Source organism: Limosilactobacillus ingluviei str. Autruche 4 (assembly GCF_000312405.1).
Classification (GTDB): Bacteria; Bacillota; Bacilli; order Lactobacillales; family Lactobacillaceae; genus Limosilactobacillus; species Limosilactobacillus ingluviei.
Map to the genome: position 1 here is coordinate 1 of NZ_HE997173.1, position 55,394 is coordinate 55,394.

The following is a 55,394-nucleotide window of genomic DNA, read 5'->3' on the forward strand; positions in this document are numbered from 1 at the left end:
TTATGGAGGATTAGCTCAGTTGGGAGAGCGTCTGCCTTACAAGCAGAGGGTCACAGGTTCGAGCCCTGTATCCTCCATTGAGCCGGTAAGCTCATGAGCCGTTAGCTCAGTCGGTAGAGCATCTGACTTTTAATCAGAGGGTCGACGGTTCGAACCCGTCACGGCTCATTGCCAAAGGAAGGATTCCTAAGTTAATATGCCGACTTAGCTCAGTTGGCAGAGCACCTGTCTTGTAAACAGGGGGTCGGAGGTTCGAATCCTCTAGTCGGCATTTATCATTTTAATATGATGCGGAAGTAGTTCAGTGGTAGAACATCACCTTGCCATGGTGGGGGTCGCGGGTTCGAATCCCGTCTTCCGCTTTGCCAATTCCATTTGATAATGCCGGGGTGGCGGAATTGGCAGACGCACAGGACTTAAAATCCTGCGGTCAGTGATGACCGTACCGGTTCGATCCCGGTCCTCGGCACCATACGCACCCATAGCGCAACTGGATAGAGTGTCTGACTACGAATCAGAAGGTTGCAGGTTCGACTCCTGCTGGGTGCATTGATTTTCGGGAAATAGCTCAGCTTGGTAGAGCACCTGGTTTGGGACCAGGGGGTCGCAGGTTCGAATCCTGTTTTCCCGATTTGGTAATTTAATATCTAAGTTACTTATTTCGCGGTGTAGCTCAGCTGGCTAGAGCGTCCGGTTCATACCCGGGAGGTCGAGGGTTCGATCCCCCCCGCCGCGATTTGGGTGGTTATTTTGGACCTTTAGCTCAGTTGGTTAGAGCAAGCGGCTCATAACCGCCCGGTCGTAGGTTCGAGTCCTACAAGGTCCATCCTACGCAACAGCCGTTAAATATTATGGAGGATTACCCAAGTGGCTGAAGGGGGCGGTCTTGAAAACCGCTAGGCCGGGCAACCGACGCAAGAGTTCGAATCTCTTATCCTCCTTTTTTTAATTATCGCGGGGTAGAGCAGCCTGGTAGCTCGTCGGGCTCATAACCCGGAGGTCGTTGGTTCAAATCCAGCCCCCGCAATTTTTGGTCCATTGGTCTAGTTTTGGTTAGGACGCATCCCTGTCACGGATGAGATCACGAGTTCGAGTCTCGTATGGACCGTATGGCTCGGTAGCTCAGTTGGTAGAGCAACGGATTGAAGCTCCGTGTGTCGGCGGTTCGATTCCGTCCCGCGCCATTACCGCTTTTGCGGGTATAGTTTAGTGGTAAAACCACAGCCTTCCAAGCTGTTGTCGCGAGTTCGATTCTCGTTACCCGCTTAATTGAATATTATATGGGTCTATAGCTCAGCTGGTTAGAGCGCACGCCTGATAAGCGTGAGGTCGGTGGTTCGAGTCCACTTAGACCCATTGGGGAAGTACTCAAGTGGCTGAAGAGGCGCCCCTGCTAAGGGTGTAGGTCGCGACAAGCGGCGCGAGGGTTCAAATCCCTCCTTCTCCGTTCCTCGTTTGAGGTTTTTAACTTGCATCACTGTTACTTTCTTGGTATGGTGATTATGTAAGGATGACCCGTTGGTCAAGTTGGTTAAGACACCAGCCTTTCACGCTGGTAACATGGGTTCGAATCCCGTACGGGTCATTTTCATATTATCGCGGGGTAGAGCAGCCTGGTAGCTCGTCGGGCTCATAACCCGGAGGTCGTTGGTTCAAATCCAGCCCCCGCAATTTTGGTCCATTGGTCTAGTTTTGGTTAGGACGCATCCCTGTCACGGATGAGATCACGAGTTCGAGTCTCGTATGGACCGCTTTCTTGGCAACGTGTTTTGGACATGTTGCTTTTTTGTTATTTGCAATCGCCGCTACTTGAACAAAGAATAAAAAAGCTCTCAGTGCTAACTTCTGAGAGCTTTTCTGTTGAGGGCTGCTACATTAATCCACTAAGCGGTAATGATTGCTAAAATACTGGCCGCGACGATCCGAGTGGGCATATTGACGCAGGGGGGCTGCCGCGGAGCTATTAAGCCACGCCTCAAGGGCCGCCGGTGTTTGCCACCACGTTAACAGTACCAAGGTGCCTGCATCATCTTTCCGGCGGGTTAAATAGCCGGTTAGGAAGGCCGGCGTGGTTTTGGCCGTGGTCGCCAATAGTTCACTGGCCCATTGGCGGAGCATTTTCCGGTCCTTGCGGCCGAAGCTAAAGGATTGATAGCTTAACAAGCCCCGGAATTCGTCGCTGCCCACGGCCGTAATAGGCTTTAACCGAATCGGGGCGGTAAATTGGCTGCGTTGCCCTGAAAAGTCAAACAGGGCGTACTTATCCGGTACCCGGCTGCTGGCATAAAGCTTGCAGGGCCGAGGGGCTAAGGTGGCGGCCCGCGCCATTAAATAGGCGCGCGACCCCAGGGTATAACTAAGTTCATTTAACATCAGGCTTCACTTCCTTTGCCTTTATTATACACGCCTGAAAAGCTAAGGGCGGCCCAGTTGAGTTATCATTAGCTATCTGACGGGGATTGATAATTAAATAAAATTCATCGGCAAGTTATTTGACTTTTTGCCAGTAGTTGTAAAATAACTTTTACATATTAGTGAAAGCGCTTGAGAACGTATTTTTAAAGAACTTACAAAAAGTAAACAAATTTCCGGGGAGAGGTTTTATTTATCGTCCTAATGGGCTATAATAATTATGAAAATATGGTGAGGGAAGCCACGAAGCAAGGTATTGGCGGATTGGCACTGAACGAATATGAATGAAGGGGGCCAAATCATGGTAACACTGTATACATCTCCTAGTTGCACTTCATGCCGGAAGGCGCGGGCGTGGTTAAAGGAACATGACATTCCATTTGTCGAACGAAATATTTTTTCAGAACCATTGAGCCTCGCGGAAATCAAAACGATCTTACGGATGAGTGAAAACGGGACCGAAGATATTATTTCGAAGCGTTCCAAAGCCTACCAATCACTAGGAATGGACTTGGATGAATTGCCAATGACGGAACTGTACGCTTTAATTGCGCAAACGCCAGGTTTGTTGCGGCGCCCGATTATTTTAGATGATAAGCGGCTGCAAATCGGCTACAATGAAGATGAAATTCGGCGTTTCTTGCCGCGGAAGGTGCGGGCAATGGAATTAGCTGAAGCCCAACGGCGGGCAAATATGGTTTAAAAAGTGGGGCTGAGCGCGAAGCGGCAGCGCCGCTTTTTTTGCAGTTTGGGCGTAAATTCGGTAAAATAGGAGGGATTAATAAAAACGGAAATTGGAGGGAAAAAAGGATGGAAACCAAACGAATTAATGAAGATACCATTCAAGTCCTGATTGATCAAGACGACTTGGTTCAACGCGGGATCTCCCTTCCCGAGCTAATGGGCAATCAAGAGCGGGTGGAAGATTTTTTCTATCAGATCTTGGATGAAGTGGATGTTGATCATGATTTTAGCCCGGATGAGCCGTTGACGTTTCAAGTGCGCCCATTACAAAATAACGGATTAGAATTACTTATCATTCGTGGCTCCCACCGGGGTGAAGAGTTGGCCCGCAACATTAAAGCCCAGCTGCAAGGCTATGATGATGAGCCGACGGACGAGTTAGCCGGGGATGAAGTCGATGAAGCCTTACTAGATCCGGACGTTGATAAGTTGGAGCGGGTCGTCGTGATGAAGGACTTTGAAGATTTCGTTGCCTTGGCGGCGGTCTTAGATACTTTGAACTTAACGTCGGATCTGTATCAATGGCAAGATCAATACTACTTGGTCTTGACTTTCTTAAATGATGGGAATTTAACGGCGGGCGAAGTGCACGACCGGATGGCTGTTGTCTATGAATTTGCGCAGGCCACCACGACGACGGCGGCAGTCTTAAAAGAGCATGGTCGCTTGGTCATGGAGCAAACGGCCATTGAACTGGCCCGCCACTACTTCGCTTAATGGCAACGGTACCGAGCCTAACTGTTATTAGCTGAATTAAACGAACCAAAGCAAGCCGGGAAAATGATTTTTCGGGCTTGCTTTTTGGCTCTTGTTATAAATTTAATTATTTTAGTTTAAAATCGCCCCAAAACGCGTATATATAAGTAAGGGGGGATTTAGATGCAAATGGCAGTTGATGCAACCGGTCACTTAACCTTAGCGCGCCATGCCCAAAAACAGCAGGTATATTATTGTCCAACCTGTGGTCAACCACTAATGTTGCGACGGGGGCAACAAAAGCCCGCCTATTTTGCTCATCAACGGGCGTGTACGCCGCGGGCTGGGGGCGAAACAGCAGAACACCAACAAGGCAAACAACAAATCATGGCCTGGGCCACCCGCCAAGGTTGGCAGCCCCAAGCAGAGGTTTATTTGCCCATGATTCAACAGCGCCCTGATGTCTTGGTGACCATTAATTCTCGGCAAGTGGCCCTGGAATTTCAATGCAGTGCCCTGAGCTTGGCCCGACTGCAGGAACGCAACCGTGGGTATGCCCGGTTGGGGATTCAGCCGGTTTGGTTCTTGGGCCAACCCTACCAGCGCAGCTTGCACCGGGCAAAACAAGCGCAGTTTACCCAACTGTATCACGGTCGCCCGTGCTTATATTATTGGCAGGTCACCCGCGGTCAATTGACCTGGCAAACCGGCCAAATCACGCCAGTGGCCACCGTAGCGCCCCGCCAGGTCAGCCGGGATGTAGCTTGGTTGCAAGGCAATTCGACCAGTTCCGCGGCCACCCGCCAGCTGCTCGGGGCCCTATATCAAGCGGGGCACATCGGGGTCAATTGTCCCCTGGTGGCGCATTACCAAGAGACCAATTGGCCCTTGATTGACGAATCATTATTGGCCTGGCACCTCCGCCAACTGTTGGCACTGGAGCAGGTTGTTTTGGGCACGACCTGGTCTTGGGCGGGGTGGTGGACCTTTCTGACAGCGCAAACGACTTGGTTGCCCTTACCGTGTTTGACGCCCCCGCAGGTGGCTCAGCTGCACCACCAGCTCTTGCAAGCCTGGACGGTCGAATTGGCCCAAGCCGGAATCGTAACGCAACGCGCGGCGGGGGTCCAGTATTGCCGCCGGCCAGCCTGGTTTGCCAGTTATGCGGCGAAAGTACGGGCCGTACGGGGTTGGGCGGGAAAAGAAAAAAGCCCCCGATAGGCAGGGGCTAAGGATTACAGGATTCGAAAGCGTGGTTGGACGTGGTTAAAGCGGTCAATGAAGTCTTGGGCGGTTTGCATGACTTGCAGTTGCCCATCGTGGAGCAATTGAATTAAGGTGTCGTAATCAAAATCGTTGATTAAGACCCCGTAATCCGGCCCGGTGGTATCAAAGATGACGGCCGTAGCGGTCCGGGTGACCCCTAGTTCATTTGCCATTTTTTGATCGGCCACAAAGGCTTCGCGGGCTAAATCCGACTGGCGATCCGCTAAAAACATTTCCAGGTCTAACCCGACTTGGCGGGCAATTTCTTCGACCAAGGCCGGTGAATAGCGCCGCGCATCTTTAATAATGGCCGTTTGCAGTTGGAGTAAGTAGTGGCGTCCCCGCTTTCCACCTTGAAAAAGGGCCGCTTTATAATCGAGGCTGACTTGGTAGAGTAATTCAGAAACGGCTTGGTGGTGAGAAGCGCTGAGGCCGTAGCGATGCAGCGTATTTTGGATGGTGTGCATGTTAATCAGGGGCACAAATTGGTACTGCAATTTGGTTTGTTGTAGGTCCTTATCAATCCGCAAGACATCTTGTTCACAACGGTAGCATTGCATGCCCAGGGGATTGACGAACAGGTGAATCTCGAGCACGGGCGGCTCCTCCAATCGTCATCATTTCGCGTTTAGTTAAGTTTCTCCAATTATTTTGGCAAAGCTCCCTGGATTTGTAAAGTAAATTGATTGCCACCAGCTCAGCGGCAATCAATTCGCCAATCTAGGGCAAAAAGGCTCGGCCGCTGGGCAGCATGTGCTAAAATGGAAATTAAGCATTAACGAAGAAAGCAGGAAGAGTGATGGTAGAGAATTGGCAGGATTTCTTATTCCCGTACCAGCAAGCGGTCAATGAACTCAAGGTCAAGCTGCGCGGGATGCGAAAACAGTTTGAAGAGCAGGCCCAGCATTCACCGATCGAATTTGTGACCGGGCGGGTGAAGCCAGTCGATAGTATCAAGGAAAAAATGGTTCGGCGCCACGTCCAGGCCGACCGTTTAGAACAAGACATGCAAGACATTGCCGGGCTCCGGATTATGTGTCAATTTGTCGAAGATATCTATGTGGTTGTCGATTTGCTGCGCCAACGCAGCGATATGACGATTTTAGAGGAACGCGATTACGTTACCAACGTCAAACCCAGTGGCTACCGGTCCTACCACATTGTGATTGAATACCCGGTCCAATTGACGACGGGAGAAAAACGGATTTTAGCTGAAATTCAGGTTCGGACCTTGGCAATGAACTTCTGGGCGACGATTGAGCACTCGTTGAACTACAAGTACGGGGGTACGTTCCCAGCTGACGTCCGCGATCGGTTGCAACGGGCTGCAACGGCCGCTTTCAAGCTTGATCAGGAAATGTCAGAAATCAGAGAAGAAATTCAAGAAGCCCAAACGATCTTCTCGTATAACCGCCAGCCCCAAGCGCAGCCGCCTAAAGAAAGTGAGGATACCGATGCGAGTCGCCATTTATAATTCAGATACCCAAGAATCCAAGCGCTTAAAGCGGATGATCATCCAGGGCTTGGCCAAGGAAGGGATCCCTTACGATGAAGAGCAGCCGGATCTGGTAATCTCCATCGGTGGGGACGGGACCTTGCTGTCCGCTTTTAATCACTATGAAGACCGGCTGGATGAAATTCGCTTTGTCGGGATGCACACGGGGCACTTGGGCTTTTACACCGATTGGCGGACCTTTGAAGTCTTTGATTTGATTGAAAGTTTAAAGACGGATAGTGGTCAGTCGGTGGCTTACCCCTTGTTAAACGTGGAAGCCAAGTTCTCCGATGGGACCCGGCAGAATTTTGTGGCCCTCAACGAATCGACCATCCGCGACATGGTCAAGACGATGGTTTGTGATGTCTACATCAACGCCGAACTCTTTGAACGCTTCCGGGGCGATGGTTTATGTATTTCAACCCCGACGGGTTCAACGGCCTATAATAAGTCGGTCGGCGGGGCGATTATGGATCCCAAGATTGTCGGCTTTCAATTAGGCGAAATGGCCTCGTTAAACAACCGGGTCTTTCGGACCTTGGGCTCGCCGATCATCTTTGGCAAGGATGCCGTCTTGACCTTGCGCTTGGCGGATGATTCAACGGCGGTCTTAAGTTGCGATCGGACACAGATTATGTTGGGCGAAGTGCGCCATCTGACGGAACTGACCTACTCGGTGGCGGAACAACAAATTCGCTTTGCTAAGTACCGCCATACGAATTTCTGGCGGCGGGTCAAGGCCTCCTTTATCGGGGGTGAAGCATGAGGTTTACGTGGACGTACCAAGGCAGTGTGCCGCGCAAACTGCGTCGGGTGTTAAAATCCTTTGGGGTAACGACATCTTTGATTAAGGTGGCCATCTTTCACGGTGGCCGTCTTTTATTGAACGGACAAACTGCGTGGGCAATTGCCAACGTGCAGCCGGGAGATGAAGTCGGGATTGAAGTTCCCAATGAAGCCGCGAATGATGCGGTGACTCCCTGTGAGTTGCCCTTTGAGATCGCCTATGAGGACCGCGACTTTTTGGTTATTAATAAGGCCGCCGGGGTTGCGACGGTCCCGGCGCATAATGTGGCGGTGCAAGACAGCTTGGTCAACCGGGTGAAGGCGTACTACCAGCGGCAGGGGTACGAAAACCAAGTGACCCACGTGGCGACCCGCTTGGACCGTGATACCAGTGGACTGGTGATTTTTCCCAAGCATCGCTTTGCTCACGCCGTCTTGGACCGGCAATTAAAGGCGCACCAGGTTTTTAAGCAGTATGAGGCTTTGGTTGGTGGGACAGTCGCTGAGCATGGCTATTTGGATGCGCCGATTCAGCGGGATCCCGCCTCGTTTGTCAAGCGAATGATTGGACCGGACGGGAAGGCGGCCGTGACCGAATACTGGCGCCTCGCGACCGTGGTGGGAGCTAGTCGGGTGAAAATCCAGTTGCATACCGGCCGAACCCACCAGATTCGGGCCCATTTTGCCTGGCGTGGCACGCCGCTGTTTGGCGATGAAATGTACGGTGGCGATTGCCAATTGCTGCATCGCCAGGCCTTACACTGCCAAAAGATTCGCTTTTACAGCCCGTTTTTGGCCAAGACAATCAGCCTTACGGCCCCCTTGCCGGCGGATTTGCAAGCGTTACAAGCTCAATTGGGCCTGACTGGTGATCAGCCAAAGTAGCGGTTAGGTCCCACCTGATCGATCTAGCGTGTGGAAAACAAAAAAAGACCGGGAAAAGCAGTGCTTTTTCCCGGCCCTTAAACGCAACGTCCTAAGTCTTACCAGCGCTTAATGCAGACTGGTTCTGGACAAGCGACGTCTTGTTGCAACAGGGTTAATTGGCCACTGGCCGCGTCACGGGCGTACAGGGTCAAATTGTTGGTATTTTGGTTCGCGGCGATGAGGTAACTTTCGTCTTGGCTCAGTTCAAAGTCCCGCGGGAAATCGCCGGCGGTGGTAATCGATTGGATGTGGTTGACGGTGCCATCTGCTTGGACGGCAAAGACGGCAATCGTGTTTTCGCCCCGGTTGGAGGTGTAAATGAATTGCCCGTCTTGCGAGATGTGAATGGCAGCGGCCCCGTTGTGGGCCGTCCAATCAGCCGGGATGGTCTTGATGGTCTGGACATGCGCAAACGCGCCAGTGGCCGCGTCGTATTGCAAGACTTCCAGTTGACTGGACAATTCCCCGAGCAGGTAAGCAAATTTCCCGTTCGGCGCAAAGACCAGGTGCCGGGAACCGAAGCCGGCTTCGGATTGGTAGCGAGATTTCGCGGTCAGCTTCCCTTCCGTACTTAGGTCGTAAACCACGACCAAATCCATCCCTAAGTCACAAACGACCAACCGGCCATCTGGGGTGAGGTCGGCGTAGTGCGGGTGCGGAGCGTCTTGTTCGGGAGCGGGTCCTGTGGCCCCTTCGTGTTGGACTTGATCAGCCAGGGTCAATTGACCGTCGGCAGCGACGCGGTAGACACTGATCAGACCAGTATGGTAGTTGGCGACAAACAGCAACTGCCGGGTGGCGTCAAAGCCTACGTAAGCGGGGGGCGAACCGGCGGCCAGCGCCTGGGCCAAGCGAGTGGCGTGGTCGTTGGTCAAGGCGTAGCTGGCAATCCCGCCTTGGCCGTCGGCTTGGTAAACGGCAAAGGCTCGGTCGTTAGCAACTTGCAAGTAGGACGGCTTGCCTGATTCGGCGACCAACCATGATGCTGATAATTGTTGGGTAGCAGGATCCAGGGTCACCCCGTAGATCCCTTGACTGGTGTGACTGGTGTAAGTCCCAATCATAAATTTTTCAGTCAAAACAAAAACCTCCTTAATCGAAATACTCCTTTATCATAGCACACGCACCAAGGGCTTGGGTGGGCGAAGGGGGATTTTGTAGGCAATGAGAAAGCAGAGGAAAGCAGAGTGAAGAAACGAGAATTAGCGGCCCAATGGGTCCAAAACCATTTGTCGATGTTAGCGTGCCCAATTTGTCAGAGTCCCTTTAGCCTGGTGGCGACCCAGGGGCTGCGGTGTAGTAAGGGGCACCAGTGGGATTTTAATCGGGCGGGGTCCGTTCATTTTTTGCAAACCGCCAGTGCCAGCAATGGTTACGATCAGGAAATGTTGGCCGCGCGCCGGCGGGTGTTAACGGCGGGCTTATTTGCCCCGATGGTGGCGCAACTCAACGCTTGTTTGCCAGCGACGCCGGTTAAACTGATTGACGTGGGAACCGGGGAAGGGACGCCCCTAGCTCAGCTGCAAGCCTTACGGGGCAACGCCGATGCCTTGGCCGGCTTTGATATTTCCAAGGCGGGCGTAAACTTGGCGACCCAATTGGCGCCCGGGCAAATGTTCTTTTGTGTCGCTGATTTGCGCAAGTTGCCGTTTGCGACGGCCAGCCTGGACGTGGTCATGGAATTGTTTTCCCCGGCCGATTATGATGAGTTTGACCGGGTCCTGGCGCCCGGGGGGACGTTGCTGAAAATCATTCCGACCGGAGCCTACCTGCAGGAATTGCGGGCCTTGCTGTACCCAGCCACGGATGCGCATCGCCACTATGACAATCACTTGGTCAAGGACCGCTTCTTAGCTCGCTATCCGGCCGGGCAAGTGATCCCAATCAATTACCAGTTTGAATTGGCGCCAGCCTTGCGGGCGGACCTAGTGGCGATGTCGCCCTTGCATTGGGGCCAAGGGGCGCGGGAGCTGACGGCCGCGGAACTGGCTTCGTTGAAAACGGTAACGGTTGCCGTAGAACTGCTGATTGCCAAGAAAAACGCAAAAAATTATTGAAATCTTAAAGCGGTGTGGTAAAATAATCTTCAGAAATCATTTGGTAAGTGACATCGAAGCTTTCGTTGGTATTTATCAAAGAGCACTTCACTAAAGCAGCGTTTCGCCGTGCCCACACCGAGACCCTGCTTTTTTTGTTGCCAAAAACACCATTGCGATAGAAACGAGGAAAATCATGACCAATCACATTGTACTCTTTGAACCCCTGTTTCCGGCTAATACGGGTAATATTGCTCGGACCTGTGCCGGCACGAATACGGTCCTGCACTTAATTAAGCCCCTGGGGTTTGCAACCGATGATAAGCATATGAAGCGGGCGGGGTTGGACTACTGGGATAAGGTTGAAGTGGTCTACCATGATGATCTGCCGGCTTTCATGGCGACGGTACCGGATCAAACCAAGCTGTACTTGGTATCGAAGTTTGCCACCCGGGATTATACAGAAGTCGACTATACAGCCAGTGGTGATCATTACTTCTTATTTGGCAAGGAAACCACGGGCCTGCCCGAACCATTTATGCGCCAGTACCCGGAATTGGCGATTCGGATTCCCCAAAACGATGACAACATTCGGGCGTTAAATCTGTCGAACAGTGCGGCGATCGTGATTTACGAAGCTTTGCGGCAGCAAAGCTTTCCGCACTTGGCCCGGGTGCACACGTACGAATTTGACAAGTTAAAGTAGTTGTTGACAAAGAAAGGATCAGCATATGCCACAACGCAAACGGCGGGCGGCCAAAAAGCCGCGCCGCGCTAAAGCTTCGGCCCAACCACAATTAGCGCGCCACTTAGGGGGGCTTTTGGTGGCCTTAGTGTTGGTGGTCGGGGCCTTTCAATTAGGGTTAATTGGTCAAGTCGTACTCGGGAGTTTTCAACTGCTGGGCGGCCAGAGTGCCTATTTTCTGTTGGTCGTGGGGTTAGGCCTAGCGAGCTGGGTGGCGCTTTTTGCCGCCTTGCCCCGCGTTGCTCCCCGCTATTGGTGGGGGCTGGGGTTGTTTTACCTGGGCTTGCTGTTGGTTTTACATGCGCAAATGTTTGCGACTTTACAGACCCACAGCCACTTTAGCTTAGTGACCTGGAATTCGTTGAATCGGGCCCTCTTTAACGGTGATTCAACGGCCCCACTGGGGGGTGGCATGTTGGGGGCATGGCTGTACTCCTTGAGTTACGTGCTGTTAAATCAAGCTGGGACGCTCGGGCTGGGTTGGTTATTGATGTTGAGCGGAGTGATTGTCTTCTTCCATTTGCCATGGCAGCGGGTCTTCCCGTGGTTGCGGCAGGTGGGCCGGGGAATTGGTCAATTGGTTAAAGAGGCCCGGGCAAGACAAGCAGCGCGACCAAAACGCCAACCAACGACTCCGCCGAGCGCCGCGGCCCCCGCTCCGCCAGAACCAGCGGTCACGCCACCGGAGCCAGCGCCGGCTACTCCGCCCGTTGCCCCGGCGCCGAAAATCAACGTGGCCGGACAACCAGAACCAGCGGCCCCGGTTGAACCAACCCCAGAACCAGAACTTCCGGCCTTGGGGCTGGGGGAGGTCCACGATGATGACTATCAGCTGCCCCCGCTCAGTTTGTTGAGTTCGGTGGCGGCGACTGATCAAAATCAAGATTTAGCCGCCATTCAGGAAAATACCAGCAAGTTAGCGGCGACCTTAGCGTCCTTTGGGGTCGACGCCACGGTCGAAAACGTCAACCTGGGGCCGTCGGTGACGGAATATGAATTAAAGCCCGCCACAGGGGTGAAGGTAGCCAAAATCACCCACCTGGCGGATGATTTAGCCCTGGCCTTAGCCGCCAAGGGGATTCGGATCGAAGCGCCAATTCCGGGAAAATCCTTGGTCGGGATCGAAGTCCCCAACCAAGCCCCGGCTACGGTGGGCTTTAAGGAACTAATCGAAGCGATGCCCAACAGTGAGCGGCCCTTGGAAGTCCCGTTGGGGCGGGCAGTGACGGGCGAAGTCGTGACCGCGGATCTGACCAAGATGCCCCACCTATTGATTGCTGGGGCCACCGGGAGTGGGAAATCGGTGGCGATCAATGTCATTTTGACCAGTTTATTGCTGCGGGCGAAACCCAGCCAGGTCAAAATGCTGATGGTCGACCCGAAGAAGGTTGAATTAAGCGTTTATAATCAAATCCCCCACCTGCTGAGCCCAGTCGTGGCCGAGCCGAAAAAGGCCGCGAAAGCCCTGGCCAAGGTGGTGGCAGAAATGGAACGCCGGTATGAACTGTTTGCCGCGCTAGGGACCCGGAACCTGCAGGGATACAATGAACTGGTCGCTCAGCATCCGGATGAAGAACAGGCGCCCTTGCCGCTGATTTTGGTAATCATTGACGAATTGGCCGATTTGATGATGACGGTCTCTAAAGAAGTGGAAGATTCCATTGTCCGGATTGCTCAAATGGGGCGGGCCGCGGGGATTCACATGGTAATTGCCACCCAACGGCCGTCCGTCGATGTCATCACGGGGTTGATCAAGGCCAACGTCCCGTCGCGGATTGCCTTTGCGGTCTCCAGCGGGATCGACTCGCGGACGATTTTGGACGCCAACGGGGCGGAAAAATTATTGGGCCGCGGGGACATGCTCTTCCAACCGATTGATAAAAACAAGCCGACCCGGCTACAAGGGGCCTTCATTTCCGATCACGATGTCGAAGCCGTGGTTGACTTTATTAAGGATGAGCAACCAGCGGAATACGATCAGCAAATGGTGATTACGGACGAAGAAATGCAACAAGAAGCAACCCAAGCTGAACAGGATCCCTTGTTTGATGAGGCCCTGGCTTTTGTAATTGATCAACAAAAGGCGTCTACTTCAATGGTCCAGCGGCGCTTTCGGATTGGTTATAACCGGGCCGCGCGCTTGATTGATGACTTGGAACAACAAGGTTATATTGGGCCAGCCAACGGGGCCAAACCCCGCGAAGTTTATTTGGACCGGCGCGATTAAAAAAGCCACCTGCTTTCGTGGAAAGCAGGTGACTTTTTTGGTTAGCGCTACATTAGATCAAGCCCAAGGCCCCAACGGCAGAAAAAAGCAGGGAACCCAACATGGCGATTAACATCAGCCAAACGGCGATCATTGTAATTTTTTGAAAGCGCGTCTTCTTTTTCTTTTGCATATTCTCGATCCTTTACTGCCAGAAAATAATTCCTTCCTAGTGTAATCAATTTGGCGCGAAATTTCAAACTGAACAATGGCGTGGTACAATGAAGCGGCGAGAAAGGGTGGAAATGGATCGTGGAAATTAAGCAGTTACTATTGGAATTTCTGATTGGGGCGGCCTTTTGGGGCTTGGAATGGTTGGTCCAGCGGCTGTTTGGCCGCCCCAAGCAACACTCCCGGGCTGGCTGGGCCTTGCTCTTAATGGCCTTGACGGAAGCCAACCTGGGCTTTTATTGGTTTGCCTACCCGATGATTGGGTGGATGTTGCTCGGGATTGGGCTGGTGATTTTGCAGTTGACGGCCCGCCGGGAGTTCTTATACCAACGCTACTGGCCAGCCTTTTGGCGCTTGTCGTTTTTGTATGCCAGCGTAGTTTGGGCGGGCTCGTGTTTTTTGATGCAGTTGCCAACGCCTTAGCGCTTGGCCAATCGTTTGATCAGGCAGCAAACAAGGGGAAAATAAGAGGAACTGGCCGGGCCGAAAAATGTTCTAAAATAATGAAGAAAGCAAAAATAATTTCGGCCGTTAGTCGGCTTGAAGACGCGAAATTGGGTGGCCAATATCGCGTTTTTTATTTTTTAGGGGAATTCGGGAAATTGCGTGGTGAGAAGTGGGGGATTGTGGTAGACTTGACTTGTGATCGCAAGGGAGGTGGCTGCTTTGTTTATGGGTGAATTTAATCACACGATTGATCCAAAGGGGCGCCTGATTATTCCCGCTAAATTCCGCCAGCAGTTGGGGGAGCGGTTTGTCATTACCCGGGGGCTGGATCAGTGTTTAGCTGGTTGGCCGCTGAGCGAATGGGAAAAATTACAAGCCAAATTGCGGGCCTTGCCGATGACGAAGAAAAATGTCCGCCAGTTTGTCCGCTTTTTGTATGCGGCCGCGGTGGAATGTGAATTTGATAAGCAAGGCCGGGTCAACCTGTCGGCGACCCTGTTGGATTACGCCCAATTAAAGCAAGCGTGCGTAGTCGTGGGGGTGGCCACCCACTTTGAAATTTGGGATACTGCTACCTGGCAAACCATCAATCAGCAGGCTGCGGCAGATTTTGCGGCGGTAGCTGAGGAATTAGATTTTGATTTTTAAGCACTTCGGGCAGCTAAAGGAGGAACTGGTTAATGGAATTTGCACACGTCACCGTTTTGTTGCACGAAGCGGTCGATGCCTTGGCGATTCAGCCGACGGGGACTTATGCGGACGCAACCTTGGGTGGCGGGGGCCACAGTGGCTTGATTGCCAGTCAATTGGCGCCGGGGGGGCACTTATATTCATTTGACCAGGATCAAGTGGCAATTGATTACAACCAGGATAATTTAAAAGCGCCGCTGGCGGCGGGAACCTTAACCTTGGTTAAAGCCAACTTCCGCCAGCTAAAGGCAGAATTGGCCGCCCGCGGCGTGACGGGGTTGGATGGGATTGTTTATGATCTGGGGGTTTCATCGCCCCAATTTGATGATGCCAAGCGGGGCTTTTCTTACCAACACGAGGCTCCCTTGGACATGCGGATGAACCAAGCCCAGGCCCTGTCAGCCAAAGAAGTCGTGAATGAATGGTCGTATGCCGATTTGGTGCGGATCTTGTATCGTTACGGGGAAGAATCCTTTGCCAAATCGATTGCCCGCGCCATTGAACGCCACCGGCAGCAAGCGCCGATTGAAACCACGACGGAATTAGCTGAGATTATCAAGGAAGGAATTCCGGCCAAGGCCCGCCGGCATGGTGGGCACCCGGCTAAAAAGAGCTTTCAAGCGATTCGTATCGCCGTCAATGATGAATTGGGAGCCCTAGAAAGCTCCTTGGAGCAAGCCCTCGATTTATTGAACGTCCACGGGCGCATCGCGGTGATTACCTTCCAATCCTTGGAAGACCGGTTGGTCAAGACGATGTTTAAAGAACGAACGTCGCTTCCGGAATTGCCCCCAGGTTTACCGGTGATTCCTGCGGCCAGCCAACCGGCTTATCGCTTGGTGAATAAGAAACCGATTTTGCCTTCGGCCGCGGAATTGGCGGCAAACCACCGCGCCCACAGTGCAAAACTCCGAATTATTGAACGCGTAAAGAAGTGAGAATAGGAAAGTGGTCTGAATGGATGAAAATACGGCACGTGAACTGAGACAGCAAACCCAGCCTACGCCCGCGGCGCAGCCAACCGTAACGGCGCAACCAACGGTGGGGCGGGTTCCGTTTTCAAAATTTGAAATTCTCTTAGGGGTGGTCTGCACGGCGCTAGTGGCGTGGATGGTCGTTAGTTTGATCTCGGCCAAGATTGCGTTGAACAACCACCAACACACTTTGCAACAGGTTCAAAACCAAATTGCCAAGGTTAACAGTTCAAATACCAGCATCCAGCAAGAAATTGCCGAGGCCACCAGTCAAGCAAACCTGCAAAAGGTTGCGAAGAAGTACGGTTTGACCGATGCCAATTCAAGTGTAAGGAACGTTAACCGATGAATGAACAACAGTCTCCGAAACGAACGGTAAAAGAGGAAAGTCACCGGAATCACCGGGCCTTTGGGTTAGGCCTGTTTCTGATTGCGCTTTTGATTTTTTCCTTGTTTATCGTTCGTTTTGGCTATATCGCAATTTTTAAGGATGTTAAAAATCATAACTTAAAAGCGGCTGCGCAACGGATGTATACCAATACGCAAATTATTACCGCTAAGCGGGGAACTATTTTTGACGCCAATGGCAATGCGATTGCCCAAGATACCAGTAAATATACTGTCGTAGCCGTCCTCAGTCATACGATGAAAGAACCGGATGGCAAGCCGCTCTATGTTAAGGATAAGGAGCACACGGCGCAGGTTTTGGCTAAGTACTTGAAGGTAAAGCCGAAGCAAATTAAAAAAACCTTAAATACCAAGGGCGCTTTTCAAGTCCAGTTTGGCCCGGCCGGCAGTAATCTGTCAGTGGCCACGATGGAAAAGATTAAGGCGGAAAAGTTGCCGGGAATTTCCTTTATTAAAACGCCGGCCCGTGAATACCCCGAAGGGCAGTTTGCCAGCCAACTGGTTGGTTTAGCGGTCCCTAAGGCCAGTCATGGGACCACGAAATTAGTGGGCCAACTCGGGCTGGAAGCCACGAAAAACAAGCTGTTAAGTGGGAAGAACGGGCTAAAAAAGTCGATTAATGACGTTTATGGGACCCAAATGGCGGACTCGACCAGTCAGGGCCGGCCGGTCCAAAATGGGGCCAATATTACCACGACCTTAGATAACAGTCTGCAACACGACCTTGAAACCCTGGTCGGAAAAGTGTATGGCAGTGCCAAACCAGCGGGGTTAACCGCCGTGATCATGGAGGCCAAGACTGGTAAAATCCTGGCGGCAACGCAACGCCCCAATTACAAATCAGATGCGCCGGCGTGGACCAATGCCTTGGTCCAAGATACCTATGAACCAGGGTCGACGATGAAGATGTTGACCCTGGCGGCGGCGATTGACTCGGGCCACTTTAACCCCAATGCCACGTATAACTCGGGGGTCTGGAATATTGGTGGCGGCCGGGTAACTGACTGGGTAACGTCTGGTTGGGGCAGCATTTCCTACAAGGAAGCCTTTTACCGGTCCAGTAACGTCGGGTTTGCCCACATTGAACAAAATATGGGTTCTTCGACTTGGATGACCTACCTCAAGCGCTTTGGCATGCTCAAAAAGGTGGGGGTCTATGGGATGGGCGGTGAACAAGCCGGCTATACCAACTTCAAAGGAACCTTGGAGCAGACCAACACCGCCTTTGGGCAGGGGATTACGGTCAACGTGATGGAAATGATACAAGCCTTTTCGGCGATTGCCAATCACGGGAAAATGGTCAAACCGTATTGGATTCAAAAAGTGACAGACCCTAAATCGGGCAAAGTTCTCAAGCGTGTCAAACCCCAAACGGTCGGCCACCCCATCAAGGCCAGCACTGCCAAGCAAGTGCTTAAGTACATGCAAGGGGTGATTTATAACAAGGTCGGGACCGGGAGTGCCTACAAAGTTGATGGGTACCGGATTGCCGGGAAGACCGGGACGGCCCAAATTGGGGGTGCCAGTGGATATGAAACGGGGTCGACGGCCTACATCTATTCCTTTGCTGGGTTTGCCCCCGCTAAGGATCCCAAGTACATCATTTACATCACCATGAAAAAACCCACCAAGGTCAATGGTTCGGCCGAGCAGACGATTGCTTCGATCACCACGCCGTTGATTAAGGACTTGCTGGAAAAAGAAAAGCTGAAGACCGCCAAAGAACAAGGCCTGGTGAAGTTGCCGAACTTGGTCGGGATGACCACGGCGGCGGCCCAAAAAGGGATGACCAATAAAGGCCTGATTCCGGTCGTCTTAGGTAGCGGGGAAAAGGTCCAGGCCCAATCGCTGGCCGCGGGCAACCAGGTAACCTTGCATAACCGGGTCTTCTTATTGACCGGGGGGCAAGTTAAGATGCCGGACTTGACGGGCTGGTCGCAAGCTGACGTCAGCCGCTTGGCCCAGGTGTTGGGTTTGAAGTTGGAAAGCAGCGGCGGGGGCTTTGTCAATAAACAAAATCTCAAGAAGGACAGTGTCGTCAAGCCCGGGCAAATCTTACGGGTCACCTACCAGGACCGGGGCAGTGTGACGGCGAAAAAATAACACCAAAAAGAGGAGGAGATTATGATTTTTAATATCTTGTTATGGGGTGGCGTGGGCTTCGCCCTGTCATTTCTGATTACCTTTTTGTTGATGCCACAATTGATTGCCTACTTCCGGGCGAAAAAAGAGGGGCAACAGATTCGCGAAGAAGGGCCAACCTGGCACCAAGTCAAGGCGGGCACGCCGACAATGGGGGGCCTGTTATTCTTGATCAGTACGGTGATTGGGACGTTGGTAGCCGGTTTTGCCACGAACCTGCTGAACAACACCCTGTGGGCCTTGCTCTTTACCTTGGTGGTCTTTGGCCTGATTGGAATGTGGGACGACAGCATCAAGATTTTTAACCACCAAAACGAAGGCTTTAAACCCTGGCAAAAGTTCTTAGCCCAAGTGATCGCGGCAATGATTTTTACCGTCATTTACCAGCACGAAGGCTTCCAAATGGGCTTTGGCAATATGAATCTCGGCTGGTTATATGGTCTGTTTATCATTTTCTGGATGGTCGGGTTTTCCAATGCCGTTAACTTAACGGACGGGTTGGATGGCCTGGTTGATGGCCTGGCCACCGTGTCGTTTGCGGCCTACCTGGTGATTGCGTTAGTGCAAGGGCAAGGGGAAGTCGCCTTGTTCTGTTTGGCAATGATCGGGGGCTTAGTGGGCTTCTTTAAGTACAATCACAAGCCCGCCAAGATTTTCATGGGGGACATGGGGTCCTTAGCCCTCGGGGGCGCTTTGGCCGCGGTGGCCTTGTTGCTGCACCACGAGTGGTCCTTGTTGTTAATTGGGATCGTCTATGTGATTGAAACGGCCAGCGTGATCCTGCAGGTGGCGTCCTTTAAGATGACGGGAAAGCGGATTTTTAAAATGACGCCGATTCACCACTCCTTTGAAATGGATGGGTGGAGTGAATGGAAGATCGACGGGGTCTTTTGGGCCTGCCAATTATTAATCAGTGCCATTACGGTCGCAGTCATCTGCTTTATTTAAGAAAGGTTTATGAAGGAAACAGCAATGAAAAACATCAGTAAGTATCAAGGAAAAAAAGTCCTGGTAATTGGGTTTGGGATCAGTGGGATCAACGCGGCCAAGTTGTTGGTTAAACTCGGCGCTACGGTCGTGGCCAACGACCAAAAGGTGCCGACTGATCCAAGCATCGAAGCCGATTTACAAGCTGCGGGGATTGAAACGCTAACCGGGTCTAACCCCTTGAGTTTAGCCGACGCGGGCTTTGATTACGTGGTCAAGAACCCGGGGATTCCCTATGATGTTCCGTTAGTGGCCAAGTTTGTAGCCCAGGGGACCCCGATTATTACCGAAGCGGAATTGGCCGCCGAAATTTTCGCGGGCAACCTAGTCGCGGTTACGGGAAGCAATGGGAAGACTACGACGACAACCTTGATTCAAAAGATGTTGGCCGCTGGTTTGCCCCACCGGGTGGAATACGCGGGCAACATTGGGGTCTCTTTCTCCAAGGTGGCCCAAGAATTGACCGCCAGCGACACGATTGTGACGGAGCTCTCCAGCTTCCAACTGTTAGGGGCACCAACGTTGAAGCCCCACGTGGCGGTGATCACGAATATTTTTGCCAACCACCTCGATTACCACAAGACGCGCCAAAATTACGTTAACGCGAAGTTAAATATTACTCGTCATCAGACCAAGGAAGATTACCTGGTTATTAATTGGGACCGGGAAGAATGGCAACAATTGGCCCGGCGGACGGACGCGACGGTGGTCCCGTTTTCCCGGGAGATGAAATCGAAGGCTGGTGCCTACGTGGAAAATGGCAACTTCTGTTGGCGCGGTGAAGTGATCATGCCGGTGGCCAAGCTGCGGTTGATCGGGCCGCAAAACGTGGAGAATGCCTTAGCCGCCATTGCCGCAGCGAAGCTCAGCGGGGTCGCTAACGAGGCAATTATTGAGGTTTTGACGACCTTTGCGGGGGTGCGGCACCGTTTGCAGTTCGTGACGGAATACCAAGGCCGCCTCTTCTACAACGATTCCAAGTCCACCGATATTGAAGCAACGGAGGTAGCCTTGCAAGGTTTTAGTCAACCGGTGATTCTCTTGGCGGGGGGCTTGGACCGGGGCTACACGTTTGAACGATTGGTGCCATACTTTAAGGCCCACGTGAAGCACATGATTGTCTTTGGGGAATGTGAAGATAAGATGGCTGCAGCCGGAATGGCGGCCGGGGTGCCGGTGACCCACGCCGCGGATGCAGTGGCAGCCGTCCCGGTGGCCTGGCAATTAAGTGCCCCCGGGGATGTGATCTTATTGTCCCCGGCTAATGCCAGCTGGGACCAATTCCCGAGTTTTGAAGTCCGGGGCGATAAGTTTATCGCTGCGGTCGAAGCATTACAAACCGAACCAAAGGAGGGTTAAGCATGCGATTAATGGTTTCTGGCGGGGGGACCGGGGGACACATCTATCCCGCCCTGGCTTTAATTGAACGCTTAAAGGAACTCGATCCGACAACGGAAGTCCTCTACGTTGGGACGACCCGGGGCTTGGAAAACCGGATTGTTCCTGCGGCGGGACTAAAATTGGTGACCTTGCGGACCCAAGGCTTTAAGCGGTCCTTATCCCTTGAAAACTTTAAGACGGTTTACTTGTTCTTAAAGTCGGTTCATGAAGCCAAAAAGTTGATCAAAGACTTTAAGCCTGATGTAGTGCTAGGGACGGGGGGCTACGTCAGCGGGGCCGTGCTGTATGCGGCGGCCAAGCTGCATGTCCCAACGGTGATTCACGAACAAAACAGTGTCGTGGGGGTCACCAATAAGTTTTTAAGCCGCTACGTCAATGAAATTGCCATTGCCTTTGAAGCGGCGCGGGACCAATTTCCGGCGGACAAGGTCACCTTGGTCGGCAACCCGCGGGCCCAGCAAGTGGCCGCCCAGCACCAATCAGATTTTCGATGGTCGTCGATTGGCTTGCAAGATGACGTGCCGACTTTAATGGTCTTTGGAGGCAGCCAAGGAGCGCCGAAGATCAACCAAAGCGTCGTCGAAGCGATTCCGACCTTTAACCAACGGCCCTACCAGGTCCTGTTTGCGACCGGCCAAAAGCGCTATGACGCGGTCCAAAAGGCGTTGGCGGATGTGAAAGTAGGTGCGAACGTGAAGGTTGTGCCATATATTGAGGACATGCCAAAGAAGTTGCCAAAAGTGGCAACCTTGGTTTCCCGGGCGGGCGCAACCACGATTGCTGAGATTACCGCCATTGGGGTGCCGACGGTAATGATTCCCAGTCCGTACGTCACGGCCAACCACCAGGTGAAAAACGCCCAAGCCTTGGTTGACCAGGGAGCCGCGCGGATGATTGTTGAAGACGAATTATCGGGCGCAACCTTATTAGCGGCGGTGGATGATTTGATGACCGATCAGGCCTTGCGCGCTAAAATGGCAGCGCAATCCAAGGCGATTGGCCACCCGGATGCGGCGGACGCCCTGATTAAAGTCTTAAAAAAGGCCCAACAAGACTAATTTTTTGTTTCCATGAAAGGGGGGACCCCAATGGCCACGGATTATCAAAATAATGACCAACACCGGCGTTACAATGAACGCTTGGCCCGGTTGGAAGAGCGGAGTGTAATTGCCTTACAGCAGGGGAAGAAAACCCGCCGCCCGCGGTTGAAAAAACGCTTGCCTCAAATCAAGCAGTTTCGGCTGCGCAGTAATCTGCGGCGCATTTTAAGCATTGTGGTTCCCTTTGGCTTGATTTTGTTGTTTATGCTTTATATCGTCTCACCCTTGGCCCGAATCAAGACGGTGACGGTAACGGGGAATCACCATCTAACCGCGCGCCAGGTGCAAGCGGCCACGCAAGTGCGGCCGGGGCGCTTTGTTTGGGCGACGTTGGCGATGAAACCAGCTCGCTTGACCCAGATTCAACACCGGAATTCCCAATTAAAGCAGGTCAAAATTATCTTGACGGGACCGCAAAGCGTCGAAATTGCGGTCAAGGAATATGATGTGATCGGATTGGTCAATGCCGGTAAACGCCCGCAGCTTTTGCTAAGCAACGGCAAGTTCCGGCCGGTCACGGGCCAGGTGGATCAATTTGTGGCTTACGCGGGCTTTAACGATCATTACCCGATGCTAAAGACGACGGCCAAACGGATTGGTAAATTAGCCCCGGCCGTGCGCAATGGGATTTCGGAAGTCACTTATTCGCCGACGACCTTGGATAAACAACGCCTAAAGTTACTGATGAATGATGGTAATACCGTCTTTGTCAAAGCCAGTGAAATTGATGAAAAAATGAGTTATTATCCGTCCATTGTGGCCAACACCGATGGCAACCGGGTAATTAATCTGGAATTTGGGGCGTATTCTTATGAATACAGTTCAAAAGATAAGTAAAATGACAGGGGTTTCACGCCGGACGCGTGGTCTTCCTGAGAAAAGGTGGTTAAATCGCGGTGAAATCCCGATTTAACCACCTTTTGTCGCATAATCTGTGGTAAAATTTAAACATAAATACCATTAGAAAATAATAATAAAATTAATATTCAGTATTAGGAGGGTTCCGGAGAGATGAATAACTCACAAATCTATGTTGGTTTAGATATTGGAACCGCCTCGATCAAAGTATTGGTGTGTGAAAACGTCAAGGGAAAACTAGAAGTGGTTGGGGTTGGCTCTCATCCGTCTGGCGGCCTCAGTCATGGGGCAATTGTCGACATTGATAAGACGGCGCAAGCCATTAAGGCGGCGGTTGAACAAGCCAAGGCCAAGTCAGGCGTCGATATTCAAATGGTGACCGTTGGGCTACCAGCCAACTATTTAAAGCAAAATGAAGTCCACGGGATGATTACGGTTGCCGATCAAGGGCAACCCCGTGAAATCAGCGACCGCGACGTCTTGGCGGTCACCCAATCGACTTTGTCGCAGGCGTTGCCACCGGAGCGTGAAGTGATTGATTTGGTGGCCAAGGATTTTGCGGTTGATCAATTCCGGGGAATTCAAGACCCCCGTGGAATGGCCGGGGTGCGGTTAGAATTGTGGGCCACGCTGTATTCTGGTTCGAAGACAATTGTGCACAACACTAAGAAAGCGGTCGCTGCCGCGGGGCTCAAGCTACAAGACTTGGTGGTGGGTCCAATGGCCACCGGCTTCAACCTCCTGTCTGATGGTGAACAAGACTTCGGGACCTTGTTAATGGACTTTGGGGCGGGCCAGACGACGACCAGCATTATCCATGATCACCAGTTAAAATTTGCCTTCGTTGATCCAGAGGGAGGCAAGTACGTGACCAAGGATATCTCAACGGTCCTCAATACCTCGCAAAAGAATGCGGAACGGCTGAAGCTTGATCATGGCTATGCTTTGGCCAGTGTGGTTGAAGATGACGTTCAATTAGCCGTTGATGTGGTTGGCAAAAGCCAGCCAGTCAATTACACTGAAAAGTACCTGGCCGAAATTATTGAAGCGCGTTTGCGGCAAATCTTCCGGCGGGCCAAGGATCGCTTGGATGCGATCGGGGCACCAGAATTACCAGGGGGCTTGGTCCTCTTGGGCGGTGGTGCTGCGATGCCAGGTTTGCGCGAATTGGCCAGTGAATACTTCCCTGGCAATATTCGCGTGGTGGTCCCAGAACAAATGGGGATTCGCCATCCGGGGTACGCGACGGCCCTTTCGTTGACCATGTACGAAGCCAGCTTGAGCGATGTAGCGCGGCTGATTAAGCAAACGCTGCATGATGACGCTCTGATTGAAAGTCCCAGTCAGCGGACCGTTAATCAACCAGTGGCTCCGCAGCCCGCACCGGCTAAAAAGAGTAAGCCCTTGAGCTTCCGCCGGCCAGCGGCCCCAGCGGCAAAGCCAGCGACCCCGCCATCTGAAGAAGCACCCGCACCGGCACCGACGAAAAAAGCCAGTGCCAAAAATGGGCTGCGCAGCTTCTTCAGCAACTTTTTCGATTAATAAACCACATACGGAGGAACACTTTTTATGGATAACGTAACCAGCACTGACCAAATGGAACTAAAAGGCGCCAGCATCAAAGTCATTGGGGTTGGTGGCGGTGGGGGCAACGCCGTCAACCAAATGATCAATGAAAAGGTCAAGGGGGTTGACTTTATTGTTGCCAACACTGACCTGCAAGCCTTAGATGGTTCCGCGGCGCAAACGAAGATTCAACTGGGGCCTAAATTGACCCGGGGACTGGGAGCCGGCTCTAACCCTGAAGTTGGTTCGAAGGCCGCGCAAGAAAGCGAATCCCAAATTTCAAAGGTCCTGGAAGGGGCCGACATGGTCTTTGTTACCGCCGGAATGGGCGGGGGCACTGGGACGGGGGCGGCTCCCGTCATTGCCAAGATTGCTAAAGATTCCGGGGCCTTAACGGTGGGGGTCGTGACGCGGCCCTTCTCCTTTGAAGGGAGTCGGCGGGCCCAGTTGGCTGAAGAAGGGTTGGAACGCCTGAAGAAGAGCGTCGATACCCTGATCGTGGTGGCCAACAACCGACTGTTGGAAATGATTGACAAGAAGACGCCGATGATGGAAGCCTTTAAGGAAGCTGATGATGTGCTGCGCCAAGGGGTGGAAGGGATCTCAGATTTGATCACCAACCCGGGGTACATCAACTTGGACTTTGCCGACATTCGGCACACAATGACCAACCAAGGTTCCGCTTTGATGGGGATTGGTTCGTCGACCGGCGAAAATCGGGCCAGCGAAGCAACGAAGAAGGCGATTTCTTCGCCGCTGTTGGAAGTGTCAATCGACGGGGCCGAACACGTCTTGGTCAACGTTACTGGGGGCAAGAACTTATCAATGTTTGAAGCCCAAGAAGCTTCCAGCGTCATTCGCCAAGCGGCTAACACCAATGTGGACATTACCTTCGGGATGGCCTTGGATGACAACCTGGGCGATGAAGTGCGGGTCACGGTCATTGCCACCGGGATTGACAAGAAGAAGCAAGAACAACGGCGGGCGGCCCAAGAACAAGCGCAAACGCCTGCGGCAGAAGAAACTAGTGAACCGGCGCCAACCGCTGGCACTGGGGCCCCAAGTGAACAAGCGGCGCCAGTCAAGGAAGATCCGTTTAGTGGTTGGGATGATGATTTAGGCACGGAATTGACCAACCGCCAAACGGATAACTTCAGTAACGTGGAAAAACCGGACTTTAGTGTTCAAAACGATAATTTGAGCAACGTCGATGACGGGGGCGAAGATTTATCAACGCCGGCCTTCTTTAAGAACCGGCGCAAGTAATTGACAAGGGGGTAAGCAAATGGCCGGTAAATTTTTGAGTAATTTCTTTGGCATCAGTGACGAACCGACTGCTACGGAGTACTACGCCGAAAAGAGTCCAGCCACCCCGGTCAAACCAGTGGTCCAACCCAGTAATCATAAGGTGGTTTCGATTCAGCAGGGCTTGAATCGGGAACCCGGCCGGATTGCGTTGTTCGAACCACGGATTTACAGCGACGTCAGAGAAATTGGCAAGCAATTGTTGAATGGGCAAGCGGTGATTGTCAACTTTACCCAAGAAGATCAAAAGACCGCGCTGAAGACGATTGATTTCTTAAACGGGGTTGTGTTTGCCATTGACGGGAAGATGAAACGGATTGGGGAGCAAATTTTCTTGTGCACCCCGAAGAATTATGAGGTCAGTGGCCGCACGATTGATGGGCACCGGGATACCCCGGACCTGTAAGCAGTGGCCCGGACGGCTCGAGGGGGAATAGTGTGATTAGTTTTTTAGTAATGGTGGTCGGCTCCCTGTTGGACCTGTACACCATGGCGATTGTGGTTTGGTGTATTTTAACTTGGTTCCCAGGGGCGTTGAATTCCACGTTTGGCCAGTGGCTGACTAAACTGGTAGAACCTTATTTAGGCTTCTTTGAGCGCTTGATTCCATCGATTGGTGGGGTTAGCTTTGCGCCTGTAGTGGCCGTCTTGGTCCTTTGGTTGGCTCAATCGGGACTGCGGTTCTTAGGCCAGTTGCTGGTGGCAATGTAAGCTTGGTCCCCAAGCGCCGCATGGGTGAAGGAGAGAAAAATGGCACGTGATTTTCGACAGCACTTCCGGGCGGAAGAAGGGGCGTTTATTGATCAGGTTCAGGATTGGCTCCAGCAGGCCAGTGGCGAATACCGGCCGGTGCTAACGGATTTTGCTAATCCCCGCCAGGTCTACATTGCCCAAACCTTGGTGAACCAAGTTGATGACGTAAAATTAGCGCACTGGGGTGGGTATCCCCGGGCGGAGATGCAACGCTTGTTGTTTTATCCGGCTTACTTTGAACCGACGGCCGCTGATTTTAACCTGGCCTTGTTGGCGGTAGCTTATCCGGTGAAGTTTATGGAACTTCATCATCGGCAAGTCATGGGGACTTTAATTGGTGAAGGCTTAGAGCGAACGGCCTTTGGCGACATTTTACGTCAGGAGCAGCGCTTTCAAGTGGTGGTCAAGCAAGAACTGGCGCCCTTTATTCGCCAGGAAATTACCCACGTGGGTAAGGCGCGGGTTAAGTTTGTCCCCGTTGATTTTGCGGCCGTGTTAACGCCGGATGTGGATTGGGAACCATTGCAGACCACGGTAGCGTCCTTACGCTTGGATGCCGTAGTGGCCGCGGGCTTTAATTATTCGCGGAACCGGGCCAAGCAAACGATTGAAAAGGGCTTGGTGCGGGTCAACTGGGAAACGATTGATCGCCCGGACTATGAGTTAGACGAATATGATTTACTTTCGGTTCGCCACGCTGGGCGGCTGCGCTTGCAAGCGGTCGGTAATCGGAACCGCAAGGATAAATTGCGCGTGGAAATGGCGATCGTGAAAGCATGATTTGGAGGAATTTGAAATGACGTTAACGGCGGATGAAATTGCAAACAAGAAATTTGACACCAAGATGCGGGGGTTCAACCCGAATGAAGTTAACGACTTTTTGAAGCAAATGGCTGCTACGGTAGCAGATTTGACCGAAAAGAATCGTGAACTGAGTGAACAGGTCAAGGCCAACGAAGAAAAGCTCAAGTACTTCACGGACTTGAAGGATTCTTTAAACAAGTCGATTTTGGTTGCCCAAGAAGCGGCTGATAAGGTGAAGAGCAACGCGAAAAAAGAAGCCGAAATTGTCGTTCGGGAAGCCCAAAAGCAAGCGACCGATATTGTTTCGGAGGCCAACGACAAGGCCAATGCGGTGATTGAAAACGCGGCCAGTCAAACGCGCAAGTTGACGACGGAAACCAATGACTTGAAGAAGCAAACCCGGATTTTCCGCCAACGCTTGCAAGTTATGTTGGAATCCCAATTAGAAGTCGTTAAGAGCAAGGATTGGGACGAGCTGCTGGCCAATGACGATTTAAGTCAATATGATGAAATTGAAAAGATCTTGGGCTCAAGGGTTGACAAGGTTTCAAATGAGAGTGTAGAATCAACGGCAACTGATCAACCAGCAGTCAGCGCAGCAACGCCCACGCCACAAGCATCGGCCGCGGCGAGTGAAGCACCGGCCCCAGAGGGCGAAACGGTCGTTATCTTCCCGGAAGCAACGGAGAAGCCGGCTGACTAATGGTAAAGGCTCCAAAGCAATGACGAGGACGGGCAAACGGCAACGGATGACAGCGAACCGGTGGATGGTGCAAGACCGGTGATCCAGCTTGTTTGTAAATCACCTCGAGTGTGTCGCTGATCCGTAGGCGATGCCGGTTCATGACCGTTAGCAAATGACTGAGTTTAGGGGGCAACCCCTAGAGAACCAGGGTGGTACCACGAAGACACTTCGTCCCTTTTGTTGGATGCAGTGTCTTTTTTATTTCGGTTGGGCCAGGAGCCGTGATTGGCAAAACATAGCAATTTCTAAGTCCGATCGGCTTGGAAAAATTAATTAGGGGGAAAGCAAGATGCGCGTTAAGGACACCTTAAACTTGGGAAAAACCAAGTTCCCGATGCGGGGCCGCTTGCCGGAAACGGAAGGTAAGCGGGAACAGCTGTGGGAAGAAAATAAAGTATATCAACTACGGCAAAAGTTAAACGAAGGGAAGCCAACCTTTGTGCTGCACGATGGCCCACCATACGCCAACGGGAACATCCACGTTGGCCACGCCATGAACAAGATTTCCAAGGACTTTATCGTCCGTTACAAATCAATGAGTGGCTACCGGGCGCCATACGTCCCCGGTTGGGATACGCACGGGCTGCCAATTGAACACCAATTGACCAAGGCCGGTCACGACCGCAAGAAGATGTCAACGGCGGAATTTCGCAACCTGTGTCGGGACTTTGCCTTAGAACAAGTGCAAAAGCAAATGGCCGGCTTTAAGCGCTTGGGGGTCAGCGGGGACTGGGAACACCCTTATTTGACCCTGCACAAGGAATTTGAAGCGGCCCAAATCAAAGTCTTTGGTGCCTTTGCCAAGAAGGGCTTGTTATACCAAGCTAAGAAGCCCGTTTACTGGTCCTGGTCTTCCGAATCGGCCCTGGCCGAAGCGGAAGTCGAATACCACGATGTTGTAGCCAAGACGGCCTTCTTTGTGGAACAAGTCAAAGATGGCAAGGACCTCTTGGATGACAATACTTACATGGTGGTTTGGACGACGACGCCATGGACGATTCCAGCGTCAGAAGCCGTCGCGGTGAACGCGGATTACGAATATGTCGTGGTTAAGCCAGCCAATGATGACCGGAAGTTTGTCGTGGCCGGCAGTCTGCTGGCTAGTCTGACGGAAAAGTTAGGCTGGGAAGACGTTGAAACCCTGCAAGTCGTTAAGGGACAAGCGTTAGAAGGGATGACGACCAAGCACCCATACTTGGACCGCGAGCTGTTGGTTGGGTTAGGTGATTACGTTACTGATGATACCGGGACGGGGTTAGTTCACACCGCGCCTGGTTACGGGGACGATGACTACCGCTTTGGGAAGCAATACGACTTACCGATCTTTGCTCCAATTGACGACCAAGGGAAGCTGACGGCCGAAGCGGGCGAGGGCTTTGAAGGGGTCTTCTACCAAGACGCGGATGATATTTCCCTGGCCAAGTTGGCGGAAAATAATGCGCTCTTGTTGCAAGAACCGCTTAAGCACTCCTACCCATTTGACTGGCGGACTAAGCAACCAATCATTTTCCGGGCAACTGACCAATGGTTTGTTTCCATTGACAAGATGCGCGATGAAATTCTCGCGGCAGTTGACGAAGTGGAATACAAGCCAGAATGGGGGAAGGTCCGCCTCTACAACATGCTCCGCGACCGGGGCGATTGGGTGATCTCCCGGCAACGGGTCTGGGGGGTTCCTTTGCCAATCTTCTACGCGGAAGACGGCACGCCAATCATGACCGAAGAAACGATCAACCACGTTTCCGACCTCTTCCGGGAATATGGGTCCAACGTCTGGTTTGAACGGGAAGCCAAGGACTTGCTGCCGGACGGCTTTACCAGTGAACATTCACCAAATGGCGTCTTTACCAAGGAAACTGATATCATGGACGTCTGGTTTGACTCGGGTTCCTCCCACCAAGGGGTTCTGGCCGAACGCGACAACCTGACTTACCCGGCTGATCTGTACTTGGAAGGTTCTGACCAGTACCGGGGTTGGTTTAACTCCAGTTTGATCACCAGCGTGGTGGTCTCGGGTCACGCCCCGTACAAGCAGATCTTGTCGCAAGGTTTCACCTTGGATAAGAAGGGCAACAAGATGTCCAAGTCCTTGGGGAACGTGATCGATCCGGCCAAGGTGGTCAGTGACATGGGGGCCGAAATCATCCGGCTCTGGGTCATGTCCGCAGACACTTCCGCTGACGTGCGGGTTTCGATGGGGACCTTCCAACAAATTTCGGAAGCCTACCGGAAGTTGCGGAACACCTTCCGTTTCTTGTTGGCCAACACGGCTGACTTTGCGCCAGCCCAAGATACGGTTTCCTTTGAAAAGCGGCTCGAAGTTGACCGTTACATGACGGTGAAGTTCAACCACTTCTTAGCGGCCATGCGCCATGACTTTGACCAATACGACTTCTTGAATGCTTACAAGCGCTTGATTAACTTTGTTAACAACGATTTGTCGGCCTTCTACATGAACGTGGCCAAGGACGTGCTCTACATCGAACCAGCCAAGTCCTTAGCTCGGAAGTCGATGCAAACGGTCTTCTATGAAATTCTGACGACCTTGGTCAAGTTGCTGACGCCGATTTTGCCACACACAACCGAAGAAGTCTGGGAATACATGGATGAACCAGAAGCCTTTGTTCAATTGACGGAGATTCCCGAACCGCAAAGCTTTGCGGATGAAGCCGCCTTACTGAGCCGGTGGGAAGCCTTCATGGAATTACGTTCGCACGTCTTAAAGGCCCTGGAAGAAGCCCGGAATGCCAAGCTGATTGGGAAGTCTTTGGAAGCCAGTGTCGTTTACTACCTGACGCCAAGCCAGTTAGAACTGGTCAACAGCTTGGATGCGGATGCCGCCTTGCTGTTTGGGGTTTCGAAGTTAACTTTAGCTGCCGCCGATGAAGCGCCAGCTGAATTGGAACGCTTCAGTGACCAAAGCGCCGTGGCCGTAGCCGCCGCGCCAGGTGAAGTCTGTGATCGGTGCCGGATGACCAAAGAAGACGTCGGTAGCGACGCAGCTTACCCAACTCTGTGTGCCCGTTGTGCTCACGTTGTGCGGGAAAACTTCCCGGCAACGGTAACGGAAGGTTTGGAAAAGTAATCATTCCGGCGCTGAAGGCGCGAATGTTGTAAAATAAGAGGCTGGGAGAAAACTATGTTTTCTTCCAGCCTCTTTTTGGTTTTTCGAATATTACACAGATCACGTGGGAAATAACCGCAAGCCTAGTGGATAAGTACGAACGAAGAACGACGCGTACCGCGCCAACCTTCGTTCTAGCTTATCCATCCGGCTTGCCGAGAAGGTTATTTCCCACTCCCTTATTTGCATTGAGGGGGCAGATTTGAAAAGCCCAGCCGAAAATGGTATTTTGGAAAAATAAGTTAATGAAAACGGAGGGAACAGCGTGGAAGGAACAGTAACAAGATTTGATCGGGCCAAGGGCTGGGGCTTTATTGAAGTCCCAGACGAAGGCGAAGTGTTTGTCCACACCCAAGCCATTGAACCCGCCAGCCGGGGCTTGATGCAACCGGGCCGGGTAGTTGAACTGGTCTTGGTCGCTGGTCGGCGGGGCTGGCAAGCGGCTCACGTGCAAGTAAAGGCGGTGCGCGGAAATGAAATTTGAAGAAACCCTGTTGAGTCGTCAACCCGTGTTTGACGGGCGGTTGATTCAAGTCGAAGTCCAACAAGTTAAAACCCCCAGTGGCCGCCAGGCCCGCCGCGAAGTGGTCCACCATGCCCCGGCCGTGGCGCTGCTGATGATTGATGAGGCCGACCGGGTGATTTTAATGAAGCAATGGCGGGCGCCGATTCAAAAGTTGACCTATGAAATTCCGGCCGGGAAAGTCGACGCGCGCGATGGGGGGGATCCCCGCCGGGCCGCGATCCGGGAAATGAATGAAGAAACCCGCTTGCAAGCGGCCCACCTGGAAAAAATCAATGGCGCCTATACCTCAATTGGCTTTTGTGATGAATATATGACGACGTACTTGGCGACGGGGCTGAGTCCAGTCGCGGATCAATTGCCCCAGGATGCGGATGAAGAATTGGCCATGGTCAAGCTTGACCGGCAAACGGCCTTGGCGATGATCGAGCGTGGTGAAATTGAGGATCAAAAAACAATTAGTGCAATTTACTATTGGCTCGCCCGGGGGTAAAACATGCCAGAAGAACCATTAACCCGCAAAGAATACCGGCGCCGCCAGGCCCAAGCCGCCCAGGCCGCACCGTCGACTCCCTCCCCGCGTGATCTGAGTCGCGAAGCCCACTTGCAGCAAACCAAGCAGGCCTTGGAAGCTGAGCGGACAACGCGCTTAAAGCACCGGTTAAACTGGGCGATCGGGGGCTTGAGTGTGGCGATCGTAATTGTCTATTTGATCTTATTCTTTGTTGGATAAGCAAAACGGAGGAAAGAAAATGAAATTCGGAATTATTTGTGCCATGCCAGAGGAAATCAAAACGCTGACCGCTCAACTGGTCGATGAAAAAGTGACAACGTTAGGCGATAAGCACTACCACCAGGGGAAATTAAGCGACCAGGCCGTGATTCTGGTGGAATCTGGCATCGGCAAGGTGGAAGCGGCCTTGACGGCAGAACATTTGATTGTCGACTTTGGAGCCGATGTCGTGATCAACTCTGGCTCCGCGGGGGGAATTGGCGCTGGCTTAAAGGTCGGCGACGTGGTAATTTCCACGGCCACGGCCTACCACGATGTTGATGTGACGGCTTTTGGCTACCAGTATGGGCAATTGCCCGCTGGCCAACCCGAAGTCTATGCGGCTTCTAAGAAGTGGGGAGCAGCCTTGGCCCAAGCGGGCGCGGCCACGGGGTTGACCATTAAGCAGGGCTTGATCGTAACTGGCGATCAGTTTGTCGCCAGCCAAGCCCAAATTGCCAAGATCAAGGCCCACTTCCCGGATGCGCTATCCGCTGAAATGGAAGGGGCCGCGGTGGGGCAAGTGGCCTTTGATCACCAGGTCCCATACGTGGTGGTCCGGGCAATGTCGGATACCGGGGACGAACAAGCCAGCGGCTCCTTTGACGAATTTATTTTAGAAGCTGGGCGGCGTTCGGCCGCGATGCTGTTGCACTTATTTGCAGCCATGAAAGAAGGTAAGTTGGATTAATGGCGGAAATTTATCTTGATAATGCGGCGACGACGCCGATGACCCAGCCGGTGATTGACACTTTCGTCGAAAATCTTCACCAGGCCTGGGGGAATGCCTCAACGGGTTATGGCTACGGCCGGCAGGCCAAGCAGGTCTTAGAAGACGCCCGGCACGTGATTGCGCAGAGCATTCACGCTTTGGATGATGAGATTGTCTTCACTAGTGGGGGCACGGAAAGCGATAATACGGCGATTATTCAAACTGCCTTGACCCGCCAACATTTGGGCAAGCACATTATCACGACCGCGATTGAACATGAAGCGGTCCTCAAGCCGATGAAGTACTTGGAAGCCCAAGGGTTTCGGGTCACTTACCTGCCAGTTGATGCAGCCGGTCAGATCTCCTTGGCCGACTTTGAAGCCGCTTTGGATGACGAAACGATTCTGGTCTCGATTATGATGGGCAACAATGAAGTCGGCAGTCGGTTGCCGATTGCCGAAATTGGGGCCCGCTTGGCTGATCACCAGGCCTGGTTCCATACTGATGCGGTGCAAGCCTACGGGCTATTAGACATTGATGTCCACCGCGATCACATTGACCTTTTGTCGACTTCGGCCCATAAACTCAATGGCCCCAAGATGCTGGGCTTCTTGTACCGGCGGCGCGGGATCAACTTCCCAAGCTACTTAAAGGGGGGGGACCAGGAGACCAAACGCCGGGCCGGAACTGAAAACGTACCTGCGATTGCGGCCTTTGCCAAGGCGGTCGCCCTGGATACCCCGGCGGAAAAAGCCGCCCGCCAAGCGCGCTACTATGATTTTAAGCAACAGATCATCGCGGGCTTAACCGCGGCGGGGATTGACTTTGAAATCAACGGCAGTGTAGCGCCAGATAACCTCAATCACGTGCTGAACCTGTGGTTAAAGGGCGTTTCGACTTATATTATGCAGACCAACCTTGATTTGGCTGGGATTGCCGTGTCGGGGGGCTCGGCCTGCACGGCCGGCAGCCTGGAACCTTCGCACGTCTTAACGGCGATGTACGGGGCGGATTCACCGCGAATCAGTGAATCGATCCGGGTCAGCTTCGGGGCTTTAAATACCGCGGCTGAAATCGATCAGTTTGTCGCAACGGTGGTGAAGATCATTCGCCGGATCAAAGGATAAGTTGGGGGAAGATTGATGGAATACCAAGCACAAATCAAGTTGGCTGGCGATGCCGATACCTACCGGATCAGCCCGCAAATCAAGCCGTACACGCTGTTAGACCTGGGCTTTGAAAAGTCCAAGCGGGGCAATTACAAGTACAGTGGTTCTTTGGATCGCACCAATCCCTTTCAGCCGGCGGCCCGGCTGATCATTACCGTGGCTGGTGATTTGAGCGGCTTTAAGATGGAGACGGTGAATGCGACGGGATTCAATAAGGTCAACATCTTTACCCATGCCCGCCAAGCGGAATTTACTCTCCAGTACCACTTCATCTTGGATGAAATGGTAACGCGGGGGATTTTCGAAAAGATTTAAGCTGCCCATGAGCAAGAATAAGGGCTCTGCCATGACCTTTGGGCCAATCTTTGGTACAATGGTCGTTACTGGACATGCGACCTTCAATCGTAATTCGTTCCAGAATCTATGAGAAATGATGGTGAGAATGCATGGCTGATAACAGTCAAACCCGGGTTGTCGTGGGGATGAGCGGGGGCGTGGACTCCAGTGTCACGGCCCTTTTGCTCAAGCGCCAAGGCTATGATGTCGTGGGCGTCTTCATGAAAAACTGGGATGATACCGATGAAAATGGGGTTTGTACGGCAACGGAAGATTACAAGGACGTCGCCAAAGTTGCGAGTCAAATTGGGATTCCGTACTACTCGGTCAACTTTGAAAAAGAATACTGGGACCGGGTCTTCACGTACTTTATTAACGAATACAAGAAGGGCCGGACGCCGAACCCCGATGTAATTTGTAACAAGGAAATCAAGTTCAAGGCCTTTATCGAATACGCGACCCAATTGGGGGCCGATTATGTGGCAACGGGGCACTACGCTGACTTGATGCGCGATGAAAATGGTAATGCCCACTTGATGCGGGCCAAGGATACGCACAAGGATCAAACCTACTTCCTGTCTCAATTGGATCACTCCCAATTGGCCAAGGTAATGTTCCCGTTGGCCCACTACACTAAGCCAGAAATCCGCCAAATTGCCAAGGAAGCTGGCTTGGCGGTGGCGGATAAGAAGGATTCCGTGGGGATTTGCTTTATCGGTGAAGATGGCCACTTCAAGGAATTCTTGGGGCAATACCTGCCGGCCCAACCTGGGAAGATGGAAACGCTGGACGGCAAGGTCGTGGGTGAGCACGCCGGCTTGATGTACTACACGATTGGGCAACGGCGCGGCCTCGGCCTGGGCGGCACCAAGGAAAATAATGATCCATGGTTTGTTGTGGGGAAGGACATGGCCAAGAATGTCTTGTACGTCGGGCAAGGCTATGAACATCCCAACCTCTACGCCACCCACCTGGAAGCGTCGGACCTGCACTGGGTCGACGACGTGGTGACCCGCTACGGGCGGCATTTCCATTGCACGGCCAAGTTCCGTTACCGTCAGGTCGATGAAGGGGTGACGGTGACGATTGCGGATGATGATTCGATGGTTACCGTCGAATTCGATGATCCGGCTCGCGCCATTACGCCCGGTCAAGCGGTCGTCTTTTACGACGGTCAAGAATGCCTGGGCAGTGCCATTATTGACCGGGCCTTCAGTGGACAAAAGCAGTTGCAATACGTTTAAAATTTTGAAAGACCGGGCGCAACCGGTCTTTTTTACACGCTAAAAGGCGATAAAATTTCGGCTTTTTTGGTAAAAGTTGACCCGGGCTGGCGAATATTTGCTATCATAGACCTAGAATTTTGGTAAAAGGATTGATTGGTGCACGATGACGAAGCTTTATTTTATTCGACACGGCAAGACAGAATGGAATCAGCAGGGCCGCTACCAAGGGGCCCATGGTGATTCACCGTTGTTGGCGACCAGCTTAAAAGAAATTGATGCCTTGGCCACTTATTTGGCACCAATTCCCTTTGCCCACGCCTATGTTTCCCCGCTCCCCCGTGCGCAGGCCACGGCGCAGCGCTTAGTGGCGGCCTTACCTGAGCCAGTCGCGCTTACGACCGATGAGCGGTTGCGCGAGTTTGATCTCGGGCAGATGGAAGGAATGAAGTTTAGCGAGGTGGAGGCGCGCTGGCCGGCCCAGCAGGAGAATTTTCACCGCCACCCCGATCGTTATGATGCCGCCTTGGTCGGGGGCGAAAGTTTTCCCCAGGTGATTGCCCGGTTTAAAGCGGCGGTGCACGATTACGTGACCCAGTTTCCGCAGCAAAATATCTTGGTCGTCTCCCACGGGGCCGCGTTGAATGCGGGCGTCAATGGGTTGTTAGGACTTCCCTTGGCCCACCTGAAGGATAAGGGGGGCTTGAGCAATACTTCGACGACGATTTTAGCGACCGCCGATGGGGAGCATTACCAGTTGGTGCAATGGAATGAGACGGGATACTTACACAAGGATCACGTTGATCCAACCGATACGATATAAGTTCCGTGGTGGCTTAGGTCCCTCGGAGAATTGAGAGGTGTAAAGATGACAGAAAAAGTACAAAAGCAAACCGAACAACTCGTTCACCGGTTGGTCGAAGCGATCAATGAGGCACCGGACAAGTTCAATAACTACTACGATTTGGGCTCGTTATTAACGCGGTTGCAAGACTACGAACAAGCCGAAGAACTCTTTATGAAGGCGCTGGGGATTTTTGAACCCAAGGGGGACCAAAAGGCGGTCAACTTGCTGAAGTATGGCTTAGGGAATCTGTATTACTCCGTTGGCCACGTGGACCGGGCGATCAGCTACTACAACCAGATTGAAGATGCCAAGCTCAAGGGGGATGCTTACTTGATGTTGGCCCAAAGCTACATGAAAAAGCAAGCCTACAAGCAAGCCGTCGCCTATGGACTGACGGCCCTGGATTTGCGGCCCACTGATCCAGAAATCGCCCAAGTCCTGGGGGATTCGTGCTTGGCACTGGGTGAGTTTAAGCCGGCCAAGGACTACTATGATCGGATCTTAAAGCGGCACCCGGGGCGGGCCGATACCCAGTTTAACCGGGGCTTGGTTGCCATGGCGTTGGGCGAACCGTACGAATCTTTCCTGACGCAAGCCAAGCAATTGGATCCGGATTACTACGCGAAGAGTGAACAAAAGATTGCCGAAATTGAGCACACTTTGCAGGCGTTGGGCGGTCATGACGAAAAGTAAATCAACACCGGAAGGGTCATTGACGGGGGTGGTAAAGCGAGTCGCCTTCGCCGATGGCTTCTTTCGTATTTTAGAAGTAATGGTGCTGACCACTGACTTACCTTGGCCGCAGCCAATGATTACGGTCACCGGCCCCGTTGGCCCGGTCAGGGAGGGCCAGGTTTACCGGTTCATTGGGCATTTGACCACCAACCGGCGGTACGGCGCCCAAATGGTGGCCCGCTTTAGCGAAGCGGTGGCAAATTAAGAAAGGACAACGGGATGGCGTGGGATAAATTACCAGTTGAACACAGTGACAAGGTGACTACCACTGGGCCGACTTCGCTGATTGGCAAGGTCAAGGTGGTCATTTTTGAGCGGGGCTTATTTCGGATCTTGGCGGTTAAAGTGGAGGAGGCCAATTTTGAATGGGACCAAAGCGAGATTACCGTCAAAGGACAGCTGGGCGAAGTGGTTGAAGGTGATCGCTACGAATTTGAGGGCCGGGTGGTCGAAGATAAACGCTACGGCTTGCAGTTTGCTTCTTCGGGCGTGCACGTCGTTTTACCGCAAAATCCGCCCCAGTTAGCGACTTTTGTCAAATACCACGGGGTAACGCTGCACGCTCCCAAGAAGTCGAGTCAGGCGGTCTTCAAGGGCTTGGGAGAGCAAGCAATGAAGCAGGTCACCGATGATCCGCAAGTTTTAAAGACGGTGACTGGCTTTGGGATTGGCGATCAGCAGCGGCTGATCGATTTTTTTACCAGCCACGACTTTGGCAATACGACCGGGAAGATCATTGAACAACTGAAGGGATATGGGCTGTCCGAGCGGCTGGTCAACGTGGTGTTTGACCGCTTTGGCACCCAGACGTTGACGCAGTTGACCACTGATCCATACGCCCTGTTAAAGCTGGAAGATGGTGAGCTGGGCTTTGAGCGGGTCGATGAGTTGGCACGACGTTACTATCAGGTGTCTGTGACCGATTCGCGTCGCTTGCAAGCCGCCCTGCTGACCAGTACCCGACAGTTGACAAACCAAAGCGGGGACAGCTGGGTCGATCAGGAACGCTTGTTAAGTGCGGCCCTGCGCTTGGTCAGCCGCAGCGGGCAAGTCAGTCGCGCGCAGGTCAGTGCGGCCTTTGCCAGCCTGCTGACGGAAGAAAAGTTGGTGGCTGACGGGGAACATATCTATCCGGCGGCCCTGGATACGGCGGAATGGCAGATTGCCGCTTGTTTGCATGAATTGATTGAAAAATCAACCCTCAAGGCGCCGACACCCAAGCGCCTGCAGGCCAAATTGGCGGCAGTGGAAGCCGACCAGCCCTACGAATACGATCAGATCCAAAAAGAAGCGATCGAGCTGGCGTTGACCAAACCGGTCATGTTGCTGACTGGGGGGCCAGGGACCGGGAAGACCACGATTGTCAAGGGAATTGTCCAAACCTTTTTAAAGTTGCACCCGAAAGCCCAGCCCAGCGAAGTCTTATTGGTGGCGCCGACCGGCCGGGCCGCCAAGCAAATCAGTGCGGTGACCGGGATTGAAGCCTCAACGATTCACCGGTTACTGGGGTTGACGGCGGAAGTGACCGACGAAACGCTGGTTAATGAAGTCCATGATGAATTGCCAGGGCAATTATTGATCGTCGATGAAATGTCGATGACCAGTTTGACCTTGTTCGCGGCACTCTTGCGCGCGGTTGGCCCCAAAACCCGGGTGGTCTTGGTCGGCGACTTTGATCAGTTGCCATCGGTCGGGCCCGGTCAGGTCTTTCGGGACTTGCTGGCGGTTCCAGCCCTGCCCCAGATTCGCTTGAACCAGATCCACCGGCAGGCGGCGGATTCATCGATTATTCCCCTGGCGCGGGCGATTAACGCTGGGGAAGTCACAGCCGAGCTGTTTGCCCCGGCGGATCCCGCCAAGTATCAGCGGCGGCGTTTTTTCCGGGCGCCAATTACCGCGGTCCCGGCGATGATTACGGAAGCAGTGAAGCTTTATCACGAGCGCCATGGTTTGTCCTTAATGGAAATTCAAATCCTGGCCCCGATTCACGCGGGGCCGGCCGGAACCCAGTATTTAAACACTTACTTGCAAGCGCAACTGAATCCTGAAGCCACCGATAAACCCCAGGTCACCTTCGGCAACGGCCGGGTTTTTCGGGTTGGCGATAAGGTGATGCAGACGGTCAACGATCCGGATAAGAACGTCTTTAACGGCGACCTCGGGATGATCCAATCAATTGAAGGGACGACTGCGGAACATACCAACCGCCAGAGCAAGGCGGCCTTAAAATTAATCGTTGATTTTGACGGCACAGAAGTTGAGTACACCCGGCCGCAAGACGTGGGGGCCTTGCAGTTGGCCTACTGTATGACGATTCATAAGGCCCAGGGGAGCCAGGCGGCGGTCGTTATCTTGCCGCTGGTGCCGGATTATTTTCCGGCGAGTCCGAACGCCCCGACGATTATGCAGCGCAATTTACTGTACACGGCAGTGACCCGGGCCGCCCGGGCCTTGATGCTGATTGGCGACCCCCAGGCCTTTGTCTACTGTGCCAATACGCCGCCCAACTACCGGCATACGACCCTGACGGAGCGGGTGGCCGCGGCCTTTGCGGGCGAAGCCCAACCACCAACGGCGCCAAAAGGGCCGCGTGCGGCGGAACCTGACGACCCTAGTACGGTAGCCAGCCCGGCCGAAGTTGCCGATCCGAACCTTTCGACCGGGGCGGATGCCTTGCCGTTTGACCACCAAACCCCACAGGTGGCATCACCGGCTTCGGTTGATCCTGTCGAATTAACGCCGGCGTTGGTCGAAGCCCAGACCATCGATCCCATGATCGGGATGGGCGACCTTTCACCCGCGGATTGTTAGGTCAAGATTGGTCTCACATTGCGCTTGCAATTAGACCAGGGAATTGTGATAATAATTGGTGAATTGGTGTAATTGTTGATCAGAAGGGTGGAAAAGATGACGGAATTGAAAAATGCGGCGCAAGTGCGTCTGTTTGCTTTAAACTCAAACCGGCCCCTGGCCGAAAAGGTCTCTGAGCTGTTGGGTTTGCCACTGAATGAATGCACGGTCAGTCACTTTGCCGACGGGGAAATTGCGGTGACGATTGACGAAAGTGTGCGGGGCTGTGAAGTCTACGTAATCCAAGCCGTTTCCGATCCGGTGAACACAAACCTGATGGAACTGCTGATCATGGTGGATGCCTTGCGGCGGGCCAGTGCCAAGAAGGTTAACGTCGTGATGCCATACTACGGGTACGCGCGCCAAGACCGCAAGGCCCGCTCCCGTGAACCAATTACGGCTAAGTTGGTAGCCAACCTCTTGGAAATGGACCAAATCGACCGGTTGATCACGATCGACCTGCACGCTCCGCAAGTGCAAGGGTTCTTTGATATTCCAGTTGACCACTTGATGGCGGCGCCGACCTTGATCCAATACTTCTTGGACCAAGGGTTAAGTGAGAACGTCGTGATCGTGGCGCCCGACCATGCGGGGGTTAACTTAGTGCGGCGCTTTGCGGAATTAATTGGCGGGGCCCCAATTGCCATCGTGGACAAGCGGACCGAAGACAACCGGACCGCCGGTGGTGAAGAACACATTCCAGATATGATTATCGGGGACGTGAAGGGGAAGACGGCGATTGTCGTCGATGACATCGTAGATACCGGCCACCGGATGACGGCTTCGGCAGCCCTGTTAAAGAAGTTTGGTGCCAAAGACATCTACGGGGTGGCGACTCACGCCGTGTTGTCGGGGGAGGCCGCGGCCGAACTGCAGGCTTCTGATCTGAAGCAAGTGGTGGTAACCGACACGATCAAGTTGCCCGCCGCCAAGCAATTTGACAAGCTGGTGCAATTGTCAGTGGCGCCCCTGATTAAGGGGGCCTTGGTCCGGATTCACAACCATGAATCAATTCATGACCTCTACAAGTTGCCCGCTCACCAAAATGACCAATAATAACTAAACCGTAGTTCAGCAGCTGCACCGGATAATTTGATCTGGTGCAGCTGCTTTGGCGTTAAGGGGCCAATTTTTGGGCGGCTTGTGAACCAGTCGAATTATTGGACCCCGTTAAGCCCGTGGTGACTGCTTTTAATGGTGAAGTTAAAAAAGTTTGTGAAATAAAGTTAAAATTTGTCCTGTTTCGCGTATATATAATTAGGGAGGAAGCTCCCGAGTAAAAGCACCAGGTGCGCTTGAATTCCGCCGGGGATTATGATATTAAGGTAACAACGGGTGGCAAGACCACCATGTACTCACTGTCAGTGGCGGACCAATAATCATTCAGTTCACGACCAAAAGCCGGGGCAGGAGCTTACTGCCCCGGCTTTTTTGAAAATTCCGCGCTCGTTCATCATTACCTCATCAACTCTTGGTAAGCTAGGACGGTGAACGAAGGCGGTTTAACCAGAAAGGATTGCATATGCTGTATTTCTTGAATGACAACTTCCAAGAGAATAAATCGGGGATCGAACACGCCCAGTTAAAGCGTTTAAAATTATTTAAGCACTTTAACCAACCAGCTAAGATTGTGACCCGGCAGTACTCAAATGAATTTGCCCAGGTGATGGCCCACGCTGGTGTGGCGCCCGAAGATTACGTCAACTTATTTGACTACTTCCAAGAAGCCGTTGCTGTGCCCAGCAAAGCAGTGACCTTAGCCGATTTGCACCTCGACCCGAAGTGGCAAAAGAAGGCTGACGGGATCAACTATAACTTCTACCAACACGGCCAACGGGTGATGTACGTTCGCCGGCGCGACAACGCTCAAAAGACAATCATCAACCAACAAATCTTTGACCGCTTTGGCAAGCTGGTCAAGGTTGTCTGGTACGACGTCCGGGGCTTTAAATCGGTTGAACAGCTTTATGATTGGAACAATCAGATAACGACCGAAAACTACTACACCCCGACCGGCCGGCTCGCTTTGAGCAAGTTTCACTTCAAAAACCGCCGCGATCAGGACCTGGTCAGCTACCACCTCAATTTCCGCGGCCAGGACTACCACTTCAATGGGCTCGATGAATTGACCAGCTTCTTTTACGACCAAATTGTCGTCGATCCGGCCATCAACGAAGGCCAAAAGGTCGGGCTGATCGTCGACCGGGTCTTTGAAATTGGCTGGGCGGTCTTGCACATGCGCCGGCGGGTATTCCGGGTGATGCAGTTGCACAACGACCAGGTTATTAATAATGACGACATTCTGCACTCGGCTTTGAACTTTAACTACGACTGGGGGTTAAAGAACGCCGCCGCTTGGGATGGGATCGGTGTGTTGACCCCGCACCAAGAAGAGGACGTGAAGGCCCGGTGGCAAGATTCGAAGGTCTACATGGTACCTAGTGCGATCGTCCCGGATGAAGTACTCAACGCGCCACGCGTCGACTTTGCCAGCCGCCAGTTGCACCAAGTCGTCGTCGTGGCCCGGTTGTCGCCAGAAAAGCAGCAGGATCACCTTTTGAAGGTGTGGCCGAAAGTCTTGGCGGCGGTACCGGATGCCCAGTTGGACCTCTGGGGGTATGCCAACGACAAGTTTGACGAGACCTTAAAACAAATCGTGGCCGAAGAAGGAATCGAGCAATCAGTCCACTTCCGCGGCTATGCCGAACAGGTGCCGGAAATTGATCAAAAAGCCCAGTTGATGGTCCTGCCGACCCGGGGCGAAGGCTTGGCAATGGCCCTGGTCGAAGCCTTGTCCTACGGGCTACCGGTAATTGCCAACGATGTTCCGTACGGCCCTAGTGACATCGTGGTCGATGGCCATTCCGGCTACCTAACCGAAAATGGCAACCTCGACCAGCTGGCGGCCAAGATTATCGACCTGCTCAGCGATCAGGACAAATTAGCCCGCTTTAGTGAAGGGGCTTACGAGGATGCCCACCGGTATTCCGAGGACAACATCATGGCGGCATATCAGACAATCATTAATGATTTAGCGGGGTGGCAAGCATGAGATACTTTGTCAATGAATATATTTTTGAGCGCAATTCCAGCGTGGAGCACACGGAGTTTAAACGCTTAGCACTCTTTAAGCGGCACGGGGAACCCGCTAAGCTGGCTTTGACGGGCCACGCGCTGAACCTTGCGCAAACCTTAGCGGAATTGGGCTTGACCTATGAACAAGTGGTGACCTTGCATGATTTCTTTGGGGATGCGCAAAACGTCACGGCTAAAGAGCTCCACGTTGAAGACCTCCACTTGCCGGCCGCTTATTTAGTCGGCAGTGGTAACAATTTCCGCGTCGCTAAGGTAGGGAGCCAAGTGATCTGTGAAATTCACTTCTTCGGGGGCACCTTTGGCCAGGTCGAACACGTTGATTGGTATGATCAAACTGGCCAGCTGACGATGATCCAACGCTACGACCTGCGGGGCTTTAAGGCACTGGAAGAATTTTACGGCACCAAGAATGGGGAAAAGTACTACGTCCGTTACTACCGGCCGGATGGGACGGTGTATTTGGAATCCTACTTTGTTGAATCGACGGCGGGGACGGCCCTGAACTCGCGCCTGGTCTTACGGGATTACCAGGGGCAGGATTATTACTTTGAGCATGCCGATGAACTAACCGCCTTTTTCTTTGATGAATTAAACCGGCAGGCCGGCGGGCAGGCGACCTTTATTGCCGACCGGCCCGGGACGGTTGTTCACCCGCTTTTGCTGATGAAGGCCAAGCGGGCCCAGCGCTTTTTGTGGTTGGCCACCAACCACGTGGCCGGTGGTCAGGACCCACTTACCGCGCCGTTTCTAGGGATTTATGCGGAAGCCTTGGCCAAGCAAAACCTCAAGGCGTGGACCGGGATTTTGGTGCCCACGGCGGCCCAAACCGCGGCCTTGCGCCAACGTCTTGGTAAGAAAGCCAAGCTCTACACCTTGCCGTCCACCAGTGACCCAGTCGCGCCGGCCATTCCCTTTGACCAACGCCAAAGCGGCTTGGTAATTGCCGTGGGTCGGACCGGCGAAGATAAGGGGACGCCAGCCTTGATTTCGGCCTTTGCGACCGTCCACCAGGCCCTGCCGACGGCGCGGTTGAAGATTTATGGCTATGGCGGCGACCACGAAGCCTACCAAGCCCAAATTGAAGCCGCGGGTCTGCAAGGAGTGGTCGAATTAGCCGATTACGTACTAGATCCGGCACCCGCATATGATCAGGCCCAGCTCCTGGTTGATGCCAGCGATAGTGACAACCGGCCCCTAGCGATGGGCGAAGCGCTGGCGCACGGGTTGCCAGTCTTGAGTTACGATTACCCGTATGGCCCCCGGGAATTAGTCGAAGCGGGGGTTAACGGCGAACTGGTGTCCAATGGGGATGTAGCGGCCCTGACCAGCCGGTTGATTGCCTTGCTGCAAGCACCAGACCGCCTGGCGACGTTGAGTCAGGGGGCCTATGCTCGGGCAGCGGATCCAAAGGCCGAAGCGACCCTGTGGGCAAATTGGCAGGCGGCCCTGGGGATTGACTAACGTTCGGAATTTCTAAAGATTTATTAAGTCGTTTGTGAAAAGACGTCAAAGGCGTGGGGACTTGCTACAATGGTGATAAACTATGAAGCGAGGTGCACGATGGTTAATCTTTATTTTCACACGAATGATCCGTCGAAGCGCAAGGCGGTCAATTGGCTGACGGCGCATGGCATTGAGGTCAAGCAGCGCAATTTGGAAAAGCAACCGTTAACCAAGCAAGAAGTGCGCCAGCTGCTGGCGCTGTCGATTAACGGGACGGATGATTTAATCTCTTTACGGTCGCGGGATACCAAGGCCCTGGAACTGGATAAAAAAGTCGTCACAATTGATGAATTGACGGCGGCGATTCAGGTCGCGCCACGGATTTTGAAGAACCCAGTGATTTTTGACCGGACCAAATTAGTGACCGGCTTTGACAAAGAAAAAATGGGGATCTTTATCCCGCAACCCCAACGGCGCTTAGAGCTGTCGCGCTTATTAGCCAAATTTGCGCCCAGCTCCCAGCCGAAGGGACAGGTAAAGTTTGGCTAGTGGGACCAAAAGCCAGGTCCCTATCAAAGAAGTTGGGAAAAAAGTCTTAAAAATTCAAAAGCGCTAGCAACCACGTTACTGAAAACGTTGATTGCTAGCGCTTTTTGTTGTTGCTACTTGCTAAGCTTTAGCCGAAAAGATAGTTTCTGCTCAGCCGCTTTAGTTCGATTTAGTTTGATGGTGTGGGATTTGCCAGAAGGGGTACGCAATGGTATCGAGGGTCAAATCGACAAAGCGATTGCCCATTTCTTCCCCGTCCATTTGGCCGAATTCCAAAGACGTCGTGGAATACCGCAGTTGGCGGCCCGCATAGCGGGTCGCAAAGCGGGATTGGGCCAGTTTGCCCCGGGCAAAGCACCACAGTTGGATGAAGGTGATCAGCCAATTTTGCCGTTCGGCGACCAATAATTCCAAGCCCGGCTTGGTCAGACTGGCTTCAGGCGCAATTTGAAAGCCCCCACCGATGAAGGGATGATTGGAGGCGATCACGATGTAAGCCTTGCGGAAAAAGTCGCGGTGTTTCCCGTTTTCCACCATTAATTCAAAGGGGGCTTGATCGTACAAGGCGCCCAAAGCATTGGCCACGTAGGAAAGGTGACCCAGGTGGAATTTATTCATCTTCTTTTTGCGCTTCGAGCTATTGGTCCGACTGACGATTGCAGCGTCAAAACCGATCCCGACGTTATTTAAGAAGTAGCCCTCTTCGCTTTTAATTCCTTCAACGTAGTGGCCCACACAAATCATATGCGGACTGGTGGCCGCCAGGATTTGGTCCAGGGCTGCCACGGGGTCCATGGCAATCCCAAAGCCCCGGGCAAAGTCGTTTCCAGTGCCACACGCGATGTAGGCCAACGGGAGGGGGTGGGCGTGATTAGCGGGACATTGCATCAAGCCATTGATTACTTCGTGCAAGGTCCCATCGCCACCGACAACCAGCACGATTTCCTCAGTTTGACCGGCAAGCCGCTCGGCCAATTTGCGGCTAAGGTAGATGGCATGGCCGGGCTCTTTGCTGATGTAGGGGGTGTAGGCAACGCCCCGTTGGTTCAGGGCGGTTTGCACTTTTCCCCAGGCACTGGCAGCATTGCCGCTGCCGGCCACTTCATTGATAATTACTGAAAAATGCATACCACAATTTTCCTCCGTTTCCAGGCAAAAAGGGACTGGGGTCTTTGCCCCAGCCCCGCTTTTCTGGATCCGTTTAGAACGTCGTGAGCTTGAAGGCCGGACTTTGCTTCTCGTATTCCAGCGCCTTGTCGTTCAGCAGTTCAATGTATTCAATGTTGTATTCCGTGTTGGCTTCCACCAGTTGGCGAGCTGCCGCTTCGGATTCGGCTTCAACGTAGATTGATTGCGTGTTTTCCCGCCGGGGAGTCATCGTCTTGTCAGGTTGGAAGTAGATCTTAAAAGTCATTCTTAACGCTCCTCTTCTCGTGGCCAAGATATTTAGGGCCGCGCTAATTTTAATTTTGTCAAATACTAATCTATTCTAGCACACTTCACCGTTAAAGTCGTCCCCAATCCGTCCAAAGCGTGGTATCATAAAGAAAAAGCAAGAAATGGGGTGGCGGGGATGCAATTAATTTTGACCGTGCTGATTGCCTTTTTAGTGGTGGCGGGTTTGTATCAGGTGATTCACCGGCTGTTAGTCAAGCGTGCCACGTTGATGGTGCAACGACAAGCGGCCGCAAGCACCGATGCGGTGGTCCTGCCGATTCTGCGAAATTTAGTTGGCCAACACGCCCCGACAACGTCGCAATTAGTGGCCGACGTGTGGGGCAAAGGGGTCTTAGTTTTTGAATACATTGTGGACTTAACCCAACTGACACCGGCACAGCAAGCGAGCTTAACCCAAGCTACCGTGACTGCGCACATACAAGCGCATGATCAAATGTATCAAGTGACTGACTGGTGGACCTACGAAAAAAACCTCCATATTGAAGTTGCCCAGTTGTCCAATGAAGCAACCCGGGAATACGTCCATGATTTGAAAAAGTTAGAACAGTAAGGTCGGCCGAGCTGAAATGCTCGGCTTTTTCTGTGCCCTTCAGTAAAATAAGGTTACGAATAGGGGAAGAGCAATGGAACTAACCAGGAACGATTTTAAGCAACTGTACCAAACCCTGCGGGCAGAATTGGGACCCCAGGGCTGGTGGCCGGCTGATAATGACGTCGAGATGTTATGTGGGATGATTCTGGTCCAAAATACCAATTGGCAAAATGTGGATCAATCCCTAGCAAACTTGCGCCAAGCGACGAATTTTGATTTAGCAACGATTTTAGGGCTGCCGGAAGCCGAATTGCAGGCCTTGATCCGGCCAAGTGGTTTTTACCGCAATAAGGCTCGCGCAATTCGGAATGTTTTGACGATGTATCGCGACGAGTATCCCGCGCTGCGGACTTGGGCGACGCCGGCATTGCGCAAGCACCTGTTGGCGATTAAAGGGGTCGGCTTTGAGACGGCGGATGTGATGCTGGTCTATTTGTTTGACCGGGCAGTGATGGTAGCTGATAATTACGCACGGCGGGTGGTCGCCGCCCACTGGGGGCTGACTATGACTTACCAGTCCTTATGGGCGGCCGCCATGGCCGATTTTCCGTTGACGGCCGCTGAAGCCAAGGAATTCCACGCCCTGTTGGATGAAGCGGGGAAACGGCTGTCCCGGCGGTGAAAATTAGTAAAAGAAGAAAAGTAATAAATCGCCTTTTTTCGCGTATATATAAGTGAGGGGGAATTTCCACTCAAATGTGAAAAAAGGGGGATTATGATGGGGAAGCCACGTCGTAAACGTCGCTATACGGCCGCGGAAAAGGTGGCCGCTCTACAAAAATTTGAGCAAGCCACGCTCAGTAATGATTACTTATTTTTTCGAGTGATGCAGCAGAAGGCCGCTTTGTTGCCAACTTTGCAGCGAGTCTTGCCAGAACTAGGGATTGTCAAAATTTGCCAGGTCGTTGCTCAGTGGCACTTAAAAGCAACTTGGCAAAGTAAGGAATTTATTTTTGCTGAGGATCAAGCGGGCAACCAATTCAACGTTGAGATGCAAATAGCTAATGAGCATAATTTAATTCAGCGCTCCTTGGCCTATTTTGCTGGGATGGTCAATAATCAATTGGATCAGGGGGTTAAATACCGAGATTTAAAGCCGATTTATGTGATTTTCTTTACGCGCTTTGATCCACGATCCACTGGGCTATCAACACCAGTTCGAACGATGCCGGATTATGGCGGGAGAGCATCAGCCGGACCGTCTTTTAAATTTTATTTATCTTGACGTTACGGCCCCAACTGCTCAGGTGAATCCGGCCTTACAGCGCTTATGCAAGTTTATCGAAACGGGGAAAGTTGCTCCCAATGACCCGTTTATTTTAAAATTAGAACAGATGCAAGCTAAAGCTAAAATGAATAGTGAATGGAGGGACGAGGCGATGAAAATTAATTTACGGGAACAAGATATTGAGTATCGAATTGAAAAGGGAATTGCACAAGGCATTGAGCAGGGAGTTATGCAAGGAACTAATGAGACGACGTTAAAGATGATTCGGGCGATGAAAGATGATGGTCTGGCTAAAGCCCAAATTGTCCGCTTAGTAGCCCAATCTCGTCAAATTTCAGAAGCTGAGGTCCAACGCTACTATCAAATGGCGATTGCGGGCTAGGTAAGGAAGATTGATGTGATAAGCCCTGCCTTCTTTTAGCTGATTGGCTGAAGAGGGCGGGGCTTTTATGGTTGAGATGGATAACTTTGAAACCGCTCTCGAAAAAGCGTATACTTAAACAAATTATTTATTGCATTATCAGTAGCTTGAGGGGGAATCGGTAATGGAAAAAAGCGCACCGTTAAAAATTGCTGTGGCCGGCACGGGTTACGTAGGCTTATCACTGGCCGTTTTATTAGCGCAACACCACCAAGTAACGGCGGTTGATATTATTGCCGAAAAAGTGGCGCAAATCAACCGTCGGCAGTCCCCACTTCAGGATGAATACCTAGAGCGTTACCTACGGGAGAAGCCCCTTCAGTTGACGGCGACGTTGGACGCTGCGGCAGCCTATCAGGATGCAGATTATGTCATTATAGCTACCCCGACGAATTACGATCCCCAGCAGAATTACTTTGATACCGGCGCGGTCACCAGCGTGATCGAACAAGTCTTGGCTGTTAATGCCACGGCCTGGCTGGTGATTAAGTCGACGGTTCCCGTTGGCTTTACCGCGGAAATGCGGGAACGCTACCACACAAACCGGATTTTATTTAGCCCAGAGTTCTTACGGGAGTCCAAGGCCTTATACGATAATTTATACCCGAGCCGGATTATTGTTTCAGCCACTTCAGCTAATGAAGATGAGCAAGTCGCTGCGCAACATTTTGCGGCCTTGTTGCAAGAAGGGGCACTAGCGCCGGACGTGCCAACCTTATTGATGCCACCGACCGAGGCCGAAGCCGTCAAGTTATTCGCCAATACGTACCTTGCCTTGCGGGTGGCTTACTTTAATGAATTGGATACCTATGCGGCTACGCGGCATTTAGCGGCGCAAAAGATTATTGAAGGAGTGGGGCTGGATCCGCGGATTGGCAGCCATTACAACAATCCTTCTTTTGGCTACGGGGGTTATTGCTTGCCAAAGGATACGAAGCAATTGTTGGCTAATTACGATCAGGTTCCAGAAGAAATGATTTCCGCGATTGTGGCGGCGAATCGGACCCGGAAGGACTTCATTGCCGATCAGATTCTCCAGCGGGTTGGTTACTATGACTACTCGGCTAGTGTGCAGTATGATCAGGCCCACGAAAAGCCGGTCACGATTGGCATTTATCGGCTCACGATGAAGACGGATTCGGATAATTTCCGCGAGTCCGCCATTCAAGGGGTGATGAAACGCCTAAAGGCTAAGGGAGTGCGCTTGGTAATCTACGAACCAACCTTGCCAAGTAAGACCACCTTCTTTGGCAGTCCAGTGGAAAATGATTTAGCTAAGTTTAAGGCGCAGAGTGCTTTGATTGTCGCTAATCGGTATCATGAAGAATTGGCAGACGTGATCGATAAGGTCTATACCCGGGATTTATTCCACCAAAATTAAAGTAGCAATAGCAAGTCCCTCAACGTTTGAACGGCGTTGGGGGACTTTTTTAGAGAAATTTAGAATCATTTGATGAAAGTTCTGGCAACATTCCCAAATACATCATGATTCGCAGGGAAAAATTACAGTTCATATAATCTTGTCCACTGGTGAAATCACAATTGGTGATCTGCTTAATCTTTTTGAGTCGATAAAGCAGGGTGTTTTTGTGGATATGAAGATGGTCGGCGATAATCTTGGGTTGACCAGGGTGAGCTAAGAATTCTCGCAACGTAGTTAATAAATCAGTTTGGTTTTCTAAGTCATATTTGTATACTAACATGACGCCTGGATGAATTAAGTATTCGAGCTTGCCGCTCTCTTTTTTGAGCAGTTCGAGAATTTGGAAAATATAGTAGTCCTTATAGTAAAAAAGGACAGCAGGGTCGTGGAGGTTTTGGCCTAAACGTACTGCAGTCACGGCTTGACGGTAGAAGATGGGGGTGTTTTCCAAATGAGTAAAGAAATTGCTGATGCCAGCTTTTAAGTGTTGAGCTGTCAGAAATTGTTTTAGATTAGCCAACTCATAGTCGCTTAATTCATGGTAGGCTTCTTTCGAAATTAAGAAAACAATCGAATTTTTGTAAACGGCAAAAATGCTCCCTGCTAGAAGTTTATGGATAGTAGTAGCGATGACATTTAAAGAAAGCGAAGAATTATTATAGGCGCCGGAAGGAATTACCATTACATAAAGATTAGGCTTCAATAAAAATCCTTGCTTAGCTAAGAATTCCGTAAAATCTTGGGTGTTAGTAGAAGTACCAGAGAGAAGATCAGCGAGAAAATACGAATACATGACGCCTTTATTATTAGCAAAGACTGCATCTTTTTGTAATTCATTAGCGACTAATTGGGCGAGGTAAGCTAGAAGCTCTAAATCAGTTGCGCGGAAGGCTTGATTGGTCTGGGTTACGATCAAATGGGCGACTTCAATGTTATCAATTTTGACGGCACTGACCATAACCTCAGTTTGTAAGTGGTCGTTGAAAAACTGGATGGGGGTGGAGTGATTTCGAATTCGCTCAGTAAGGTGGCTTTTATGAATGTAGTGGATACCAGGCGCATCAATATACTGCGATTGGGATGATTGCGCGGTAAAATCGGCAGAAGTGGCCAGATGCTTGTATTGTAAGTCAATTACGGCAACGGGATTGTTAAAAAGTTGCGCGGCAAAATCAATTAGCGCTTGGAGGCCTTGATTGGCAAAAAGGACTGAATTCAACGCAATTCGCTGTTGGTTTAAACGAACATCGGCCATAAGAATATCAGAAAGAAGATTAAAGAGTTGCACCTGTGAAAGGTGCGGGCAGTAGATAATTTGGGCATTTACTTGACCATAAGCAGCGAAATTAATGGCTGGCCCATAGCAAAAGATGATGGTTGGAGTTAGTTGGGGAGGTTTTGGCAAATTTTTTGTTGATGTGAGATAAACGGTGTTGGGTAAAAGCACAAATTGATCTGACGGTAACAAACGGAGATCTAAGACTGTTAAATTTTTCTTTAGGGTACCCCAAACTTTAGCGTTAGGAAGTTTCTTTAGCAGTCTTTTGATCAAAGTTTCGGCTTCGATAGGACCGCCTCCTTTTTAAAATCTTATTACTAATGGGTAATTGTGTGATAGTTAACAAATTGTTCGATTGCACAATGATGTAAGCGCTTTAATTGTATATGATAAAGACATCAAATGCAAAAGCAACTTAAACGGAAGGGTGGTCGAAATGGTTAAACTCGGAAATTATCAGCGCAGTGTCTCGATTATCGGGGTCGGATGTACGCCGTTTATGTATACAGTCGATCATGAAGAAACTAATGGTTTGACTGAAGGGGAAATGTACGGGTATGCAGCGCTAAAGGCGATGGAAGACGCAGGGGTTAACCCCCAAGACGTAGATTTTTATTTCCATGGTTGCGCAAGTCCTTTAAATGGTTCGAATTATTTGACCCCAAATGTCCAAATTGCCAATTGGTTCGGCATGAAGGGGAAAGGTTCTATCCACCACTCAGAAGCTTGTTGTACTGGTTATCTAGCTTTGGAACAAGCAGCCAATGCAGTGGCATCGGGAAAATATGATTGCGTTTTAACCGGGGCCGTTGAATTTGGCGATAGTACGCCGCATCCGGCTGACAACGTTGAAACGCCAAAGCATCCTTACAAGCGGGATAAGATGACCATGGAAAAATTCTTGCATACCACGGCTTGGTTATATGATCGGACCTATACGCGGAGTTTAATGGCAGGGCAAGAGTTAATCTATGATGATGCTGCGGAATGGTACGTGCGGACCCGGGGGTTAACGGATCAACAAATGAACGATACTTTGAACTGGATGTGTATCAATAATCGGCGGAATGCGTCAAAGAATCCATTAGCCATTGAGCGGCGAACCTATGAATCTTTGGCCGAAGAAGCAGGAATGCCCCTTGATGAGTATATGAATTCTCCGTATAACCCACGAATGGGTGAGTACTTACGGGCTGGTGGATTGGAATTAAAATGTGACGGTGCCGCAGCCGCAATTGTATGTGCAACGGAAAAGATTCCAGAAATTGCTAAGCATCTGAAGCACCAACCAATCGAAATTTTAGGGATTGGGAGTGCCGCTTGTGAAGCAACGACGCCGCATTTTGAAGTGCGAGCTACTCAACAAGCCGTTAAAGAAGCGTATGAGTTAACTGGTTTATCCGGCGACGACTTAGATCTCTTCTTTGCCAATGACTTTATTATTACCTCCCACTTAGTTTCCGCAGAAATTGCAGGTTATTTGCCAGAAGGCGAAGGCTGGAAATACATTTGTGAAGGCCGGACTGCTTGGGATGGCGATAAGCCGATCAATACTAATGGGGGACGGACTTCCTTTGGTCATGCGCACGCGGCGTCTGGCTTAGCGGATGTATATGAAGCATGTAAGCAGATGTGGAACGAATGTGGTGAGCGTGAAGTGAAGAAGATTCCAAAGACGACCATGCTGCGTGGCTACGGTGGGGCGCAAAATGTGGCTGCTGTGATCATTCGGACGATGGATGAAAAGGGGGCAAATTAAAATGACCATTAAATTGGAGAAAGTCGTCAATAAGTTTTATGACGGGTTAGAAGAAGGCAAAATTTTGGGACGGAAGTGTCCTCAGTGTGGTCATGTTGAATTTCCACCAGTTTATGCTTGCAATAGCTGTGGCAGCTATGAGACCGAATGGTATGAAATCGATGGCGCAGCAATGGTTAAGACCTTAGTCTTGCCAGCACCGTTATCATCTAAGCCAGAATATAAAAACTTGGGTAAATTTTCTTATGGGGAAGTCGAACTTAAAGAAGGGACGACTTTGAATGCCGTTATCCGTGGTGTAAGTCGAAAAAATAAGGCTGAATTAGCAGCCAAATTGCCATTGCCCTGTCATGCAGCAATTTTTCAACGCGAAGGCGGTTTTAAAACCGTAGTCTTTGATCTTGACGAATGACGGCTGAGGGGAGCGTGATTGAGATGTTTAAGCAAGCGTTCAAGTATTCGTTGCCAGGGATTATTCTCAGTTTTGTGGTTCCGGGCGTCTTGGCTTACTTTTTGATACCTTTACCAACCACTTTAGTCAGTCACGTAATGGGGACCGGAATTGATGGTGCGTTAAGTGCCGGGGTCTCATCAATTATTGCAGTTATTGTTTATATGAAGTCACAACAAAAGAATGGAGGAACTCACAATGGTTAAGACGGAATTAGAAAGCGCAGTATTGGATATGGTCGCGACAGTTTACAAAAAAAATCGGGATGATTTGTCATTAGCAACAACCTTTAAGGAAGATTTAAATTCAGCTTCGGTTTGGATGGTTGCGTTAGTTGCCGAAATTGAAAATGAATTGGATGTTTCTTTAATGTTAGCGGATGCCAGCAAGTGTACCACGATTGGAGATTTAGTAGATTTGATCGAAACAGAGATGGAATAGGGTGATCAAAGTGCTGAGTAAAATCTATGAAAAAGCGTTGGCCAATCCCCAACGGGTTGCTTTTCCAGAGGCACTCAATGAACGAATGTTGCAAGCGGCTTTTGAGACAGGGAAGGAAGGTTATATTCACCCCATTCTGGTTGGAGATCCACAAGCCATTACTGCCAAATTAGCCGAGCTTGGTTACGAGTCCACGGCTTTCCAGATTATTGATCTTGCTGATGAAACGATGCGGGATGACTTGATTGCAAAATACGTGGCCTTGCCACAGACCTTACTGAAAGAAAAAGCATTAAGGCGTCGGATGACGGATCCATTGTACTATGCGATGGTAATGCAAACCGCAGGGGCCGCGGATGTTACCTTTGCTGGAATTGAGTATACAACGGAAGATGTCCTTTTAGCAGGCCAAATGGTAGTTGGTATGCAACCTGGCATCAGTACGATTTCTAGTATCGGGATTTGTGAAATTCCTGGTTTTGCTGGAAGTGAAGGTGAATTATTGGTAGTGGGGGATAGTGCAGTCTGTACCAACCCAACTGATGAGCAATTGGCAGATATTGCAATTTCGGCGTGCGAGTCTGTACAGGCGCTGTTAGATTGGCCTCCGCGTTGCGCATTATTGTCATATTCCACTTTAGGCAGTGGACAAGGAGAATTGGTCGATAAGGTCAGCCGTGCGGTGGCAATTGCCAATAAGCGGCGGCCAGATTTAGCCATTGACGGCGAATTTCAATTTGATACTGCCGTCTCACCTACTGTTGCAGCGAAAAAAGTTAAGCGTGATAGTAAGGTCGCTGGGCAGGCGAATATTCTGATTTGGCCAGACTTAAACGTTGGAAACGTTGGAGTAAAGATCCTACAACAAGTAGGCCATGCGAATGCTTACGGACCAATTTTGCAAGGCTTTAACGATGTGGTCTGTGATTGCTCACGGAGTGCCCCGGTTTCTGAATTAAAGGGTAATATCATTTTAAGTGCAGTCCGGGCTAGTCATTAATTAACAAAGTTTCATTCATTAAAAGTAGATCGTATTTTTAACAGGCCCCTTCAAATTTGAAGCGGCCTGTTATTTTATCACAAGGAGGGATTCTTCATGCAACGTTATCAAATTTTGGTAATTAATCCAGGTTCTACGTCAACTAAGATTGCGGTCTTTGAAAATGGTACGCGTTTGTGCTACCAAAATATTCAACATGAAGCTGCAGAACTAGAGCAATATCCAACCTTAGCTGATCA

At 51.6% G+C, this 55,394-nt stretch carries 58 protein-coding genes and 19 tRNA genes (1 of these 77 running past the window's edge); 70 read left to right on the forward strand and 7 right to left on the reverse strand.

The window, feature by feature from the left end; genetic code table 11:
- Window positions 1-4: 4 nt before the first annotated feature.
- The 19 genes from BN54_RS00005 to BN54_RS00095 all read left to right on the forward strand — a co-directional run bounded on the left by BN54_RS00005 (window position 5) and on the right by BN54_RS00095 (window position 1,751).
- A tRNA-Val gene (locus tag BN54_RS00005) sits at window positions 5-77 on the forward strand.
- An 18-nt stretch (window positions 78-95) separates the two neighbouring features.
- A tRNA-Lys gene (locus BN54_RS00010) sits at window positions 96-168 on the forward strand.
- 30 nt (window positions 169-198) lie between these two features.
- A tRNA-Thr gene (locus BN54_RS00015) sits at window positions 199-271 on the forward strand.
- 19 nt (window positions 272-290) lie between these two features.
- Window positions 291-362, forward strand: a tRNA-Gly gene (locus tag BN54_RS00020).
- 21 nt (window positions 363-383) lie between these two features.
- Window positions 384-472, forward strand: a tRNA-Leu gene (locus tag BN54_RS00025).
- Between the two features lie 3 nt (window positions 473-475).
- Window positions 476-549 (forward strand) — tRNA-Arg (locus tag BN54_RS00030).
- An 8-nt stretch (window positions 550-557) separates the two neighbouring features.
- Window positions 558-631 (forward strand) — tRNA-Pro (locus BN54_RS00035).
- Window positions 632-662: 31 nt separating this feature from the next.
- A tRNA-Met gene (locus BN54_RS00040) sits at window positions 663-736 on the forward strand.
- Between the two features lie 16 nt (window positions 737-752).
- Window positions 753-826 (forward strand) — tRNA-Ile (locus BN54_RS00045).
- Window positions 827-853: 27 nt separating this feature from the next.
- Window positions 854-941 (forward strand) — tRNA-Ser (locus tag BN54_RS00050).
- A 12-nt stretch (window positions 942-953) separates the two neighbouring features.
- A tRNA-Met gene (locus BN54_RS00055) sits at window positions 954-1,027 on the forward strand.
- 5 nt (window positions 1,028-1,032) lie between these two features.
- Window positions 1,033-1,108: transfer RNA gene (locus BN54_RS00060), tRNA-Asp, on the forward strand.
- 3 nt (window positions 1,109-1,111) lie between these two features.
- Window positions 1,112-1,184, forward strand: a tRNA-Phe gene (locus BN54_RS00065).
- A gap of 11 nt (window positions 1,185-1,195) precedes the next feature.
- Window positions 1,196-1,266: transfer RNA gene (locus BN54_RS00070), tRNA-Gly, on the forward strand.
- Between the two features lie 16 nt (window positions 1,267-1,282).
- Window positions 1,283-1,356 (forward strand) — tRNA-Ile (locus tag BN54_RS00075).
- Window positions 1,357-1,358: 2 nt separating this feature from the next.
- A tRNA-Ser gene (locus tag BN54_RS00080) sits at window positions 1,359-1,447 on the forward strand.
- A 65-nt stretch (window positions 1,448-1,512) separates the two neighbouring features.
- Window positions 1,513-1,585, forward strand: a tRNA-Glu gene (locus BN54_RS00085).
- Between the two features lie 12 nt (window positions 1,586-1,597).
- Window positions 1,598-1,671: transfer RNA gene (locus BN54_RS00090), tRNA-Met, on the forward strand.
- Between the two features lie 4 nt (window positions 1,672-1,675).
- Window positions 1,676-1,751, forward strand: a tRNA-Asp gene (locus BN54_RS00095).
- A 124-nt stretch (window positions 1,752-1,875) separates the two neighbouring features.
- On the opposite strand, the gene BN54_RS00100 is transcribed toward BN54_RS00095, so the two are convergent.
- Window positions 1,876-2,373 carry an antibiotic biosynthesis monooxygenase family protein gene (locus BN54_RS00100; RefSeq protein WP_019205079.1) on the reverse strand — a complete coding sequence of 166 codons (498 nt, stop codon included), beginning with the start codon at window positions 2,371-2,373 and terminating at the stop codon, window positions 1,876-1,878.
- A gap of 340 nt (window positions 2,374-2,713) precedes the next feature.
- On the opposite strand from BN54_RS00100, the gene spxA reads away from it, so the two are divergent.
- The 3 genes from spxA (at window position 2,714) to BN54_RS00115 (ending at window position 5,073) form a co-directional block, all read left to right on the forward strand.
- Window positions 2,714-3,115 carry a transcriptional regulator SpxA gene (gene spxA, locus BN54_RS00105; RefSeq protein ID WP_040469652.1) on the forward strand — a complete coding sequence of 134 codons (402 nt, stop codon included), beginning with the start codon at window positions 2,714-2,716 and terminating at the stop codon, window positions 3,113-3,115.
- 107 nt (window positions 3,116-3,222) lie between these two features.
- Window positions 3,223-3,873, forward strand: coding sequence for an adaptor protein MecA (locus BN54_RS00110; RefSeq protein ID WP_019205081.1), 651 nt, complete (start codon window positions 3,223-3,225; stop codon window positions 3,871-3,873).
- A 162-nt stretch (window positions 3,874-4,035) separates the two neighbouring features.
- Complete coding sequence (locus BN54_RS00115; protein WP_019205082.1) at window positions 4,036-5,073, forward strand: competence protein CoiA; 1,038 nt, start codon at window positions 4,036-4,038, stop codon at window positions 5,071-5,073.
- 14 nt (window positions 5,074-5,087) lie between these two features.
- On the opposite strand, the gene BN54_RS00120 is transcribed toward BN54_RS00115, so the two are convergent.
- Window positions 5,088-5,714, reverse strand: coding sequence for a DsbA family protein (locus BN54_RS00120; RefSeq protein ID WP_019205083.1), 627 nt, complete (start codon window positions 5,712-5,714; stop codon window positions 5,088-5,090).
- Between the two features lie 203 nt (window positions 5,715-5,917).
- On the opposite strand from BN54_RS00120, the gene yjbM reads away from it, so the two are divergent.
- The 3 genes from yjbM to BN54_RS00135 are packed head-to-tail and all read left to right on the forward strand — an operon-like array spanning window position 5,918 to window position 8,284.
- Window positions 5,918-6,592 (forward strand): GTP diphosphokinase, encoded by a 675-nt coding sequence (yjbM, locus tag BN54_RS00125; protein WP_019205084.1) that lies wholly within the window; start codon window positions 5,918-5,920, stop codon window positions 6,590-6,592.
- Window positions 6,573-7,379, forward strand: coding sequence for an NAD kinase (locus tag BN54_RS00130; RefSeq protein ID WP_019205085.1), 807 nt, complete (start codon window positions 6,573-6,575; stop codon window positions 7,377-7,379). Before yjbM ends, BN54_RS00130 begins: the two co-directional genes overlap by 20 nt.
- The gene (locus BN54_RS00135) at window positions 7,376-8,284 is read left to right on the forward strand and encodes an RluA family pseudouridine synthase (RefSeq protein WP_019205086.1); all 909 of its coding nucleotides are present in this window, start codon (window positions 7,376-7,378) and stop codon (window positions 8,282-8,284) included. Before BN54_RS00130 ends, BN54_RS00135 begins: the two co-directional genes overlap by 4 nt.
- A 98-nt stretch (window positions 8,285-8,382) precedes the next feature.
- Here the strand turns inward: BN54_RS00135 and BN54_RS00140 are convergent, their stop codons facing one another.
- Window positions 8,383-9,405 carry a lactonase family protein gene (locus BN54_RS00140; protein ID WP_019205087.1) on the reverse strand — a complete coding sequence of 341 codons (1,023 nt, stop codon included), beginning with the start codon at window positions 9,403-9,405 and terminating at the stop codon, window positions 8,383-8,385.
- A gap of 108 nt (window positions 9,406-9,513) precedes the next feature.
- Between BN54_RS00140 and BN54_RS00145 the strand changes: the two genes are divergently transcribed.
- From BN54_RS00145 to BN54_RS00155, 3 genes are all read left to right on the forward strand, one after another.
- Window positions 9,514-10,383: a methyltransferase domain-containing protein gene (locus BN54_RS00145; protein ID WP_019205088.1), complete on the forward strand. Its 870-nt coding sequence runs from the start codon at window positions 9,514-9,516 to the stop codon at window positions 10,381-10,383.
- A 175-nt stretch (window positions 10,384-10,558) separates the two neighbouring features.
- Window positions 10,559-11,068, forward strand: coding sequence for a tRNA (cytidine(34)-2'-O)-methyltransferase (locus BN54_RS00150; RefSeq protein ID WP_019205089.1), 510 nt, complete (start codon window positions 10,559-10,561; stop codon window positions 11,066-11,068).
- 25 nt (window positions 11,069-11,093) lie between these two features.
- Entirely contained in the window at window positions 11,094-13,334 is a 2,241-nt protein-coding gene (locus BN54_RS00155; RefSeq protein WP_019205090.1) for an FtsK/SpoIIIE family DNA translocase, read from the forward strand.
- A 52-nt stretch (window positions 13,335-13,386) separates the two neighbouring features.
- Here the strand turns inward: BN54_RS00155 and BN54_RS09935 are convergent, their stop codons facing one another.
- Window positions 13,387-13,506 (reverse strand): DUF4044 domain-containing protein, encoded by a 120-nt coding sequence (locus BN54_RS09935; protein ID WP_019205091.1) that lies wholly within the window; start codon window positions 13,504-13,506, stop codon window positions 13,387-13,389.
- A 119-nt stretch (window positions 13,507-13,625) separates the two neighbouring features.
- Between BN54_RS09935 and BN54_RS00160 the strand changes: the two genes are divergently transcribed.
- From BN54_RS00160 to BN54_RS00310, 31 genes are all read left to right on the forward strand, one after another.
- Window positions 13,626-13,967, forward strand: a complete 342-nt coding sequence (locus BN54_RS00160) for a DUF3397 family protein (protein WP_019205092.1) — start codon at window positions 13,626-13,628, stop codon at window positions 13,965-13,967.
- A gap of 243 nt (window positions 13,968-14,210) precedes the next feature.
- A complete protein-coding gene (gene mraZ / locus BN54_RS00165; RefSeq protein ID WP_040469655.1) occupies window positions 14,211-14,639 on the forward strand; it encodes a division/cell wall cluster transcriptional repressor MraZ in 429 nt (142 codons plus the stop codon).
- A gap of 32 nt (window positions 14,640-14,671) precedes the next feature.
- Window positions 14,672-15,619, forward strand: coding sequence for a 16S rRNA (cytosine(1402)-N(4))-methyltransferase RsmH (gene rsmH, locus BN54_RS00170; RefSeq protein ID WP_019205095.1), 948 nt, complete (start codon window positions 14,672-14,674; stop codon window positions 15,617-15,619).
- A 19-nt stretch (window positions 15,620-15,638) separates the two neighbouring features.
- Window positions 15,639-16,004 carry a hypothetical protein gene (locus BN54_RS00175; RefSeq protein ID WP_019205096.1) on the forward strand — a complete coding sequence of 122 codons (366 nt, stop codon included), beginning with the start codon at window positions 15,639-15,641 and terminating at the stop codon, window positions 16,002-16,004.
- On the forward strand, window positions 16,001-18,166 hold the full coding sequence (locus tag BN54_RS00180; RefSeq protein WP_019205097.1) for a penicillin-binding transpeptidase domain-containing protein: 2,166 nt from the start codon (window positions 16,001-16,003) through the stop codon (window positions 18,164-18,166). Before BN54_RS00175 ends, BN54_RS00180 begins: the two co-directional genes overlap by 4 nt.
- A 21-nt stretch (window positions 18,167-18,187) precedes the next feature.
- Complete coding sequence (gene mraY / locus BN54_RS00185; RefSeq protein ID WP_019205098.1) at window positions 18,188-19,153, forward strand: phospho-N-acetylmuramoyl-pentapeptide-transferase; 966 nt, start codon at window positions 18,188-18,190, stop codon at window positions 19,151-19,153.
- A 9-nt stretch (window positions 19,154-19,162) separates the two neighbouring features.
- On the forward strand, window positions 19,163-20,551 hold the full coding sequence (murD, locus tag BN54_RS00190; RefSeq protein WP_268869334.1) for a UDP-N-acetylmuramoyl-L-alanine--D-glutamate ligase: 1,389 nt from the start codon (window positions 19,163-19,165) through the stop codon (window positions 20,549-20,551).
- Between the two features lie 2 nt (window positions 20,552-20,553).
- Window positions 20,554-21,651, forward strand: a complete 1,098-nt coding sequence (murG, locus tag BN54_RS00195) for an undecaprenyldiphospho-muramoylpentapeptide beta-N-acetylglucosaminyltransferase (protein ID WP_019205100.1) — start codon at window positions 20,554-20,556, stop codon at window positions 21,649-21,651.
- Between the two features lie 30 nt (window positions 21,652-21,681).
- A complete protein-coding gene (locus tag BN54_RS00200) occupies window positions 21,682-22,530 on the forward strand; it encodes a cell division protein FtsQ/DivIB (RefSeq protein ID WP_019205101.1) in 849 nt (282 codons plus the stop codon).
- A 174-nt stretch (window positions 22,531-22,704) separates the two neighbouring features.
- Window positions 22,705-24,093, forward strand: a complete 1,389-nt coding sequence (gene ftsA, locus BN54_RS00205) for a cell division protein FtsA (protein ID WP_019205102.1) — start codon at window positions 22,705-22,707, stop codon at window positions 24,091-24,093.
- 27 nt (window positions 24,094-24,120) lie between these two features.
- Window positions 24,121-25,383: a cell division protein FtsZ gene (gene ftsZ, locus BN54_RS00210; RefSeq protein WP_019205103.1), complete on the forward strand. Its 1,263-nt coding sequence runs from the start codon at window positions 24,121-24,123 to the stop codon at window positions 25,381-25,383.
- A gap of 19 nt (window positions 25,384-25,402) precedes the next feature.
- The gene (locus BN54_RS00215; protein WP_019205104.1) at window positions 25,403-25,828 is read left to right on the forward strand and encodes a cell division protein SepF; all 426 of its coding nucleotides are present in this window, start codon (window positions 25,403-25,405) and stop codon (window positions 25,826-25,828) included.
- Between the two features lie 32 nt (window positions 25,829-25,860).
- Window positions 25,861-26,133, forward strand: coding sequence for a YggT family protein (locus tag BN54_RS00220; RefSeq protein ID WP_019205105.1), 273 nt, complete (start codon window positions 25,861-25,863; stop codon window positions 26,131-26,133).
- Window positions 26,134-26,172: 39 nt separating this feature from the next.
- Window positions 26,173-26,955 carry a YlmH family RNA-binding protein gene (locus tag BN54_RS00225; protein WP_019205106.1) on the forward strand — a complete coding sequence of 261 codons (783 nt, stop codon included), beginning with the start codon at window positions 26,173-26,175 and terminating at the stop codon, window positions 26,953-26,955.
- Between the two features lie 16 nt (window positions 26,956-26,971).
- On the forward strand, window positions 26,972-27,682 hold the full coding sequence (locus BN54_RS00230) for a DivIVA domain-containing protein (RefSeq protein WP_019205107.1): 711 nt from the start codon (window positions 26,972-26,974) through the stop codon (window positions 27,680-27,682).
- Between the two features lie 331 nt (window positions 27,683-28,013).
- Window positions 28,014-30,809 carry an isoleucine--tRNA ligase gene (gene ileS, locus BN54_RS00235; protein WP_019205108.1) on the forward strand — a complete coding sequence of 932 codons (2,796 nt, stop codon included), beginning with the start codon at window positions 28,014-28,016 and terminating at the stop codon, window positions 30,807-30,809.
- Between the two features lie 304 nt (window positions 30,810-31,113).
- Window positions 31,114-31,332 carry a cold-shock protein gene (locus BN54_RS00240; RefSeq protein ID WP_019205109.1) on the forward strand — a complete coding sequence of 73 codons (219 nt, stop codon included), beginning with the start codon at window positions 31,114-31,116 and terminating at the stop codon, window positions 31,330-31,332.
- The gene (locus BN54_RS00245; protein ID WP_019205110.1) at window positions 31,322-31,864 is read left to right on the forward strand and encodes an NUDIX hydrolase; all 543 of its coding nucleotides are present in this window, start codon (window positions 31,322-31,324) and stop codon (window positions 31,862-31,864) included. Before BN54_RS00240 ends, BN54_RS00245 begins: the two co-directional genes overlap by 11 nt.
- 3 nt (window positions 31,865-31,867) lie before the next feature.
- The gene (locus BN54_RS00250; RefSeq protein ID WP_019205111.1) at window positions 31,868-32,104 is read left to right on the forward strand and encodes a hypothetical protein; all 237 of its coding nucleotides are present in this window, start codon (window positions 31,868-31,870) and stop codon (window positions 32,102-32,104) included.
- A gap of 19 nt (window positions 32,105-32,123) precedes the next feature.
- Complete coding sequence (locus tag BN54_RS00255; RefSeq protein ID WP_019205112.1) at window positions 32,124-32,834, forward strand: 5'-methylthioadenosine/adenosylhomocysteine nucleosidase; 711 nt, start codon at window positions 32,124-32,126, stop codon at window positions 32,832-32,834.
- Window positions 32,834-33,982 (forward strand): cysteine desulfurase family protein, encoded by a 1,149-nt coding sequence (locus BN54_RS00260; RefSeq protein WP_019205113.1) that lies wholly within the window; start codon window positions 32,834-32,836, stop codon window positions 33,980-33,982. Before BN54_RS00255 ends, BN54_RS00260 begins: the two co-directional genes overlap by 1 nt.
- A 15-nt stretch (window positions 33,983-33,997) precedes the next feature.
- The gene (locus BN54_RS00265) at window positions 33,998-34,339 is read left to right on the forward strand and encodes a hypothetical protein (protein ID WP_019205114.1); all 342 of its coding nucleotides are present in this window, start codon (window positions 33,998-34,000) and stop codon (window positions 34,337-34,339) included.
- 131 nt (window positions 34,340-34,470) lie between these two features.
- Window positions 34,471-35,604, forward strand: coding sequence for a tRNA 2-thiouridine(34) synthase MnmA (gene mnmA / locus BN54_RS00270; RefSeq protein WP_019205115.1), 1,134 nt, complete (start codon window positions 34,471-34,473; stop codon window positions 35,602-35,604).
- A 145-nt stretch (window positions 35,605-35,749) separates the two neighbouring features.
- Window positions 35,750-36,406 (forward strand): histidine phosphatase family protein, encoded by a 657-nt coding sequence (locus BN54_RS00275; RefSeq protein WP_019205116.1) that lies wholly within the window; start codon window positions 35,750-35,752, stop codon window positions 36,404-36,406.
- A gap of 45 nt (window positions 36,407-36,451) precedes the next feature.
- Window positions 36,452-37,123, forward strand: coding sequence for a tetratricopeptide repeat protein (locus BN54_RS00280; RefSeq protein WP_019205117.1), 672 nt, complete (start codon window positions 36,452-36,454; stop codon window positions 37,121-37,123).
- On the forward strand, window positions 37,110-37,370 hold the full coding sequence (locus BN54_RS00285; RefSeq protein ID WP_155818183.1) for a YrrC family ATP-dependent DNA helicase: 261 nt from the start codon (window positions 37,110-37,112) through the stop codon (window positions 37,368-37,370). The genes BN54_RS00280 and BN54_RS00285 overlap by 14 nt, the downstream gene beginning before the upstream one ends.
- 14 nt (window positions 37,371-37,384) lie before the next feature.
- Window positions 37,385-39,976, forward strand: a complete 2,592-nt coding sequence (gene recD2 / locus BN54_RS00290; protein WP_019205119.1) for an SF1B family DNA helicase RecD2 — start codon at window positions 37,385-37,387, stop codon at window positions 39,974-39,976.
- A gap of 96 nt (window positions 39,977-40,072) precedes the next feature.
- The gene (locus tag BN54_RS00295; protein ID WP_019205120.1) at window positions 40,073-41,071 is read left to right on the forward strand and encodes a ribose-phosphate diphosphokinase; all 999 of its coding nucleotides are present in this window, start codon (window positions 40,073-40,075) and stop codon (window positions 41,069-41,071) included.
- 466 nt (window positions 41,072-41,537) lie between these two features.
- Entirely contained in the window at window positions 41,538-43,067 is a 1,530-nt protein-coding gene (locus tag BN54_RS00300; protein WP_019205121.1) for a glycosyltransferase, read from the forward strand.
- Window positions 43,064-44,572, forward strand: coding sequence for a glycosyltransferase (locus tag BN54_RS00305; protein ID WP_019205122.1), 1,509 nt, complete (start codon window positions 43,064-43,066; stop codon window positions 44,570-44,572). The genes BN54_RS00300 and BN54_RS00305 overlap by 4 nt, the downstream gene beginning before the upstream one ends.
- Window positions 44,573-44,671: 99 nt before the next feature.
- Window positions 44,672-45,103, forward strand: a complete 432-nt coding sequence (locus BN54_RS00310) for an ArsC/Spx/MgsR family protein (protein WP_019205123.1) — start codon at window positions 44,672-44,674, stop codon at window positions 45,101-45,103.
- 159 nt (window positions 45,104-45,262) lie between these two features.
- Here the strand turns inward: BN54_RS00310 and BN54_RS00315 are convergent, their stop codons facing one another.
- Both BN54_RS00315 and BN54_RS00320 read right to left on the reverse strand, forming a co-directional pair.
- The gene (locus tag BN54_RS00315) at window positions 45,263-46,231 is read right to left on the reverse strand and encodes a diacylglycerol/lipid kinase family protein (RefSeq protein WP_019205124.1); all 969 of its coding nucleotides are present in this window, start codon (window positions 46,229-46,231) and stop codon (window positions 45,263-45,265) included.
- A 73-nt stretch (window positions 46,232-46,304) separates the two neighbouring features.
- Window positions 46,305-46,517, reverse strand: coding sequence for a DNA-directed RNA polymerase subunit epsilon (locus BN54_RS00320; protein WP_019205125.1), 213 nt, complete (start codon window positions 46,515-46,517; stop codon window positions 46,305-46,307).
- A 159-nt stretch (window positions 46,518-46,676) separates the two neighbouring features.
- Here BN54_RS00320 and BN54_RS00325 point away from each other — a divergent pair, with 159 nt between their 5' ends.
- The 5 genes from BN54_RS00325 to BN54_RS00345 all read left to right on the forward strand — a co-directional run bounded on the left by BN54_RS00325 (window position 46,677) and on the right by BN54_RS00345 (window position 50,183).
- On the forward strand, window positions 46,677-47,111 hold the full coding sequence (locus tag BN54_RS00325; protein ID WP_040469760.1) for a hypothetical protein: 435 nt from the start codon (window positions 46,677-46,679) through the stop codon (window positions 47,109-47,111).
- Between the two features lie 73 nt (window positions 47,112-47,184).
- Complete coding sequence (locus tag BN54_RS00330) at window positions 47,185-47,775, forward strand: endonuclease III domain-containing protein (RefSeq protein ID WP_019205127.1); 591 nt, start codon at window positions 47,185-47,187, stop codon at window positions 47,773-47,775.
- 96 nt (window positions 47,776-47,871) lie between these two features.
- Entirely contained in the window at window positions 47,872-48,378 is a 507-nt protein-coding gene (locus BN54_RS00335; protein WP_019205128.1) for an Rpn family recombination-promoting nuclease/putative transposase, read from the forward strand.
- Between the two features lie 154 nt (window positions 48,379-48,532).
- Complete coding sequence (locus BN54_RS00340) at window positions 48,533-48,763, forward strand: hypothetical protein (protein WP_019205129.1); 231 nt, start codon at window positions 48,533-48,535, stop codon at window positions 48,761-48,763.
- Window positions 48,764-48,926: 163 nt separating this feature from the next.
- The gene (locus BN54_RS00345; protein WP_019205130.1) at window positions 48,927-50,183 is read left to right on the forward strand and encodes a nucleotide sugar dehydrogenase; all 1,257 of its coding nucleotides are present in this window, start codon (window positions 48,927-48,929) and stop codon (window positions 50,181-50,183) included.
- A 49-nt stretch (window positions 50,184-50,232) separates the two neighbouring features.
- Here the strand turns inward: BN54_RS00345 and BN54_RS00350 are convergent, their stop codons facing one another.
- Complete coding sequence (locus tag BN54_RS00350) at window positions 50,233-51,777, reverse strand: PucR family transcriptional regulator (protein WP_019205131.1); 1,545 nt, start codon at window positions 51,775-51,777, stop codon at window positions 50,233-50,235.
- A 163-nt stretch (window positions 51,778-51,940) separates the two neighbouring features.
- Between BN54_RS00350 and BN54_RS00355 the strand changes: the two genes are divergently transcribed.
- The 6 genes from BN54_RS00355 to buk all read left to right on the forward strand — a co-directional run.
- A complete protein-coding gene (locus tag BN54_RS00355; protein ID WP_019205132.1) occupies window positions 51,941-53,263 on the forward strand; it encodes a thiolase family protein in 1,323 nt (440 codons plus the stop codon).
- A gap of 1 nt (window position 53,264) precedes the next feature.
- Window positions 53,265-53,675 carry a Zn-ribbon domain-containing OB-fold protein gene (locus BN54_RS00360; protein ID WP_019205133.1) on the forward strand — a complete coding sequence of 137 codons (411 nt, stop codon included), beginning with the start codon at window positions 53,265-53,267 and terminating at the stop codon, window positions 53,673-53,675.
- A gap of 23 nt (window positions 53,676-53,698) precedes the next feature.
- A complete protein-coding gene (locus BN54_RS00365) occupies window positions 53,699-53,920 on the forward strand; it encodes a hypothetical protein (RefSeq protein WP_155818186.1) in 222 nt (73 codons plus the stop codon).
- Window positions 53,913-54,155, forward strand: coding sequence for an acyl carrier protein (locus BN54_RS00370; protein ID WP_019205135.1), 243 nt, complete (start codon window positions 53,913-53,915; stop codon window positions 54,153-54,155). Before BN54_RS00365 ends, BN54_RS00370 begins: the two co-directional genes overlap by 8 nt.
- Window positions 54,156-54,165: 10 nt before the next feature.
- A complete protein-coding gene (locus BN54_RS00375) occupies window positions 54,166-55,155 on the forward strand; it encodes a phosphate acyltransferase (protein ID WP_235720474.1) in 990 nt (329 codons plus the stop codon).
- Between the two features lie 96 nt (window positions 55,156-55,251).
- Window positions 55,252-55,394, forward strand: partial view of a butyrate kinase gene (buk, locus tag BN54_RS00380; RefSeq protein ID WP_019205137.1) — the 5' portion only. Its footprint extends 1,009 nt past the window's final position; 143 of the gene's 1,152 nt are visible here — the first part of the coding sequence; its start codon is at window positions 55,252-55,254; the stop codon falls past the right edge of the window.

Coding starts and splice junctions, on each gene's coding strand:
- BN54_RS00280 (WP_019205117.1), top strand. CDS start 36,452: ATGACAGAAAAAGTACAAAAGCAAACCGAACAACTCGTTCACCGGTTG.
- BN54_RS00110 (WP_019205081.1), top strand. CDS start 3,223: ATGGAAACCAAACGAATTAATGAAGATACCATTCAAGTCCTGATTGAT.
- BN54_RS00255 (WP_019205112.1), top strand. CDS start 32,124: ATGAAATTCGGAATTATTTGTGCCATGCCAGAGGAAATCAAAACGCTG.
- rsmH (WP_019205095.1), top strand. CDS start 14,672: ATGGAATTTGCACACGTCACCGTTTTGTTGCACGAAGCGGTCGATGCC.
- spxA (WP_040469652.1), top strand. CDS start 2,714: ATGGTAACACTGTATACATCTCCTAGTTGCACTTCATGCCGGAAGGCG.
- ileS (WP_019205108.1), top strand. CDS start 28,014: ATGCGCGTTAAGGACACCTTAAACTTGGGAAAAACCAAGTTCCCGATG.
- BN54_RS00175 (WP_019205096.1), top strand. CDS start 15,639: ATGGATGAAAATACGGCACGTGAACTGAGACAGCAAACCCAGCCTACG.
- mraY (WP_019205098.1), top strand. CDS start 18,188: ATGATTTTTAATATCTTGTTATGGGGTGGCGTGGGCTTCGCCCTGTCA.
- BN54_RS09935 (WP_019205091.1), bottom strand. CDS start 13,506: ATGCAAAAGAAAAAGAAGACGCGCTTTCAAAAAATTACAATGATCGCC.
- BN54_RS00295 (WP_019205120.1), top strand. CDS start 40,073: ATGACGGAATTGAAAAATGCGGCGCAAGTGCGTCTGTTTGCTTTAAAC.
- BN54_RS00130 (WP_019205085.1), top strand. CDS start 6,573: ATGCGAGTCGCCATTTATAATTCAGATACCCAAGAATCCAAGCGCTTA.
- BN54_RS00230 (WP_019205107.1), top strand. CDS start 26,972: ATGACGTTAACGGCGGATGAAATTGCAAACAAGAAATTTGACACCAAG.
- BN54_RS00345 (WP_019205130.1), top strand. CDS start 48,927: ATGGAAAAAAGCGCACCGTTAAAAATTGCTGTGGCCGGCACGGGTTAC.
- BN54_RS00245 (WP_019205110.1), top strand. CDS start 31,322: ATGAAATTTGAAGAAACCCTGTTGAGTCGTCAACCCGTGTTTGACGGG.
- BN54_RS00150 (WP_019205089.1), top strand. CDS start 10,559: ATGACCAATCACATTGTACTCTTTGAACCCCTGTTTCCGGCTAATACG.
- recD2 (WP_019205119.1), top strand. CDS start 37,385: ATGGCGTGGGATAAATTACCAGTTGAACACAGTGACAAGGTGACTACC.
- BN54_RS00265 (WP_019205114.1), top strand. CDS start 33,998: ATGGAATACCAAGCACAAATCAAGTTGGCTGGCGATGCCGATACCTAC.
- BN54_RS00155 (WP_019205090.1), top strand. CDS start 11,094: ATGCCACAACGCAAACGGCGGGCGGCCAAAAAGCCGCGCCGCGCTAAA.
- ftsA (WP_019205102.1), top strand. CDS start 22,705: ATGAATAACTCACAAATCTATGTTGGTTTAGATATTGGAACCGCCTCG.
- mnmA (WP_019205115.1), top strand. CDS start 34,471: ATGGCTGATAACAGTCAAACCCGGGTTGTCGTGGGGATGAGCGGGGGC.
- BN54_RS00135 (WP_019205086.1), top strand. CDS start 7,376: ATGAGGTTTACGTGGACGTACCAAGGCAGTGTGCCGCGCAAACTGCGT.
- BN54_RS00315 (WP_019205124.1), bottom strand. CDS start 46,231: ATGCATTTTTCAGTAATTATCAATGAAGTGGCCGGCAGCGGCAATGCT.
- BN54_RS00355 (WP_019205132.1), top strand. CDS start 51,941: ATGGTTAAACTCGGAAATTATCAGCGCAGTGTCTCGATTATCGGGGTC.
- BN54_RS00250 (WP_019205111.1), top strand. CDS start 31,868: ATGCCAGAAGAACCATTAACCCGCAAAGAATACCGGCGCCGCCAGGCC.
- yjbM (WP_019205084.1), top strand. CDS start 5,918: ATGGTAGAGAATTGGCAGGATTTCTTATTCCCGTACCAGCAAGCGGTC.
- BN54_RS00225 (WP_019205106.1), top strand. CDS start 26,173: ATGGCACGTGATTTTCGACAGCACTTCCGGGCGGAAGAAGGGGCGTTT.
- BN54_RS00310 (WP_019205123.1), top strand. CDS start 44,672: ATGGTTAATCTTTATTTTCACACGAATGATCCGTCGAAGCGCAAGGCG.
- BN54_RS00275 (WP_019205116.1), top strand. CDS start 35,750: ATGACGAAGCTTTATTTTATTCGACACGGCAAGACAGAATGGAATCAG.
- BN54_RS00335 (WP_019205128.1), top strand. CDS start 47,872: ATGGGGAAGCCACGTCGTAAACGTCGCTATACGGCCGCGGAAAAGGTG.
- BN54_RS00260 (WP_019205113.1), top strand. CDS start 32,834: ATGGCGGAAATTTATCTTGATAATGCGGCGACGACGCCGATGACCCAG.
- BN54_RS00320 (WP_019205125.1), bottom strand. CDS start 46,517: ATGACTTTTAAGATCTACTTCCAACCTGACAAGACGATGACTCCCCGG.
- BN54_RS00305 (WP_019205122.1), top strand. CDS start 43,064: ATGAGATACTTTGTCAATGAATATATTTTTGAGCGCAATTCCAGCGTG.
- BN54_RS00300 (WP_019205121.1), top strand. CDS start 41,538: ATGCTGTATTTCTTGAATGACAACTTCCAAGAGAATAAATCGGGGATC.
- BN54_RS00360 (WP_019205133.1), top strand. CDS start 53,265: ATGACCATTAAATTGGAGAAAGTCGTCAATAAGTTTTATGACGGGTTA.
- BN54_RS00100 (WP_019205079.1), bottom strand. CDS start 2,373: ATGTTAAATGAACTTAGTTATACCCTGGGGTCGCGCGCCTATTTAATG.
- BN54_RS00370 (WP_019205135.1), top strand. CDS start 53,913: ATGGTTAAGACGGAATTAGAAAGCGCAGTATTGGATATGGTCGCGACA.
- BN54_RS00215 (WP_019205104.1), top strand. CDS start 25,403: ATGGCCGGTAAATTTTTGAGTAATTTCTTTGGCATCAGTGACGAACCG.
- BN54_RS00115 (WP_019205082.1), top strand. CDS start 4,036: ATGCAAATGGCAGTTGATGCAACCGGTCACTTAACCTTAGCGCGCCAT.
- BN54_RS00200 (WP_019205101.1), top strand. CDS start 21,682: ATGGCCACGGATTATCAAAATAATGACCAACACCGGCGTTACAATGAA.
- BN54_RS00330 (WP_019205127.1), top strand. CDS start 47,185: ATGGAACTAACCAGGAACGATTTTAAGCAACTGTACCAAACCCTGCGG.
- BN54_RS00365 (WP_155818186.1), top strand. CDS start 53,699: ATGTTTAAGCAAGCGTTCAAGTATTCGTTGCCAGGGATTATTCTCAGT.
- ftsZ (WP_019205103.1), top strand. CDS start 24,121: ATGGATAACGTAACCAGCACTGACCAAATGGAACTAAAAGGCGCCAGC.
- BN54_RS00340 (WP_019205129.1), top strand. CDS start 48,533: ATGAAAATTAATTTACGGGAACAAGATATTGAGTATCGAATTGAAAAG.
- BN54_RS00180 (WP_019205097.1), top strand. CDS start 16,001: ATGAATGAACAACAGTCTCCGAAACGAACGGTAAAAGAGGAAAGTCAC.
- BN54_RS00285 (WP_155818183.1), top strand. CDS start 37,110: ATGACGAAAAGTAAATCAACACCGGAAGGGTCATTGACGGGGGTGGTA.
- murD (WP_268869334.1), top strand. CDS start 19,163: ATGAAGGAAACAGCAATGAAAAACATCAGTAAGTATCAAGGAAAAAAA.
- murG (WP_019205100.1), top strand. CDS start 20,554: ATGCGATTAATGGTTTCTGGCGGGGGGACCGGGGGACACATCTATCCC.
- BN54_RS00325 (WP_040469760.1), top strand. CDS start 46,677: ATGCAATTAATTTTGACCGTGCTGATTGCCTTTTTAGTGGTGGCGGGT.